Source organism: Demequina phytophila (assembly GCF_000971135.1).
GTDB classification, from domain to species: Bacteria; Actinomycetota; Actinomycetes; order Actinomycetales; family Demequinaceae; genus Demequina; species Demequina phytophila.
In genome coordinates, this window is record NZ_BBLW01000006.1 from 171,587 (window position 1) to 227,863 (window position 56,277).

A 56,277-nucleotide genomic window follows, 5' to 3' on the forward strand; every position below is an offset into this window, starting at 1 on the left:
CGCCCTCGCCGCTGCCCGACGATCGCTTCCTGGACCGCGAGCTGTCCTGGCTCGCGTTCAACGAGCGCGTCCTCGAGCTCGCCGAGGACCCGCACACGCCGCTGCTCGAGCGCGCCCGCTTCCTCGCGATCTTCGCGTCGAACCTCGACGAGTTCTTCATGGTGCGCGTCGCCGGCCTCAAGCGCCGCATCGCCGCGGGCTTCGCGGTGCCCGCCGCCACCGGCATGAGCGCGTCCCGCCAGATCGAGGCGATCATCGAGCGCGCGCACGAGCTCATGGACCGCCACGCGGAGACCTTCGAGGACCAGGTGCGTCCGGCGCTCGCCATCGAGGGCATCCAGCTGGTGCGCTACTCCGACCTCGAGGACCCCGAGCAGGAGCGCCTGCGCAAGCTGTTCCGCTCCGACATCTTCCCTGTGCTCACACCCCTCGCGGTCGACCCGGCCCACCCGTTCCCGTACATCTCGGGCCTGTCGCTCAACCTTGCGATCGAGATCCGCGACCCCGACACCGGCAAGGACTACTTCGCCCGCGTCAAGGTGCCCGAGACGCTGCCCCGCTTCCTGTCGGTCGACGCGGCGGGCCATGTGGGTCAGGTGACCGACGCATCGTCCCTCTCCGACGAGCCGCGGTCCTTCGTGCCCCTCGAGGACGTGATCGGCGCGCACCTCGACTACCTGTTCCCCGGCATGGAGGTGGTGGACCACTACACCTTCCGCGTCACGCGCAACGAGGACGTCGAGGTCGAGGAGGACGACGCCGAGAACCTCCTCAAGGCGATGGAGAAGGAGCTGCTGCGCCGGCGATTCGGACCCGCGGTGCGGCTCGAGGTCGCCGACGACCTGCCGCCCAAGATCCGCGAGCTGCTGGTGCGCGAGCTGGGCATCACCGACAACGACGTGTTCCACCTGCCCGCGCCGCTCGACCTCACGGGCCTCAACGTGATCGCGGATCTGGACCGGCCGTCGCTGCAGTACGCCCCGTTCCGCCCCACGACGCACCACAAGCTCGCCCCGGTGGAGACCGCGGACGAGCAGAACGTGTTCGAGGCGATCACGCGCGGCGACGTGCTGCTGCACCACCCGTACGACTCGTTCTCGACGTCCGTGCAGGCGTTCCTCGCGCAGGCCGCGGCGGACCCCAAGGTGCTCGCGATCAAGCAGACGCTGTACCGGACCTCGGGCGACTCGCCCATCGTGGACTCCCTCATCGAGGCGGCGCACGCGGGCAAGCAGGTGCTCGCGCTGGTGGAGATCAAGGCGCGCTTCGACGAGAAGCGCAACATCTCCTGGGCGCGCAAGCTCGAGCAGGCGGGCGTGCACGTGGTGTACGGCCTCGTGGGCCTCAAGACGCACTGCAAGCTGTCGCTCGTGGTGCGCCAGGAGGACGACGGCCTGCAGCGCTACAGCCACATCGGCACGGGCAACTACCACCCGAAGACCGCGCGCCTGTACGAGGACTACGGCCTGCTCACCAAGAACCCCGACGTGGGCGCCGACCTCACCAAGCTGTTCAACCAGCTCTCCGGCTACGCGCCCAAGTCGAAGTTCCGCCGCCTGCTGGTCGCGCCCGTCGGGGTGCGCGCGGGCCTGGTCGAGCGGATCCGCAACGAGGCCCGCAACGCCGCCGCAGGCAAGGAGGCGTGGGTCAAGATCAAGGTCAACTCGATCGTCGACGAGAAGACCATCGACGCGCTCTACGAGGCGTCACGTGCCGGCGTGAAGGTCGACGTCAACGTGCGCGGCATCTGCGCGCTGCGGCCCGGCGTGCCCGGGTTCTCGGAGACCATCCGGGTGCGGTCCATCCTGGGCCGGTTCCTCGAGCACTCGCGCATCTACGCGTTCGCGAACGACGGCGACCCCGAGGTGTTCATCGGCTCCGCGGACCTCATGCACCGCAACCTGGACCGCCGCATCGAGGCGCTCATCACGGTGACGGATCCCGCGCAGGCGGCGCTGCTGGTCGAGAACATCGACATGGCGATGAGCGACCGCGTGGCCGGCTGGGAGCTGCACGAGGACGGCACGTGGAGCCACGGCGTCACGGACGGCGAGGGCGCGCGCCTACGCGACCTCCAGGAGACGTACATCCGCCGCCAGCCCAAGCGGAGGGCCAAGGGCAAGTGAGCCACCACCCGGAGGGCACCGTCGTCGCCGCCGGTGCGCTCGTGTGGCGCGTCCGCGAGGGCGAGCTGCAGGTGCTCGCCGTGCATCGCCCGCGGTACAACGACTGGTCGTGGCCCAAGGGCAAGCTGGATCCGGGCGAGTCCCTGCCCGAGTGCGCGGTGCGGGAGGTCGCGGAGGAGACCGGCAAGCAGGTGGTGCTGGGCCAGCCGCTGCCCACCATCCGCTACCCCATCGGGGAGAAGCAGAAGGTGGTGAAGTACTGGGCCGCCGAGGTGCTGTCCTCCGGCTCTCCCGCGCTCAAGGCACGGCCCACGTTCAAGCCCGCCTCGAAGAACGAGATCGACCGGCTGCGGTGGCTGTCCGTCGCCGAGGCGCACAAGATGATCACCTTCCCCGACGACCTCCGGCCGCTCGACGCGCTGGTCGACGCGTACGCGGCGGACAGGCTCGACACGAGGCCGTTCATGGTGGTGCGCCACGCGCGCGCCCGGCGGCGGGCCGCGTGGCGCCGCTCCGACCTGAAGAGGCCGCTCACCTCCAACGGGCGCGAGCGCGCGCAGGAGCTGGTGCCGCTGATCGCGTGCTTCGGGGTGACCAAGGTCGAGTCCTCGCCGGCGGTGCGCTGCCTCGACACCGTGGCGCCGTACGCCGCCGCGATCGGTGCCGAGGTCCGCACCCACGACCCGCTGACCGAGCCCGGCCACGCCGCGAAGCCGCTCGCGACGGCCAAGACGTTCACCACGCTGCTGCGCAAGAAGTCGCCGCGGGCGGTGTGCGTGCACCGCCCGACGCTGCCGACCATCGTCGAGATGCTGCGCGCGGCCGTGCGGCCCTACACGCGCGGCGCGCTCCCGCGATCGAACCCGTACCTGCCCGCGGGCGGCATGCTGGTCGCGCACGTCGCGGACTGGGAGTCCGGGCCGGTGGTGGTCGCGGTGGAGACCCACCTCCTGCGCGTGCACGTGTAGCGCCACCGGAAGTTCGCTGGGCACGGTTCCAGATCCGACACCCCGGTCCGGGCACGTTCGCAGCCGGCTGGGCGCGGCGTGTCGCCGGCCAGACCGTGCGCAGCGAACTCGCGCGGGGCCACGGCGACACCGGCGGCGGACATGAGAACGACGTCGGACCGGGAGCGCCAGTCGGCGCGAAGGCCGCTCGGAGCGGCTGGATTTGGAGCCCGGGGCTACCGCGGTCCGACGTCACCCCCACCATACGCCGGACGGGCGCCCTGGCAATGCGACTGTGGACCCTTCTCGCGGATCGCGAACATCTCTCGCGGCGCTGCCCGTCGGCGAGCGCGCGACCAGGTTCCACACGCCAACCGGCATGTGAACGCTCGCGCCCTGCAAGTCCCGTCGCATCGCCCGAGAGGAGCGGCGCCAGTTGCAGCATCCGTGTGGAGAGCGGTCGCGGGGGTGCACCATGAGCGCCCGGCGCGGGAGCGGCGCGGCTCAGTCCAGGCGGCCCTCGCGCCACATCGCCGCGCACCGCTCAAGGTCCTCGCCCGTGCGCAGCAGCTGCGACGCGCGCAGGGTGGTGCGGTGGGCGCGGCGGTCGGCGTGGCCCTCGTCGGACTGCGCCTCGAACGCGGCGCCGGTGGCGACCACGCGGCAGAACGCGCCCGCGCGCTCGAGCGCGACCGCCAGGTCCCCGGAGAACACGCCGGACAGCACCGCGTCCGCGAGGGTGCGGACCTCGTCGGGGCCGGGCGGGTCCTCGACGCCGGCGATCGCGTGCCGCACGTGGGCCGCGTGGACGCCCTGGTGGTACGAGCGCGCGACCGCCGAGGCATCGTGCTTCACCCATTCGCGGATCATGTAGATCCGCCACAGGGCGCCGGGCAGCGTGTGCGCGCCGGCCTTCGCCCACATCATGGCGACGGTGTCGATGCCCTCCTCGTCGACCAGCGCGATCAGGCGGGCCACCAGCGCCGGATCCCCGGACTGCCGCGCCTGCGACACGATCGCGAGCGCAGTCTCGTGGGCGATCAGCCCGCGCTCGGCAGGGTCGATGTCGCCCTCGATCTCGTCGGCCATCTCGATGTCGAGCATGGCCGGACGGCGGAAGCGCGGCTCCACCATCAGGCGTCCTCGCCCACCTCGTCGAAGGTCAGCGACACGGAGTTGATGCAGTACCGGTCACCCGTCGGAGTCTGCGGCGCGTCCGGGAACACGTGCCCCAGATGCGAGTCGCAGTTCGCGCAACGCACCTCGGTGCGGACCATGCCGTGCGAGCGGTCCTCGAGGAGCACCACCGAGTCGGGGTCGGCGTCGTAGAAGCTGGGCCAGCCGCAGTGGCTGTCGAACTTGGTGCCGGACTCGAACAGCTGGGCGCCGCACGCGCGACAACGGAACACGCCGTCGCGCTTCTCGTCGATGAGCTCACCGGTCCACGGCCGCTCGGTGCCCGCCTCGCGCAGCACCGCGAACTCGAGGTCGGTCAGCTGGGCGCGCCACTCGGCGTCGGTCTTGACGATCTTGTTGGGGCTCAATGGGGACTCCCTTCCTTGGAAGAGCGTACGCGCGCGATACGCACCCGAATCGCGCATCGTGCCCGTCGCCAGCGACCCGGGCCCAAAGGAAGACGCGAGGCGCCCGACCTCCGAGGGGGGGAGGAGGTCGGACGCCACGCGTTCTCACCTGGGCGTCCCATGCGGCTTCGCGCCGTGGTGGGTACATGGGTAAAGACGTCGGGGGCGTCTCGTTTGTTCCCATGCAACCCCACTTTCCTTGGCGGGTGTCGGGACGATGCCGCGGCCGGGTCGGGCGGCTCGCGCCCGGCACGCGCGCGGCCGGGGAATATCGACACGCCACCGGAATGCAATTCGAGATCAATTCGAAACGGAATTCGCGCATATATCCAACGCCCTTGATATCCGCATTCCCGCGCGTATATTGGCGAATGTCAGCGCTTTTCGCACCCGCCTCGTCAGCCCCGGAGGAAGTCATGCCCGTCTCGATCGGACTGCCCATCGTCTCGTCCTGCTCGGTCGCGAGCTGCGGCTACAACCACGACGGCTGCCACGCCGGCGCCATCTCGGTGGGTGGCGCGCACGCGCACTGCAACACCTTCACGGAGACCGACCACAAGGGCGGTGCGGACCCGACCGCCACCGTCGGCGCCTGCAACCGCGAGGACTGCCAGCACAACACGGACCTCATGTGCACTGCGGACTCGATCGCGGTGGGCGGCAGCACCGACGTCGCCGACTGCCTCACCTTCCTGGTCCGCGCCTAGCGTCACACCTCCCGGCCCCGGCCGCGCCCCTACCCGGGCGAGGCCGGGGCCGAGTGGTGCCCGGGGCATCGTCCCCCGGCCGTTTCCGCGTCACACCGCCGTCACACCGGGGTGAGAGACTCGCCTGCGTGACCCCCTCCCGCACCCTGCTCGGCGTTGCGCCGCCTCAGTGGGCGGACGCGTGGGCGGGGCTCAAGGCCATCGCGCCGCTCATGCCCGGCTCCGCGCTGTTCGGACTGGCGTTCGGCGCGCTCGTCAACGTCGCGGGCATCAACCCGTGGGTGGGCAACTTCGCGTCCGTGTCCGTGGTGGCCGGCGCCAGCCAGATCGCGATCGTCGAGTCGATCCGCACCGGCGCGCCCGCGGTGATCGCGGTGCTCACGGCTCTGGTGATCAACGCGCGGTTCGCGCTGTACTCGGCGGCGCTCGCGCCGGTCTTCGCGGCCTTCCCGCGGCGGTGGAAGCTGGGCCTCGCGCACCTCATGACCGACCAGGCGGCGGTGGTCGCGCTCCAGGAGCACGAGAGGTGGCCGGACCCGGTGCGGCGGCGCTGGTTCGTGGTGGGCGGCGCGCTGCCGTTCGTGGCCGTGTGGTGCGTGGGATCGGCGGCGGGAATCGCGTTGGGTCCGGTGATCCCTGAGGCGTGGCAGATCGGGTTCATCGTGCCGCTGATGTTCCTCGCAGTGCTGGTGCCCGGGCTGCGCGGCGCACCGGCGCTCACCGCGGTGGGCGTGTCGACCGTGGTGGTGCTCGCGGCGCACGGCCTGCCGTACGGGCTCAACGTGCTCGCGGGGGCGATCGCGGGCATCGCGGTGGGGTCGCTGGTGCCCGACCGCGCCCAGCATCCGGACACCGACGACGGCCTCGCGCATGACCCGGGGGCGGGCGAATGAGGACCTTCCTGATCTTCCTCGCGGCCGGGATCGGCACGTACGCGATCCGCGTATCCGGGATCGTGATGTTCGGCGGTGAGCGGCGGCTGCCGCCACGCGTCGAACGGTCGTTGCGCCTGGTGGGCCCGGCTGCGTTGGCGGCGATCATCGCGAACTCGCTGCTGCTCGACCAGGGCTCGTGGCGGGAATTCGGCGCGTGGCACATCGCGGCGCTCGTCGCGGTCGGGGTCGCGCTGTGGAAGCGCTCCTCCGGGTGGACCATGGCTGCGGGCGCGGCCGCGTTCGCGGCGCTGCTGCTGGCCGGGCTCTAGATCAGTCCTCCGGGTGGAGCGAGGCGTCCGCCGGACCGAGGCGGACGCTGGTGAAGCGCACCGTCAGGCCCGGGCGCGTGGGGGCCGCGCAGAACGGGCCGGCCAGCACCACGGCGTCCGGGTCGAGCGGGGCCACGCGGATCAGCCGCCACGGCTCGTCGCCCGCGCGGGCGCGCAGGGTGACGGCGTCGCCCGAGCGCGAGGCGCGGACGGTGACCTCGCGGCCAGCCCACTCGGGGACCGGCGCGACGGACCAGTCCGAGACTCCGCGCGTCACCACGGCGCCCACCTGGGGCTCGCCGTCGGAGAACTCGACGCCCGCCTTGATCCAGCTCTCGGCGTCGACACGCAGCATCACGCCACCCTGGTCGAACTGGGCGCCGTAGTCGAGCAACCAGCTCACCTCGATCGCGGTCCCGTTCTCGAGGGGGACCACGAGGGCGTGGGCGTCGTCATGGATGAAGCCGTAGCTCGTGACGCGCCACGCGTCCGAGCCCTCGCGAGCCTCGACGTCGAGCGCGCCGTCGCTCACGGTGGCGCCGACGGGCGGGGTGGTCCAGGTGCCGGTCTCGAGCAGCGTCGCGAGGTCCATGCGGCCAGCGTAGGGGTGCTTCCTGCGGCGCCGCGTCCCGTATGCAGGGCCATCGGCTCAACAATCCTGCATGCGTGCCCGCGGCGACCCGTCTGCAGGATGGGCCCCGCGGCAGTCCTGCATGCAGGACGCCCGCCTCGTCACGCGCTCGCTATACCTCAGACCTCTATGTATCCTGCTGTGAGGGTTACCGAGACGAGGAGACCGAGATGAAGGTGGGCAAGGACCTCATGGCCGCGAGCGCCGCGCCGCTGGTGCTCGCGATCCTCGCGGAGGGCGAGAGCTACGGCTACGCGATCGTCAAGCGGGTGCGCGAGCTGTCCGACGGCGAGATCGAGTGGACCGACGGGCTCCTCTACCCCCTGCTCCACCGCCTCGAGGACGCGGGGCATGTCACCTCGCGCTGGGGCGCCTCGGAGACCGGACGCCGTCGCCGCTACTACGAGGTCACCCCCTCCGGTAGGGCCGAGCTCGCGGAGCACCGTCGCCAGTGGGCCGCGGTGGTGGGGGCGCTGCAGTCCGCCTGGAAGGACGTCGCGGACGCGGCCGTGCTGGGGACGATGCGCCCAGGAGTCGCGCTGTGACCGCGCCCGAGGCGTCGGGCCCGGCGGGCGCGCCGGCCGTAGGCGCCGAGGTCGAGGCGGAGATCGGGCGCTGGCGCCAGTACATCCTCGCGCGCGGGTCCGTCTCCGCCGAGGACGCAGACGAGCTCGAGGACCACCTGCGCGGACACGTCGACGGGCTCATGGACGCCGGGCTCGCCGACGACGAGGCGCTGCTGGTCGCCGTCAAGCGCATGGGCAGCCAGGCCGAGGTGGCGCACGAGTTCGCCCGTCAGCACTCGCGCCGGCTGTGGCGCGACCTGGTGCTCGACGGCGGGACGCCGCGATCGCGCGACGGGATCCTGGGCATGCTCGCATTCGGCGCGGCGGCGGGGCTCGCCGCGAAGGTGATGTGGCTGCTCGCCGCGAATCGCGAGCACGTGCAGGACGCAGCGCCGGTCGGCATCCCGCTGGTGCTCGGCGTCCTGGCGACGTTCCTGTGGTGGCGGCGCCGCGCATCGTCCCGCGTTGTCCTTGCGATCGGCGGCACGGCCGTCGGCCTGGCCGCGCTCGGCCTCGCGTACCCCTTCGACGCGCGGGCCGACACTGCGATCCTCTTCGCGATCCACGCCGCGATAGCGATGTGGCTCGCGGTGGGCGTGGGCTATGCGGGCGGTCACTGGCGGTCGCGAGCGGCGCGCATGGACTTCATCCGGTTCACGGGCGAGTGGGCCATCTACATGTTCCTCATCGCGACCGCCGGCGGCGCGCTCATGGGCGTCTCGATGGCGGTGTTCCAGGGCCTCGGCATCGACATCGCGGACGCGCTGTTCCTGTGGGTGCTGCCGCTCGGCCTGGGCGGCGCGACCGTGGTTGCAGCGTGGCTGGTCGAATCCAAGCAGGAGGTGCTCGAGACCATCGCGCCCGTGCTGACGCGGATCTTCACCCCCATCGCCACCATCGCGGTGCTGGCGATGCTGGCCGGCGCGCTGGTGTCGGGCGGCTTCGAGGACAGCCGCGAGTCGCTCATCGCGGTGGACCTGCTGCTCGTGGTGGTGCTGGGGCTGGTGCTCTACTCGCTCACGGCGCAGTCGCCGGCCAGCCCCGTGGGCTGGGCGGACCGGATGCAGCTCGCTCTCGTGGTGGCCGCACTCCTGCTCGACCTGGCGGCGCTGGTCGCGATGGCCGGGCGCGTGGCCGAGTTCGGGTTCACCCCCAACCGGCTGGTGACGCTCGGCGTCAACGCGGTGCTGGTCGCGAACCTGGGCGTGACGGCCTGGCTGTACATCCGGCGGGTGGCGCGACGCGGCGACCTCGCTCCCCTGCTGCGCTGGCAGACCGGCTACATCCCGGTCTACGGCGTGTGGGCCCTGGCAGTCTGCGTGGTGGTCCCGCCGCTGTTCGCGTTCGCGTGAGGCTACGCGGCGCGACCCGAGCCGGTCGCCTCCGCGGCGCCACAGGCCGCGGCGTGCGCGATGGGATCCACGAGGTCGGCGATGCCGCGGCGGATGAGATGGGCGACCACGTCCTGGGCGACGCGCGCGGCGACCGCCTCATCCGACACGACCCCGAGCGCCGCGCGGTAGGCCGCGGCACGCATCCCCTCAAGCAGCTGCACATCGATCACGGATCAGAAGATAGCGGCGACCTCTGACAACGCCCCACCAGCCCTCCTAGGCTGAGGACGAGCCGCGCATCCCGGCGCGCACGAGGAGGCGACGATGCCCGCGTTCCTGATCGCCGCCCACCATCGGGGCGACAACCCGTTCAACCTCGCCGTGGACAAGGACCCCGTCTGGGCGGACCTCGTCGCGCTCGACACCGACCTCCGGGAAGCGGGCGCGCTGATCTTCTCGCGAGGCCTCCACGGCCCCGACGCCACCGTCAGCATGCGCATCGCATCCGACCTCACCCTCGCCGAGGCACCGGGCCCGCTCCAGGACGAGGAGCATTGGCTGTCAGGCATGTGGCTGCTCGAGTGCGCGGACATGGACGAGGCGCTCGCGTGGGGCCGCCGTGCCGCCCGTGCGCACCGTTGCGACGTCGAGGTGCGCCCCTTCCAAGGCCCGATCCCGGGGCTCACGGAAGCGGCGCATCGTGCCTCCGGGCGCTGATAGTTTCGCGAGATGATACGCGACGCCGGCCCGCCGCCCGCCCACCCGGCGATCTCGCGCGCGCTCGCGCGGGCGCTGGTGGACCGCCAGCTGCCCGGGCTCGCGCACCTCGAGATCGGCGAGCGGTTCGACGGCTGGGACATGGTGGTCTACCGCCTCGGCGAGGAGCTGGGGCTGCGGCTGCCGCGCGTCGAGGCTGCGGTGGGACCGCTCGCGCGCGAGTCGCGGCTGCTCGAGCACGTGGGCGCCGGGTGGACGTTCCCGCACCCGCGCGTGATCGCGAGCGGCGTGGCGCAGGACGGCTACCCGTGGCCGTGGGCGGTGGTGAGCTGGCTGCCGGGCGCGACCGCCGACGCGACGCCGCTGGACGCGAGCGCGGGGCCCGCCCTGGGGCGCGCGTTCGCCCAGGTCCACTCCCCCGCAGGCGAGGACGCGTGGTTCAACCCGGAGCAGTCGATCACGCTGGTCGAGCGCGAGGACAACCTCGACTGGGCGCTGGGAATGCTGGTCGACGCGGCGGGCCCGGACGGCGAACGGCTCGACCGCGGCGCGCTCCGCGAGGTCTGGGTCGAGGCACTCGAGGCGCCCGCCCCCACCGAGGTGGTGTGGTCGCACGCCGACCCGCACGGCTCCAACCTGCTGGGCGTCGACGGGACGTTCGCGGGGATCATCGACTGGGGCAAGATGGCCGGCTGCGAGCGCGCCGTCGACCTGTCCTTCCTCTACACCGCGATGCCGGCGGCGGGAGTGGCGTTGGCGGTCGAGGCGTATCGCGAGGCGTCCGGATGCGAGGACCCCGGGCTCGAGGCGCGCATGCGCGGCATCGCGGTGGCGAAGTGCGCGTCGTGGGCGGTGCTCGACCGGCCGCTCAACATCGCGATGGCGTGGCGAGGGTTCGCAGAGCTGGGCGTGCTGCGCTGAGCGGTGAGGTTCCCGCCGCGGGCACGCCCGCGTAGTCTCGGGCGTTGACCCCGCGAACCCCCTGAGGAGGGACGATGTCCGCGCTCCAACCTGCATCCGCGACGGCAGGCATGCTGCCGATCGCGGCGATCGGCGCCGTGCTGGTGCTGGTCGCGTGGGGCGTGGGTGCGATCTTCGGGCACGGACGGCGGGTGGCGCTGTGGGCGGCGATGCTCACGTGCCTCGCGGTGATCCTGTGGGTGACGATCGGGCTCACGGTGGTGACGCACTCCGGCGGCACCGGCGGCGTCAACCTCACCCCGGGCCAGGAGATCCGCCGCGCGCTGGAGACCGGCGCGGGGGCGCCGTGGATGAACCTGGTGGGCAACGTGCTGCTGTTCCTGCCGTTCGGGACGGTCGCGGCGATGATGACGCGCGGCGGGTTCTTCCTGCGGGTGCTCACCGGGACCGGGCTCGGACTCGCGTTGTCCGCGGCGATCGAGGCGACGCAATACCTGCTCGGGCGCGTCGCCGACGTCGACGACATCATCCTCAACACCGCCGGCGCCTTCCTCGGGGCGTTCGCGGCCGCGCTGGTGCTGTCGCTCGGCGGATCCTCCGGCCGGGCGGAGCGGGCGCGGGCCTGAGTCCCGCTGGTTGTGTCGCCCCGGCTGCCCGGTTGCGAGGGACGATGCACGGCGCGGCTAGCATTGGCCGTGGGCCTCTAGCTCAGTCGGTAGAGCAGCGGACTTTTAATCCGTAGGTCGTGGGTTCGAGCCCCACGGGGCCCACTTCGCGAAACTCGCAGGGGTCCGCTCATCCTCCGGCTTTGCGCGCGAGCGCCGCCGCATGGAGTTCCTGTGCCGCGCGTTCGGCGAGGTCCGCGTCAGCGGCGCCGACCGGCTTCGCGTCGAAGTGGCTTTGGTTACGGGCTCGGCGCAAGCGGTCGAAGCGGCGTGCGGCCGCGTCGCCCGGCGGCGTGTCGAGGATGGCACGCAGGAATCGTCCGAGCGCTTCGTGCTGGCCGGGCCCATTGGTGGTGCGGTAGCCGTGCGCCGCGAGGAGGGCCTCGCCGACGTCGTGCGCGGCGTCGTAGGCGATGTCGTACTTCACCCCGGCGCTGGTGAGCAATGGGAGCTGACTGATCCGATCGGCGGCGGCCGCGAGGAACGCCCGGGCGCGCGCCTGGTCCGGGACGACCTTCTCGAGCCGCCGGGCAGCGACCAGAGCGTCCACGGCCTGCTGCTGCGTGGCGCTCAGCGGCGTCACGGCCATTGCTCGCCTCCGATGATCGGCACGGTCGGACTGCTGCGCACCTGGTCGAGGAACCCGGAGTCCCCGCGAGCCTCATCGGGGGTGAGGATGGTCGCGTTGACCGGCCGATGCACGAACTCCTCGGCACGATCACATGCCCGATACACCGACTCCGGGTCGGGCGCGCCGATCACCATCACGTCGATGTCATTCGGCGCCGCCCCCGCGACGCCGCGCATGCGGGCGGCGAACGAACCGTAGAGGAACGCAGCCTCGATTCCATCGATCCGCGCGAACTCCTCGGCGAGGAGCGCCACGGGCCCCGTCGCGATGAGGAGGATCTCGCGCAGCGGCGGAACCAGCGGGCTCGAGTCGCTTGCGCGGAGCATGCGCGTGCGTCCGACAAGCCGTTCGGCGAGGATACCGGCATCCAGCAATCGCGCGACTTCTCGGTGCGCGGTGGGATAGGCCAGGTCGGCCCGTGACGCGAGGTCGGTGAGGCTGATCTCATCGTCGCCGAGGATCACGACCGAGAGCAGGCGCGCTTGCCCCTCCGACCGGAAGATCGGGGCGAGGAGCGGCGGCTCTGTTCTCATATAATGGAGATTATCCTCCAATATAGCGATCCGTCAACGGTCGAGCTCAATGGGACTCGGAACTTCAGCTGCCTGCGCTCCGCCTTGGACTGCCCGCCCACGCCGCGACGACGAACCTTTCGCGACGCTCGCCGTTTTCATGCACTTTCACGCGTGATCGGCGGCGCGCACACACGCGCCGGAAACCCCGGGAGCGACCTACCAGGAGATTCATGCGAGGCGGCGGTGTGCGATTCGCTGGCGGCCGCCCCGGACCGCGCGAAGGTGCATGAAAACGGCGAGCATCCATACACGACGTGCACGCGTCGGACCTCGAGGCGCTGACGGCAGATCACGCCCCGCCGCCGCACAACGACGTCGGCGCCCTCCCTGGGAGCCGCCGCGGCGCCCCGCCGCCATGGAGGGGACCTTGACGGTGAGGAGGCGGGTCGACAGAGGGCATGTTGATTTGCGATCGGGGCTCGACCCAACGGTGCCACCGAGTGGTGCCGATAGGCGCCGCGGACTGTGCGCGCAGATTGAGCGCGAATGAGACAGCCGCTGATCGGATCACACGCTGCTCGAACGAACGACTGACCTGGTCTGGCGCTAGAAGGGTGCTAGCACCCCGATAGGGAGCGATGCACGCTCCCCACTCCCCGACTCACCAAGGATCGCACCGTGACCGAGGACTCGTCGCACGACGAGTACATCGACGCCGCACGCGAATCCCACCCTGAGTCCCGTGGAGGCCCGCCATGACGTGGTGACGGGCCTCCACGGAGATCAGAGCTCCGCCAGCGCCTTGCCGATGACGTCAACCACACCGGGCGGCATCACCAGGGCCTGCTTGCGGAAGGTGCCGCGCGGTCCCCACTGCACCGAGCGGAGGAACTCGCTGGTGCCGTCCGGGCCCAACGTCGAGACGAGCGCGCGGCGGATCGCGGCGTAGGCGATGTCGCTCCTGCGGATCTCGATGAGGGGCGTGTCAACAGTGAACCGCCGCAGCGGCGCCGACGCCGCGGGCGCGGGCGCCATCCACTCGTGATGACCCGAGCCCACCGTGACCGGCTCGTCCGAGCCCGGCAGCGTCACGGCGGCCGACGTGTTGGGCGGCACCACCACCGTCACGCGCACCACATCACCCACGCGCTCCCAGCCGGCCTCGTGGGTGCCGTACGCGGACTCGAACGTGCTGCGGGCGCGGTCGAGCCCATCGAGGATCACCGGGCGCACCTCGAGCGACCGGTACCCCGGCTCGGCGGGTGCGAGTCCGGCGACACGGCGGTGGAGCCAGTCCGCGATGGCGCCGAGCGCGTAGTGATTGAACGACGTCATCTCGCCGGGGTTGACGGAACCATCCTCGAGCATCGAGTCCCACCGTTCCCAGATGGTGGTCGCGCCCATCGTGACGGGGTAGAGCCACGAGGGGTTCTCGTCGTTGAGCACCAGGCGCCCGGCGACGTCCGCGTGGCCGGTGTCGGTGAGGGCGTCCGCGATGAGCGGGGTCCCGACGAACCCGGTGGAGATGCGGTAGCCCGCGCGCTCCACGAGCTCGGCGAGGCGGTCGCCCATCGCCTGCCGGCGGGCGTCGTCCACGACGCCGAAGCCGATCGCCACCGCGTACGAGCTCTGCGCGTCCGACATCAGCCGCCCCGACGGCGTCACATACTCGCCGTGGAAGGCGCCACGGATGCGGGAGGCGAGGGCGCCGTACGTCTCAGCCGACGCATCGTCCCCCAGCACGCGAGCCGCCTCGGCGACCACCGCCGCCGACCGGTAGAAGTACGCGGTGGCGATGAGGTCGCGGTCCGCCTTCGCCTCGACGGGACGCTCGGGCGGCGCGGTCGGGTCCAGCCAGTCGGCAAACTGGAAGTCGCCCTGCCACAGGAGCTTCTCCCCGGCGCGGCCGGCCATCCAGTCCACCCACCGTCGCATGCTCGTGAACTGGCGCGCGAGGGTGTCGCGGTCGCCGAAGCGCTGGTAGAGCGTCCATGGGACCAGCGTCGCGGCGTCGCCCCACGCGGCCGTGCCGATCTCCGCCGACTCCAGGATGTCCGGCACCACGAACGGCACGGAGCCGTCCTCGGTCTGTTCGATCGCGAGGTCCTCGAGCCACGACGCGAGGAACGCGTCGGAGTCGTAGAGGAACGATGCGGTGGGCGCGAAGACCTGGATGTCGCCGGTCCACCCGAGGCGCTCGTCGCGCTGCGGGCAGTCCGTCGGGATGGAGAGGAAGTTGCCGCGCATGGACCACACCACGTTCTCGTGGAGACGGTCCAGCAGCGCATGGGAGGACTCGAACGTGCCGCTGCGGCGCATGTCCGAGCCGACCACGACCGCTGTCACGTTCGCAGGGTCGAGGGTTCCGGGCCAGCCGTCGAGCTGCGCGTAGCGGAAGCCGTGGAACGTGAAGCGCGGCTCCCACACCTCCTCGCGGTCGCCCGCGAGGGTGTAGCGGTCCGTGGCGGCCGCGCGGCGCAGGGTGCGCAGCGCGAGCTCGCCGTTCTCGAGCACCTCCGCGTGGCGCAGCGTGACGGTCGTGCCGGCGGGACCGGACACGCGGATCCTGAGGTGTCCGACGAGGTTCTGCCCGAAGTCGAGCACCGTCGCACCCGAGGGCGTACGGATCACCTCGACGGCCGCGAGCTCCTGGGTCGCGCGGACGGGCGGGCTGGTGCGCGGCACCGGCGCGACCTCGACGGGCGACGATGCGGCGGGCACCCAGGTGGTCGGGTTCTCCTTGCGCGCGTCGACGTGCTCGCCCGCGTAGATCCCGGAGGCGATGACAGGACCTTCATCGGTCACGTCCCACGACCCGTCCGTGACGACCTCCTCGACCGTGCCGTCCGCGTACTCGAGGGTCAGGACCGCCGAGAAGCGCGGCTGGTCGGAGCCGTACATGCACTTCTCGAGTCCGCCCCACCCGTACTTCTCCGCGAACCACCCGGCCGCGAGGTCGACGGTCAGCGTCCTAGCGCCGTCCGTGAGGAGCGCGGTGACGTCGGTGGCGGCGTAGGTGTCGCGCTCGCCGTAGGTGGTCCAGCCGGGCTTGAGCCGCTCGTCGTCGACGGCGACGCCGTCGACGTAGGCCTGGTAGACGCCGTGCGCGGTCGCGTGGAGCATCGCGTTCACGAGCCCCTCGCGGACCTCGACGGTACGACGCAGGCGCACGGGGCACTGCTCGGTGCGCGGGCCGGGATGCGCGATCCACGTCGCGGGCCAGCCATCGCGGACGCCGCATCCGATCGCGACGGGCTCGCTCCACGGCGACCAGCCCGACTCCGTTGAGCGGACGCGAACCTCGAGCGTGCCGGCGTCGTTCGCCTCGAGCGGGCTGAACGGCCAGGGAACCTGCGCCGATGCGGGGCCGACCAGCTCGCGGATGAGCGAGCCGCGGGAGGACACCCAGCGGACCTCGGCGGCGCCTTGGATCCAACCGGCGGCATCCGTGCTGGTCGCCCACGACAGGCGCGGCGTGCGGGTCATGACGATGTCGCCGAACTGTGCCGACTCGACGCGGACGTGGACGCTGGCGGAGGCCACGGTCACCCCTTGACTGCGCCGGAGGTCATTCCGGCGACGATCTGACGGTTGAAGAAGATGTACATGATCAGCATCGGGACGGTGATCAGGAGGATGTCCATGAACAGGAGGTTCCACGACGTCGAGAACTGACCCTGGAAGTTGTAAAGGGTGACCTGGACTGTCGCGCCCTTGTCACCGGGCAGGAAGTACAAGGGGTTCTGGAAGTCGTTGAACACCGTGACCGACTGCACCACGATCACCGTGACGATGACGGAGCGCAGCAGCGGGAAGATCACCTTGAAGAACAGGCGCACGGGTCCGGCGCCGTCCATGGTGGCCGCCTCGTCGAGCTCGCGCGGGATGGTGGAGACGAAGGCGCGGAACATCAGGATGCAGAAGGCCATGCCGAACGCGACCTCGATGAGGATCAGGCCGTGGAGCGTCTTGTAGATGCCCAGCCCCTGCATGACCCAGATGGTGGGCACCACGGCCGGCGGCACGATCAGACCCGCGAGCACCAGGAAGTTGATGAGCGGGTTCCAGCGGCTCTTGCGGCGCTGGAGCACGTAGCCGACCATCGCCGAGACCACGACCATGATCGTGACCGAGCCGACGGTGAGGATCGTCGAGTTGATGAACGCCGTGATGAGGATGTAGTCCCGCGACTGCACCACCTCGACCAGGTTCTCGACGAAAGCCCACTCGGTGGGCCACGAGAACTCGAGCAGGGATGCCTCGGCACGGGTCTTGGATGCCGTCACGAAGATGAACGCGAAGGGCACCAGGAACACGACCGCCGTGACGATGATCCCGGCGAGGCCACCGAGGCGCGAATAGGTGCGGTTGAGCTTCGACGTCTGAACAGCGGTGCTCACTGGTCGACCTCCTTGCGGTTGAGGAACCAGAAGAGCGGGATGATGATCGCCGCCACCAGGACGAAGAGGACCACGTTGCCGGCGGTGGAGAGACCGTAGAAGCCCGCCTGGTACTGCTTGTAGACCACGGACGCGAGCACGTCCGAGCTGAACCCGGGACCGCCCTTCGTCATGGTCCAGATGAGATCGAAGGACCTCAGACCGCCGATGAGCGACAGGATGATCACGGTGGTGGTCGCGGGACGCATGAGCGGAAGGGTCACGTGCCAGAAGCGGTGCCAGGCGTTCGCGCCATCGACCTTCGCGGCCTCGAAGTACTCCTGGGGGATCGCGACGATTCCGGCGATGTAGATCAGTGTGGCGAGGCCGACGCCGCGCCACACGTCGACGAAGGCGACAGAGAAGAGCGCAAGGTCGGGATCGGTGAGCCAGCCCGGCCCCTCGACACCGAAGACGGCGAGGGCCTTGTTGATGAGGCCATCGAACGGGTCCATGAGCACGGAGAACGTCACGCCGACGCCGACCGCGGACACCAGCACGGGGAAGAAGACCACGCTGCGCAGATACCCGCGCGCGATGATCTGGCTCGACAGGAACACTGCGAGCAGCAGGCCGAGCACGACCTTCGCCCCCGACGTGAACGTCGCGTAGAAGAGCGTGTTGAGCAGGCTCTCGAACAGGTAGGGCTCGGCGAAGAAGGTCGTGAAGTTCTCGAGCCCGATGAACTCGGAGTCGAAGATGGTCCAGCGCGTCAGTGCGAAGTAGAACGAGGCGAACGTCGGGATGACGAAGAGCGCGCCGTAGATCACGCCGGCCGGCGCGTAGAACCACATCGGGTAGGTGCTGCGCTTGCGGGCCTTCCGGGTGCGGTCCGGCGCGTCGATCGAGGCAGGGGCTTCCTGCGTGCGTGCGTGAAGTGTGTCAGTCATGAGAGGGCTCCGCTCGCCCTCCGGGCCCCGGCCGAGGCCGGGACCCGGAGGTGTGCTGATGGGTGTGGCGGGGGCTTACCAGCCCTCGAGGCCCAGCTGCTGGGCCTGCTTCTTGACGTCCTCGTCGTAGAGCGCCGCGCCATCCTGGGCCGAGCGGATGCCCGAGCCGACCTCGACCATGATGTTCTCGAGGGCAGGACCCTTGACCGGCGAGAGGAACTCGAGGGCGGGACCCGTGTTGCCCGCGTCGAAGTACGGCAGCATGTCCGCCACCATCTGCGGGACGTCCTCCGGCAGCGTGCAGCCGTCGACGAAGTACGGGCCCTGGGCACCCACGGCCTCGGTTTGCACGTCGCAGGCCTCGGGGGTGGCGACCCAGTTGAGGAAGTCCTTCGCGGCGTCGGCGTGCTCAGAGGTGGCCGGGATGTAGTAGCCCGGGGACAGCCAGGTGGTGAGCGGGCTGTCGCCCGAGGTGCCGGGGATGGCGAACAGGCCGACGTCGTTGAGGTTGTCGGGGTTGTTCGCCTGCAGCTCAGAGAACGCGAACGTCAGCATCGGGTAGTGCGCACCCTCACCGGTCGCGACCATGCGCATGCCGTCGGACAGGCCGGCCGAGGCGAAGTCCTTGTTGAGGTATCCGGCGTCGGCGACGTCCTGGAGGTGCTGGAAGCCGTCGATCGCGGGCGAGCCGTCGGCGTACTTCGCCTCGTTGGCGGTGTACTTGTCCGCCCACTCGGGGTCGACCGCGAGGACGTTGGCGAAGTCACCCAGGACGAACAGCTGCGACGTCCACGTCTCGCCGTAGGTCTGAACCACGGGAGCGGCGTCGGACTGCTCGGCGATGACCTCGTTGTTGGCCATGAACTCGTCCCATGTGGTCGGGACCTCGAGGCCGAGCTCCTCGTACAGCGGGATGTTGTAGAGGATGCCGCCGCCCATCGCGGTGCCCGCGGGGATGCCGTAGACGCCACCGTCGGCCGTGACTCCCGCCTTGAAGGTGTCGGACACGGCCGACATGTTCTCGACGTCGTCCAGAGGGAGCAGCGTCTTCGACGGCGCGAGCGCCTGGAAGAGCGAGCCCGAGTTGTAGACGAAGATGTCGGTCATGTCGCCGGTCTGAAGACGGGTCTTGACGATGTTGTCGCCCTCCGTGCCGCCGGGACGCTGCTCGATGTCGAACGTCACGTTCGGGTGCGCCTCGGTGTAGGCCGCCGTCAGCGCCTCGGCGATGCCGACGGTGACCTCAGCGTTGTCGACCAGGAAGCTGAGCTCGACGGGCTCGTCGGAAACACCCGCGCCGGCCGAATCGCTCGCCGACGGCGAGCTCGCGGTCGAGCAGGCCGCGAGGCCGAGCGCGGAGACCGCAAACACTGCGGGTAGCGCGATCACGCGCCGGTTGAAAGTGAAAGGCATCGTTGTCCTCCTCCTTGGTCAGCCAGGCTCCAATGCCGTGCCGATGAACGGATTCAATCACAGATTGAGCGTGATTGGCTACCGTGAATGTAACGGTTCAGCATCGGGCGCGGGTTTCGCAGCGCACGACACCGCGTGCCTGCGCGTCCGCGCGCCGCGGCGACATGCCCCCGACCGACCGTCCCGAGAGGTCGCGGGGGGCGCAGCGCGGCGCGCCGTGCGCGGCACTAGCGGGGCGCGACCGTGCTGGCTCGCACCACGAGCTCCGGGACCAGCCGGAACTGCTCATGACGATGGGGCTGGCCGGTCGACGTGCGCTCCTCGTCCAGGAGCAGCCTGAGCGCCTCCGCCGCGATCGTGGCCCGAGGCTGAGCGATGGACGTCAGCGGCACGCTCGCCGTCCTGGCGTAGTCGATGTCGTCGTAGCCCACCAACGCGACGTCGGACGGCACCTGGATGCCCGCCGCCTGAAGCTCCGCGAGCACGCCCAGCGCCACAAGGTCGTTGGCCGCGAAGATCCCGTCCGGCCGGTCGCGCGGGTCGAGCGCGGCGATCCGCGCGCCGACGACGCGCCCCTGGTCCACCGTCAGGTCCGGCACCTCGAAGACGCTGAGCAGCGCCCCCGGCGTCGCGTCCACGGCGCGCGACACGCCCGCGAGGCGATCCGTGACCTGCGCGAGAGGGCCACCGACGAACGCGAGGCGCCGTCTCCCCTGCTCGATCAGGTGGTGCGCCGCGAGATGGCCACCCGCGGTACCGTCGAGCGAGACCGAGCAGAACTGCTCGCCGTCCGCATGTTCATCCAGGAGCACGATCGGCATGCCGCGGTCGTGCGCCGCGACCAGGCCCGCAGTGACGCCGCGCACAGGCGCGACGATCAGGCCGCGCGCGCGAGACTCCTCGAACATGGTGAGGAGGCGCGCCTCAAGCTCCGGATCCTGGTCGCTGCTGGCGATCACCACCGGAGAACCCTCGTGCTGCGCGAGGTCCTGCACCACGTGCGCGACGTCCGCGAAGAAGGGGTTGCCGACATTGAGCACGAGCATGCCGATGGTGTCCGAGCGCCCGCCGCGCAGCTGCCGCGCGTGCGAGTTGGGCACGAAGCCGAGCTCCCGTATCGCGCGCTGCACCCGCTCGACGTTCTCGGGGCTCACCGTGGTCAGGCCGTTGACCACGTTCGACACGGTGCCCATCGAGACGCCCGCACGCTCCGCGACCTCGCGAACGCCGACCTTCTGCCGCATCGAGCCCTCCCCACGTCCTCACATGTACGGCCCGACCCGGGTCCGCTCGCTCCGGTGATGGACGTCAGCGGCGACGACTCGGGGCCCGCGTGGGCGGCCTGGCACGATGCTACACCGCAAATGAACGCTTTCATTGCGGCCGGCACTCACGCCCTTGCGCCGCCGCGTGGGCTGGCGGCACACCCGACGGTTGGCATCCCCTGGATGCATCGGTCACGCACCGCGAACGCGCGTGCGGGTGCGCGCGAGAACGAGGCGCTCGGGGTTCGCAATGCACGCTCCGGGATCGCGCTAGCGATCCGGGTCCTGCAGCCGCCTACTCGTGTTCAGGCAGCCGCGGCGCCGACACACCTGGATCACGACCGATGAGCGCCGCGCGCGTGACGGCGGCGGCGCCGAACCGATCGCGGACCGCATCGAGGGCGGTATCGAGGGCGGTGTCGGGGGCGCTGTCGATGCCCGCCCCGTCGTTCAAGTCGATCGGAAGCTCGAGTTGAACCTCGCCGGCGCGGGTCAGCTGCGCGAGCGAGACGCCGATGAGGGTGACGCCACGCGCGGCGATGTCGGGACCCGCGGCAGCGAGCAATCGCTGGGCGACGGCGAGCAGCACCTCGGTGCGATCGGTAGGCGCGGCGAGCGTGTGCGATCGGGTCGCCTTCGCGAAGTCGCCGTAGCGCAGCCTCAGGACCACGGTGGCGCACGACGATCCGCGGTCGCGCAGGCGCTTCGCGAGGCCGTCGACGATCTGGGTGGCGATCAGCCCGAGCTCACCAGCCGTGTACGACCGACTGCCGAGCGCGCGCTGCGAGCCGATGGATCCGTGGCGCTTGGTGGTGTCGACGGGCCGCGGGTCCCGGAGCCGGGCCAGCGCGTGCAGATGCGCGCCGGCCGCCTTGCCGAGCCACTGCTCGGCAGTCGCGGATTCGAGCTCGGCCAGCTGCCCGACGGTGTAGACGCCGTTGCGGTGCAGCTTCTCCGCGGTCACCGCGCCCACGCCCCAGAGCCGTTCGACCGGGAGCGGATGAAGGAACGCCTCCTCGCGGTCAGGCGCCACCACGAGGAGCCCGTCGGGCTTGCTGACCGCGCTCGCCACCTTCGCGAGGAACTTGGTTCTCGCGACGCCTACCGAGATCGGGATCCCGACCTCGGCACGCACGCGTTCCCGCAGGCGCACGGCGATCTCCTCGGGTGACCCGGCCAGGCGGCGAAGCCCCCCGACCTCGAGGAACGCCTCGTCGATCGAGATTCCCTCCACGTACGGCGTGGTGTCGTGGAATATCGCGAACACCGCACGGCTGGCGGCGGAGTAGACCTCCATGCGGGGCGGGACGACGATGGCGTCAGGACAGAGCGCACGCGCCCGCTGCACCCCCATCGGGGTGCGAACGCCCCGCGCTTTGGCTTCATAGCTCGCGGCCACCACCACGCCGCCGCCCACGATCACGGGCCGTCCGCGCAGTGCGGGATCGTCCCGTTGCTCGACCGAGGCGTAGAACGCGTCGAGGTCGGCGTGGAGCACGGTCGCTTCGCCCCGCATCCCACACCTCCTGCCGCCACACGGTCCTCCAGGAATGGTCTCACCGCCGCCCGACATCGCAGTCGCGCGGTGCCGGGTCGACGGGTCGCGCCGACTCGGCCTAGCGGTGCGCGAGCGCCAGGCGGACCCCCATCACGAGCAGCACAGTCCCCGCGACCGCGTCGACGACCCGCACGCCACGCGCGCTCGCCAGCCACCGCCGCGCGTAGCCCGCGCCCAGGATGATCAGCGCGAACCACGCCAGCCCCAGGGCCGCGTGCACCGCCGCGAGCAGCAGTCCCACCGCGAGCGGCGAGTACCCGTCCGGGATGAACTGCGGGATGGTCGCGATATAGAACACCCCGATCTTGGGGTTGAGCAGGTTGGTGGTGAAGCCCGTCGCGAGCGCCCGCCCGACCCCGCGCGGACCGGGCGCGGGCGCGAGGGCGACCGCCGCATCGTCCCCTCGCGCGGCCCGCCACAGCATGCGTCCGCCCAGGTAGACGATGTACGCCGCGCCGCCCCACGTCACCGCGCGGAACGCCCACTCGGACGCCGCGAGCAGGGCGGCCGCGCCTACCGCGGCGGCGGCGCCCCACACGAACAGCCCGAGCGTGATGCCGAGCGCCGCTGCGGCGGCCTGGCGCCGGCCGCCCACCAGGGTCGAGCGCAGCACCAGCGTGGTGTCGATCCCGGGCACGACGGTGAGCAGGAGCGCGACCGCGCCGAAGCCGAGCACGGCCTGAGAGAGCGTCATGGGGCGACTGTAGAGCGGTCGGGCACGGGCGAGCGGCGCGCCGCCACCGTCCGCCACACGGCGACCGCGCCCACGATCGCGACGGCGACCACCATCCGCTCGACCGCACCGCCGTCAGGCCCGAGCGCCATCCGGAACACCTGCCCGCCCGCCGACGGGATCTCCGAGGGGAACTGCAGGTACATGGGCGTCAGCACGTAGGACATCGCGGTCACCAGAGCCGGCACCACCCACAGCATCACGAGGATCGCGACCGTCGCGACGCCGCGGCGCACGGTCACGAATCCGCTCCACGCCGCGGCGGCCGCGGCACCCCACCAGGGCGCCCAGACCAGCACCCGGGAGAGGGGGCTCGCGGCCACCTCGTAGCCGAACACGTCGGGGTTGTAGGCGATCGCGTCGAGCCAGAAACCCAGCGCGATCGAGGCGGCGGCCAGCGCCACCGCGGTGCCCGCGACGCCCGCGGTCGCGATGGCCCGGAGGATGCCCGCGCCCAGCGCGATGCAGAACAGCGACCCCAGCACCAGGGCCCAGAGGTAGGCGCGCGAGCGGCCGTCGTCGCCGAGCCCGGACTGCAGCGCGAAGGCGCTCTGCGCGAGCGCGGCCAGCTGGACCACTGCCACTCCCGCCGCCGCGGCTCGGTACGGGAGCGCGCGCCCGCGGCGGCGCACCAATCGCAGGACCGCCCCGGCGAGGGCGCCGCCCACCACGAGCATCGCCGCGATCTGCGTGACGTAGTACTGGTTGAGCGGGAGCAGCGCGAGCGGCATGTCGTCGGGCAGGGTCTGCTCGACCCAGATGTTCTGCAGCGGCAGGTGGAGCCCCGTCAGCAGCCACGGGATGAGGGCCGCCCATGCTGCGACCAGGCCGATCCCGAGCGCCGCGACGGTGGCGCCCACACTCGCGCGGGCATCGCTGCGCGTGGTCGTGTCCGTGCTCATGCGATCAGCCCCCCGGTGCTCGTACCAGCCGCTACGCACCCTACCCGGGCGCGCGAGCGGGTAGGGGGACGATGCGCGGGCCGCGCGGGCAAGCGCCGTTCAGTCCGCAGTCTCCCGTGGGGTCATGTACCACTCGATGAACCTCGCCGCGCGGCCGTCGGGCGCGAACCACACCTCCCACAGGTTGGTGTAGCTCTCGTGGCCCGGGTAGTCGACTGTGCCCGTGATGATGCCGAGCTCGTCATTCTCGATGAGGACCGCGAGGCTGTAGGTCGGGTCCGACGGCTCGGGTTGCTTCCACGCCTCGACGATCGCGTCGATGCCCTTCACCGGCTCCGGGTCGTTGGGCCGGAACCAGTACTCGGCTTCGTCGGTGAAGAGGGCGCGGATGTCCTCGTCGGACTTCGATTCCCATGCCTTGATGTAGCCGTCCAGCCAGTCGCTCGTGCGGGTCATGGTTCGTGTCTACCCGGCCCGGCGCGAAGGCGCCATCCGAGCGGGCGGTGCGGGCGCATCGTCCCTACCGCTGGGTGAGGTGCTCCACCAGCTCGTCGATCGACACCTGCACGAGGCCGTGACGGCGCGAGAACGCGCGCAGCGCCTCGCCGCGGAGCATCTCGCCGTCGTCGCCCGCGATCTCGCAGATCACGCCGGCGGGCGCGAGCCCGGCAAGGCGAGCGAGGTCGATGGCGGCCTCGGTGTGGCCGGGGCGCGCGACCACGCCGCCGTCCACCGCGACGAGCGGGAACAGGTGGCCAGGGCGCACCAGGTCCGCGGCGGTCGCGGAGGAGTCGTGGAGCAGCGCGACGGCGCGGGCGCGGTCCGATGCGGAGATGCCGGTCGTGATGCCCTGCGCCGCATCAACCGAGACGGTGAAGGCGGTGCGGAGGACCTCCTGATTCACCTCCACCATGGGCGCCAGGCCCAGCTCCGCGGCACGCGCGGCGGTGATGGGCGCGCAGATGAGGCCGCGGCACTCGCGCATCATGAACGCGATCCACCCGGGGGTGGCGTGCTCGGCGGCGATGATGAGGTCGCCCTCGTCCTCGCGGTCCGGGTGGTCGGTCACGACGACCGGGAGGCCGGCCGCGATGGCGGCCACCGCATCGTCCACGGCGGCGCGCGTGATGACCGCCGTCACTCGTCGCCCACCAGCGCGCGGGCGCTGTCGACATCCGTGATGAGGACGTTGACCCAGCCACCGGTCAGGGCTGCGCGGACCGCGGGGAGCTTGCGCGCCCCGCCGGCCACCGCGATGCGGCGCGGGATGGCGCGGAGCGCCTCGGGCGAGATGCCGATGACGCGCTCGTCGAACTCGGTACGGACGGGCTCGCCGTCGGCGTCGAAATAGCGCAGGCACACGTCGCCCACGGCCCCGACGCCGCGCAGCGCCTCCTGGTCCGCGTCCGCGATGGCGTTTCCGGAGCTGGCGAGGAGCGGGCTGGGCTCCGTGGTGCCGATCCCCACGAGCGCCATGGTGAGCTGCGGCCAGTGCGAGGCGACCGTGAGCACGGACGCATCCGCCATGAGCGAGTCGCGCGCGGCCACGGAGCCCAGGAGCCCGGGCGCGGGAAGGAAGATGGGCTCGGCGCCGGTGGCATTCGCGAGGCCGGTCAGCAGGCGCGTGGCCTCCACCTGGACCCGGGACTCCCCCACGCCGCCCACCAGCTGCACCACCGTGGACGCCACCTGGGTGGTGAAGGGCCGCAGCGAGTCGACGGCCGCGAGCAACGAGGAGCTCCACGAGGAGATGCCGATGCGGTCGCCGCCGATGAGGGTGGTCTCGAGGTAGGAGGCGGCCGCGGAGCCGAGCGCGCGGATCTCGTCGTCGCCGCCCGCGTCGACCACGACGGCCTCGACGAGGCCGAAGTCCTTCTCGAGGCGGCTCTCGAGGTCGGTGAACACGCCCGTGGGCTCGGACACCGTGGTGCGGACGATGCCCGCCTCGACGGCGCGCTTGAGCAGCCGCGAGACGCGGGGCTGGGAGACGTGGAGCTCGCTGGCGATGTCCGCCTGGCGCAGCCCCTGCTCGTGATACATGCGGGCGATGCGCACCATGAGGCGCGTGTGCTCGTCCGCGCCGGCATAGCGGCGTCCGGGTGTCGGCATGTCACCGAGGCGCACGGGGTCTCCCTTGGTCGGGCTTCATCGAACTTGGTCGGAAATCAGTGGTGCAAGTTTATGCGACCTCTACGCAGCGGCGCCCCGCGGGTTTCCGCGGGGCGCCGCCAGGGAGGAGACGAAGCCGGGTTCAGGCGCCGACGATCTCCGACGCCGCCTCGGCGATCCCGGTCGCGCTGATCCCGAAGTGGTCGAGCAACCAGCCCACCTCGCCCGTGGGGGCGAAGCCCGTGACTCCCACGAAGCGCATCGGGACCGGCTGGTGCTGCACCACCAGCTCCGCGACGGCGCCGCCGAGACCGCTCGTGAGCGCCTCCTCGACCGTGACGATGCCCTTGGTCTCGGCCGCGGCGGCGAGGATCGCGTCCTTGTCGAGGGGCGAGATGGTCGGCATGGAGAGCACCCGAGCGGACACGCCCCGCGACGCGAGCAGCTCGGCCGCGTCGAGCGCGCGCGACACCACGGTGCCGGTCGCGATCAGCGTGACGTCCGAGCCCTCGCGCAGGGTCACGGCCTTGCCCGGAGCGAACTCGTAGCCCGCCGGGTTGACGTCCGGCACGCCCATGCGGGACACGCGGATGAACACCGGGCCGTCGTGCTGAGCGGCCCAGCGGACCGCCTGGCGCGTCTCCTCGGGGTCCGAGGGCACCACGACGGTGAGGTTCGGGATGGCGCGCAGCCACGCGAGGTCCTCGATCGAGTGGTGGGTCGGGCCCAGCTCGCCGTACGCCATTCCGGGGCTCTGGCCCACCAGCACCATGTGGTGCTCGGAGTAGGCCGCGTCCACCTTGATCTGCTCCATCGCGCGGGCGGTGAGGAAGCACGAGGCCGCGGAGACGAACGGGATCTTCCCGCCGTTCGCGAGGCCCGCGCCCACGCCCACCATGTCCTGCTCGGCGATGCCGACGTTGATGAGGCGCTCGGGGAACTCGGACTGGAACGGGCCCAGCTTCGACGAGCCCACGGAGTCGTTGACCACCGCGACGATCCGGGGGTCCGCCTGGCCCAGCTCCACCAGGGTCTCGACCCAGGCGTCGCGGCAGTCGTGCAGCTTCTTCTCGGCGGTGGCGGTCATGACTGCTCCAGCTCGGTGAGGGCCGCCTCGACCTGCTCGGCAGACGGCACCTTGTGGTGCCAGGCGACGTTGTCGGACATGAAGGAGATCGGGTGACCCTTCATGGTGTGCGCCACGATCGCGGTGGGCTTGCCCGAGGCCGCAGGCACGTTCGCGAACGCGTCGCGCAGCGCGCCGTGGTCGTGGCCGTCGAGCTCGATGACCTCCATGCCGAACGCGCGGAGCTTGTCCGGGAGCGGCTCGAGGTCGTTGGTGTCGGCCACGCGCGCGCCCTGCTGGAGGCGGTTGCGGTCGACGATCACGCACAGGTTGGCGAGGCCGTGGTTGCCCGCGGTCATGAGGGCCTCCCAGTTGGAGCCCTCCTGCATCTCGCCGTCGCCGGTCACCACGAAGGTGCGGCGAGCGGAGCCGTCGAGCTTGCCGGCGATCGCGGTGCCCACCGCGATGGGCAGGCCGTGGCCCAGCGGGCCGGTGCTGGCCTCGACCGCGGCGATCTTGGTGCGCGCCGGGTGGCCGTTGAGCTGCGACATGGGCTGCATGAACGTGCTGAGGTCGTCGGGGTCGATGAACCCGGCGGCCGCGAGCGTCGTGTACAGCGCGGCAGCGGCGTGACCCTTGGACAGGATGAACCGGTCGCGGTCGGGGTCGCCCAGCAGCTCGGGGCCCATGTGCAGCGAGTCGAGGTACAGCGTCACCAGGATGTCGATGACGGAGAACTCGCCGCCGATGTGGCCCAGGCCGGCGGCCCGCACCATCCGGATGTCGCGGCCGCGGACGGCGCGGGCGGCGGCGCGCAGGTGCGCGATCGCCTCCTCGCGGGTCGCGCCCTCGGGCACGCGCCCGATCACGGTGAAGGCCTCCTGGGGCACGTCCTCGACGTGCACCTCGGGGACCAGATCTTCTTCGACAGTCATCTCACTCGCTCCTGAGGCAGCTGAACAGGACGTCCTGGACCAGCTTCTGCGCGCCGATCGCGTCCTGACGGGACTGGGCCTCGCGCAGCGCGTCGATGTCGAGCTCGTCGAGCGCGCGGTGCAGGCCCTTGAGGAACCGGATGGAGAGGTTGGCGGCCTCGACGGTGTCCTCGCGGAAGGGGAACTGGTCGAGCTGCCACACGCCCTCCCAGTTGTTGATCTTGAGGGTGTAGAAGAACTCGAACACCTCGACCGGGTGCACAGTGCCGACCACCATGTCGTCGTCCCAGCCGCGCAGGTTGTCGTTGACGTCCATGGCCCACAGCAGGCCGTGGTCGATCAGCAGCTGGGCGGCCGCGGCCGGCGACTCGCCGCCGAACAGCGCGTGCCCGAAGTCGAGCAGCACGCCCACGTTGTCGACGCCCATGGCCTGGATGCCCAGCGCGGTCTTCGCGGCCGAGTCCCAGAACATCTTGTTGCGGGGCTCACGCGGCTTGTACTCGATCACGATCTTGATGTCCGAGTTCGCCTGGGCGAGCTCGCGCATGCCGTCGACCGCGAGGCGCCACTGCTGGCCGTGGTCCACCTGGAACGGGTAGTCCCAGCCGTCCTGGCCGGGCCACACCTTGAGGTAGTTCGCGCCCAGTGCACGCACCACGTCGGCGGCCTCGTTGAGGAACGCGATCGCGTCCGCACGCACCTGCGGGTCGGGGTTGGTGAAGGCGCCCTTGCCGTACTTGCGCATGTAGATCTCGGGGGTGACGCCGATGCACTCGAGGCCGTTCTTCGCGAGCGCCTCCTTGACCTGCTCGACCGTCACGCCCTCGGTGAAGGGGTACGGCACGTCGACCACGGAGAGGTCCTCGACCTCGCCGGCGCGGTCGATCTGCTCGAGCGTGGTGAGGGGCTCCTTGTAGCCGTCGGTCGCGTAGCGGTCGAGGTAGCTGGCGAAGTGCCAGAGCCCGGCTCCGAAGCGAGGAAGTTCAGACATTTTTATTCACCTTCGATTCTTGTTGCAATCAGTATAGGACGAGGGGTCGGCGATGACCAGTCATCCTCGGGACCGTTCGAGACCGCGGCGCCAGGCGTCACGGGTGGCGACGCGCCGGGACGCATCGACGCTGGGGTGATGGACGCGGGCCGCCGCGGCGGCCGGGAGGTCGACGCCGAGCGGCGCGAAGGCGACGGCCGCGACGCCCCGCAGGGCCACGTCCGCCTCCCCCACCACCACGACGTCGCAGCCCAGCGCGTCCGCCTGGGCCTGCATGAGGAGGGACGATGCGGTGGCCCCGCCGTCCGCCCGCACGGCTTCGAGCGTCTCGCCTGGGGCGAGCATCGCCTCGGCCACGTCGGCCACCTGGTGCGCGACCGAGTCGAACGCCGCGCGCGCGATGTGCGCCTGCCCGGTCGCGGCACCGAGGCCCGAGAGGGTCCCCACCGCGGTCGCGTCCCAATGCGGCGCCCCGAGACCCCCGAACGCCGGGACGAGGACGGCGCCCGCCGCATCGTCCACCGTGGCCGCGAGCTCGCCGAGAGCGGCCGCGCTCGGCACGCCGAGGAGGCGCGCCGTCCAGTCGAGCGCGGACCCCGAGTAGCGGATGTTGCCCTCGAGCGCGTAGACCGGGGCGTCCTCGACCCACGCGAGCGTGGTCGCGAGCCCGTCGCGGCGGCGCAGCTCCGCGCCCGTGCCCTGCATCACCGAGGATCCGGTGCCGTACGTCGCCTTGACGATCTCGGGGGCGCCGCCGCCGTGGCCGCGCAGCGCGGCGTGCGAGTCGGCCATGACGGCGAGTATCGGCAGCCCGGCGGGGAGGCCGTCGCACGCGGTCTCGCCGAACGGACCGGTCGAGGGGACGATGCGCGGGAGCGCCTCGCGCGGGACGCCGAAGACCTCGAGGAGGGCCGGGTCCCAGTCGAGCGTCTCGAGGCTCATGAGGAGGGTGCGCGAGGCGTTGCCCGCCTCGATCACGTGGGTGCCGCCGGTGAGGTTCCACACGAGCCACGAGTCGACGGTGCCCACCACGGTGCCCGCGGGCGCCTGCTCGAGGAGCCACGCCGCCTTGGGCGCGGAGAACATCGGGTCGAGCGGGAGCCCGGTGCGCTCGGTGACGAGGCCCCCGTGGGTCGCCGCGAGCGCGGCGCAGCGGTCGGCGGTGCGGGTGTCCTGCCAACTGAGCACCGGGCCCGCGGGCGCGCCGGTCGCCGGGTCCCACGCCACCACGGACTCGCGCTGGTTGCTGATCGCGATGCCGGCGATCTCGGCGGCGGGCACGGCGGCCGCGACGTCTGCGAGCACCGCGCGCGAGACCTCCCAGATCTCGGCGGCGTCCTGCTCGGTCCAGCCGGGCGCCGCGTTGCGGATGCCCAGCGCGCGGCTCGCGGTCGCGAGCACGGCGCCCGTGTGGTCGATCGCGATCGCCTTGGCGTTGGTGGTGCCCTCGTCGAGGGCGAGGATGATGCTCACAGGTCCATGGTCCCCAGGTCGCGCGCGATGCGGATCGCGCGGGCGTCGCCGCCACCGGGCCAGGCCCCGCGCGCGATGGTGAAGCCGAACGCGACGCCGGTCTCGGGGTCGACGCAGCCGACCGCGCCGGCGGCGCCGTCGTGGCCGAAGCTGCGCACGCCTCCCCAGCCGAGCTGCGCGCTCTGCTTCTGGAACACGATGCCGTGGGCGCGGTCCGCCTGGCCGAGCACCACGTCGGTGCCGCGCACCTGCTGCTCGCCCACGCGCGCCACGGTGTCCTCCGTCAGCAGCGGCGCGGCGCCGTCGATGCCGGTGACGCACCCGGCGAACAGGGACGCGATGCCGCGCGCGGACACGGAGGCGGAGACGCCGGGGTGCCCGAAGCGCCACGAGCGCTCGTCGTTGGCGGCGTCGACCTCGGCGCCCGGGCGCACCGCGCCGAACACCAGCGCGCCCATCGGGTTGAACGGCATCTCGAGCGCGGGCGCGTCCGCCGGCGGCACCATCGGCAGCGTCTCGACGCGACGGTGATCGAGCTCCGGGGGCAGGCCCAGGTAGAAGTCGACGCCCAGGACCGAGCGGACGTCCTGCTCGTAGACCTCGTGGAGCGTCCGGCCGGTCGCGCGGAAGATCAGCTCCGACGCGAGGTTGCCGATGGTGATGCCGTGATACCCGAAGGAGCTCCCGGGACGCCACAGGGGCCACGCGGCGGCGAGCGCCTCGGCGGCGGCGTGGTGGTCGAGCAGCTGGTCCCAGCTCAGCGCGGGCGTGGTCTCGGCGAGGCCCGCCTGGTGGGACAGAAGCTGGCGGACGGTGACGCGGTCCTTGCCGCGAACGCCGAACTCCGGCCAGTAGTCCGTGACGAGCGCGTCGAGGTCCAGCTCACCGCACTGCACCAGCAGCGCCACTGTCATGCCGATGGAGTTCTTCGACACCGAGAAGGGCGTCATCAGGGACTCGGCGCCCAGGTGCGAGCCGCCCTGCGCGTCGAGGATGAGGCGGCCGTCCTTGTAGGCCGCGATCTGGAAGGAGAGGTCGCCGTCGGCCGCGAGGTAGCCCTCGAGGCGGTCGACCACCTCCCCCAGCCGCGGGTCGGCGTATCCCTTGAGCGCGTGCGTCAGCGTCTCCATCGTCACTGTCCTTCCTGCCAATCTGCCAGCTCCGCGAGCTTCGCGCGGAGGTCGTCGAGGGTGAGGCGGTTGTCCACCGAGGTGTAGACGCGCATCGGGCGGCCGTCGGGACGGTCGACGTAGAGGCCGTCGCCATCGATGCGGGGCGTGGGCCGCGTCTCGTAGTGGCTCGAGGCCGGGTCGGGCTCGAAGGCGGTCTGCAGCGCGGTGAGCAGCACCAGCGGCTGGTCGCCGATCACGTAGGTCTCGCCGGCGTTCATCCCGAAGGTGGCGAGCATCCGGCTCACCTCGAGCAGCTCGTCGTAGAGGTAGGCGCCCACGGGCCCGAGCGGGCGGATGCCGGTGCGGAGCGCCGCGAAGGACACGATCGCCTGGCGGTACGCGGGTCGCGGCACCTGCCAGATCGGGATCGCGGAGTCGCCGAAGACGGCCTGCGCGGCGGGGATGTCGATGGTGAGGTTGTACTCGGCCGCCGGGACGCCGGGAGCGACGATCCCGAGCCCGGGGTGCTCCGAGCCGCCGATCCACACGAGCGTCATCCGCTCCGCGATCGCGGGCTCGATCAGCAGCGCCGAGGCGAGGTCGGTGAGTCCGCCGCCCGCCGCATAGTAGAGAGGGCGCGGGTCGTCACGCAGCGCCTCCGCGATGATCGCGCGGGCGGCGGGGGTGTCGCGGGGCGTCGCGGCGTCAGCGAGCGCGGCCTCCGCGCCGGTGACGATGCGGTCGTCGCCGTCGATCCCCATGCGGGCGAGGACGTCGCGCACCACGAGCGCACCGTTCGCGGCCTGGCGGTCGCTGGGGTCCCACGGCTCGCCCTCGTGGAGGTGCGAGGACACGATGAGCGGGATCTCCACGCTGGGCGAGAGCAGGTGGTGGACCAGCTGGAACAGGTCGTCCGGGTCGCCCATGAAGTCGTTGTCGACGATCACGCGGGTGCGCGGCGTGCGCTCGACCTCGCTCAGCCAAGGGATCTCGCCGATCCGCCACCGGCGCTCGGGAGCGATCCCGTGGTCGGCATCGGGGGTGGGCAAGCGCGTCATCGTCGACTCCTGCATATTGATTCAAATAAGAATGTAGCGTGCTTCGTGCCAGTGAACCGTGCCAGGCGCGTGGTGTCAATCGGGCGTCGGGCCCGATGTGAAACGATGTCGCTTCCGCGCCCTGAGGGGTACAGTGGTGGAAATGCGAGCGTGCGCTCGGTTTTCCAGGGGGAAGACGGTGCGCACGCGCCAAGGGAGGCAGCATGGCGACGACGCCGAGGACGCGAGGGCCCCGCGGGCCCTACGCGAAGACCCGCGCGACCAAGCAGAAGATCCTCGACGCCGCCCTGCTGGTGTTCGCCGAGTCGGGCTTCCGCTCCGGCTCGCTCCGCGAGGTCGCCGAGCGCGTGGGCCTCTCCGACGCGGGGCTGCTGCACCACTACCCCACCAAGGCGGCGCTGCTCATCGCGACGCTGCAACACCGCGACGAGGTCGCGACGGTCGACTTCCACGTCGACACCGCGGACGGCCGGTCGCTCATCCAGAACATGATCGACATCACCGAGCGCAACATGCACCAGCCCGGCGTGGTGGAGCTCTACTGCACTCTGTCCGCGGAGGCGACCACCCCGGACCACCCGGCGCACGGCTACTTCCTCGAGCGCTACGACTGGGTGCGGGATCTGGTGACGGGCGCGTTCAAGCAGCTCCAGGCCGAGGGCGGGCTGCGCGACGGCATCGACCCGCGCAGCACCGCGATCCATCTGGTGTCCCTCATGGACGGGCTGCAGGTGCAGTGGCTGCTCAATCGCGACGCCGTCGACATGACCCTCGAGGTCAAGCGCTACCTCGACACCCTGGTGGTCGAGCCGTTCCAGGCACCGGAACGCCTCGCCTGACCGGCGCCGGTCACCCGAGGGGTGTCGGCGGGGAAGGGGCGCTCCTCCCCCGCCGACGGCGGCGCTACGCGACGGATCCCTCATAGCGCCACCCCTCGACGGGCGCGTCGCTCGTCAGCGCGACGCGCCCCACCGTCCGCCCGGCGAAGGACTCGGCGGCCTGCACGGCCATCAGTCCCGCGCCTCCACCTCGACGGTCAGCGGCAGTTCCGCGGCCGTGGTGCCGGCGCGCAGCGTGTAGCTGCCGCCCTCGACCTGCCAGCCGCCGTCCCAGTGCGCGAGGGCACGGTGCGACAGGACGATGCGCAGGCGGGCCTCCTCGGCCACGTCCAACCGCGCGACGGCATGGCCGACGTACCAGCGGACGGGACGCTCGACGGTCGAGTCCTCGCGCTCGGCGAACAGCTGGACCACGTGCTTGCCGGCGCGGTCGCCGGTGTTGCGGACGGTCACCTCGACGGTCGCGTCGCGATCTGCGGTCACCGGGCCGTCGACCGTGAGGTCGAAGGCCTCGAAGGTCGCATAGCCGGCGCCGTGGCCGAACCAGTACGCCGGCGTGGCGTCGGCACGGAGCCACGCGCGGTAGCCCACGTGGATGCCCTCGTCGTAGCGGACCACGCCGTCGACGGGGGTGACGTCGAGGACGGGGACGTCCGCCTCGGCGGCCGGCCACGTCGTGGGGAGGCGCCCGCCGGGCTCGACCACGCCGGTGAGGACGTCGACGAGCGCGTGGCCGAACTCCTGGCCGCCGAACCAGCCCAGCAGCACGGCACCCACGCGCTCGCGCCACGGCATGAGCACCGGGGAGCCGGCGTTCACGATCACCACGGTGCGGGGGTTCACCGCCGCCACCGCCTCGACCAGCGCGTCCTGGTGGCCGGGCAGCGCGAGCGAGTCGCGGTCGAAGCCCTCGGACTCGACCTTCTCGTTGGTGCCCACCACCACGACGGCGACGTCGGACTCGGCCGCCACCCGGGCTGCCTCCGCGATCATCTCCTCGGGCGAGGACTGGACCGGACGCGTGCCCACGGTGAACGCGAGGGCCCCGGCCAGCGCATCGTCCCGCTCGCCCAGGTCCACCTCGAAGCGGACCTCGACCGGGACACCGGCGCGCAGCGAGACCGGCACGCCGGTGGCGCGCGGCGAGAGCATCGCGGCGCCCAGGTCGTCGCCCTCGGGCGTGAGGAACTCGTCGATGCGCAGCTCGCCGTCGATCCACAGGCGCGCGTGGCCGGTGACGGCGCAGCCGATCTCGACCTCCGCATCGGCCTTCGGCACCAGGGTGAAGTCCGTCTCGACGCGGCGGCTGGCCGCGATCGGGGCGTCGCCGCCGAACCACACGAACTCGGTCGCGAGGCGGTCCTCGAAGAACAGCTCGCCGCCGTCCGCGTCGCGGAAGGTGACGCGCGCGCCGGGACCGCCGGTGACAGGGTTGACGATGGCGTCGCCCTGGAGGCCCGCGAGGCCCACCTGGTTGATCGCGCCCACCGAGTAGCGGACGTCGACGCCGGGCAGCGCCTTGACCAGGCACTCGAGCGGCGGGTCGACGCGCTCGGGGACCACGGTCGCGGAGCCGCCGCCCTGCGTGCGCGCCTGCTCGGCGTTGGAGCCGAGCACCGCGACGGAGCGCAGCGCGGAGGCGTCCCACGGCAGCAGCCCGCGGTTCTCCAGCAGCACCATGCCCTCGGCGGAGGCCTCGCGGGCGAACGTGGGGCCGTCCTCGGCCTCGACGGCCGCCGCGGCCGAGTCGCCGAGCGCGCCCACCCGCTGCGCGAGGCGGAGGAGCCGGCGCACCTTGTCGTCGATCGCGGCCTCGGGGACCTCGCCGTCCCGGACGGCCTTGACCAGCGCGGCGCCCCACGGGCCGTGCGGCCCGGGCATCACCAGGTGCTGGTCGGCCTTGGCGGAGTCGACGGTGCGCACGGCGGTCCAGTCGGACACCACCACCCCGTCGAAGCCCCACTCGTCGACCAGGGGGCTGGTGAGGAGGTCGTTCTCCGTGGCGGTGGTGCCGTTGATCGAGTTGTAGGCGCTCATCACCAGCCAGGCCCGCGACTCGACGATCGCCCGCTCGAACGCGAGCAGGTAGACCTCGCGCAGCGCACGCTCCGAGACCTGGACGTCGGCGGTGTAGCGCTCCGTCTCGAAGTCGTTAGCGACATAGTGCTTGGGCGTGGCGCCCACACCGGCGTCCTGGAGGCCGTTCACGTAGGCGGCGGCGAGATCCGCGGTGAAGCGCGGGTCCTCGCTGAACGCCTCGAAGTGGCGGCCGCCCAGCGGCGAGCGGTGGATGTTGATGGTGGGGCCGAGCACCACGTCGACACCCTTGCGGCGGGCCTCCGCGGCCGCGACGCGGCCGTAGCGGTACGCGACCGCGGGATCGAAGGACGCCGAGAGGGACGATGCGCTCGGCAGGTTGAGCGACGGGGAACGCTCATCCCACACGGGACCGCGCACGCCCGACGGGCCGTCGGACAGCGTCATCGACCGCAGGCCGATGCTCTCGATCGGGACCGTCGACCAGAAGTCGCGGCCGGTGAGCAGCTCGACCTTCTCCTCCAGGGAGAGCCGGGCGATGAGGGCGTCGAGGTCGACGGGAGCGTCGACGGAGGGGGTGGTCATGCGATGTTCCTTACTTCTGGGGCGCCGCTCAGGCGGCGCCCGCCTGGAGGTCGGCCTCGCGCTGGGCCTCGAGCATCCGCGCGCGGTCGGCGCGGCGCTGGGCCTGGCGGTCGGGATCCGCGACGGGCGCGGCCATGAGGAGACGCTGCGTGTACGGGTGCTCGGGGTCCGAGGTGACCTTGTCCCCATCGCCGTACTCGACGATCTCGCCGTGGTACATGACCGCGACGCGGTGGCTGAGGTGACGGACCACCGCGAGGTCGTGCGACACGAACAGGTACGCAACCCCGGTGGCCTCCTGGATGTCCTTGAACAGGTCGAGGACGCGGGCCTGGGTGGACAGGTCGAGCGCGGAGACCGGCTCGTCGCACACGATCAGCGCCGGTTCGAGCGCGAGCGCCCTCGCGATCGCGATGCGCTGACGCTGGCCGCCGGAGAACTCGCGCGGCAGGCGCTGCGCGGCATCGGCGGGCAGGCCCACCTGATCGAGCAGCGTGCGCACGCGCTTCCGGGCGTCCGCGGCGGACACGTTCTTCACCCGCAGCGGCTCCGCGAGCGTCTGCTCGATGGTGAGCGACGGGTTGAGGGACGTGTACGGGTCCTGGAACACCACCTGGATGTCGTCGGACAGCTCGCGCCGCTCGCGACGAGAGATGGTGCCGATCTCACGGCCCTTGAACTTCACGGATCCCTCGGTGACGGGCGCGAGACCCAGCACCGCGCGGCCGAGCGTGGTCTTGCCCGAGCCGGACTCGCCCACCAGGCCCACGCACTCGCCGGGCTTGACGTCGATCGAGACGCCCTTGAGGGCACGGAACGGCTTGCGGCCGAATCCCTTGATCGGATACTCCACCACCAGGTCGGTGACCTCGAGGAGCGGTTCTGCGGCGGTCACTTGGCACCTCCGGCGTTGACGTGACGGTCCGACGAGTGCGAGAGCGCGCCGCGGGCGGCGCCGTCCTCGAGGATCGCGTCGAACAGGGACTGGGTGTACGCGTGGCGGGGGCCCGCGAAGATGGACCTGGCGGGTCCGGTCTCGACGATGCGACCCTTCTGCATGACCGACACGCGGTCGCACAGGTCCGCGACCACACCGAAGTTGTGGGTCACCAGAAGCACGGCCACGCCGAGCTCCTGCTGGAGCCCCCGGAGCAGGTCGAGGATGTCCGCCTGGACGGTGACGTCGAGGGCCGTGGTCGGCTCGTCGGCGATGATGAGGTCCGGCTCGCAGGAGATGGCTCCGGCGATGAGGACGCGCTGCGCCTGGCCGCCTGAGACCTGGTGCGGGTAGGACCGGAAGGTCTTCTCCGGGTCGGGCAGACCCACCTTCGCGAGGAGGTCCAGCGCACGCGCCTTCGCCTCCTTGCCGGAGATCCCGAGCGTCTCCCTCATCGGCTCGACCAGCTGGCTGCCGATGGTGAAGGACGGGTCCAGGTTGGACATCGGCTCCTGCGGGACGTAGGAGATCCGCTTGCCCTGGATCCTGCGCATCTGCTTGGCCGACTTGCCGGTGAGCTCGACACCGTCGAAGACGATGCTGCCGGCGGCGACGCGCCCGCCCTCGGGGAGGAGCCCGAGGATCGAGAACGCCGTCTGGGTCTTACCCGACCCGGACTCGCCGATGAGGCCGTGGACCTCACCCTTGCGGACCGTGAGGGAGACGCCGTTGACCACCTGGGTGAGCGAGCCATCCGGCTGGTCGTAGCCGACCACGAGGCCGTCGACCTCGAGCAGCAGGTCGCGCGGGGCGGCCTCGGTCTCGGCGTGGACCTCGGCGGCGGCGCCCTCCGCGTTGACCGCGGCCTTGGCCTTGCCCTTGACCTTCTTGGGCTTGGCCGACCGCTCGAGCTCGTCTCGCAGCGCGTTGGCGAACAGCGCGAACGCGACGGACGCGAGGGCGATGATGGACGCGGGCCAGACGAGCAGCAGCGGCTGCTGGTACATCTTGGTGAACGCGTCGTTGAGCATCCCGCCCCAGGTGGGGATGGTCGGGTCGCTCATGCCGATGAACCCGAGTCCCGCCTGGATCGCGATCGCGATGAGCGTGACGATCGCGGCCTGGATGATGACGGGCGCGCGCACCACGGTGAGGATGTGCCGGCCGATGATCGACGGGTCCTTCACGCCGGCGACGCGGGCCGCGTCGACGTAGAGCTCGTTGCGGACGCCCATGACGGCCGCGTGGGTGAGGCGGTAGAAGGCCGGCGCGAGCAGGACTCCGAAGATCGCCATCGCGCCCCACAGGGTGGGGCCGATCACGGCGCGGGCGGCGAGGAGGACCACGAGCCCGGGCAGCGCCATCACGAGGCTGGTGAGCCACGCGCTGACGGACTCGAACCAGCGGCCGTAGTAGCCGGCGATGAGGCCCGAGGTGACGCCGATGGCGGCGGCGAGGAACGTCGCGAGCGCGGCACCGAGGAGGCTGTAGCGGGTCGCGAAGACCAGGCGGGCCCACACGTCGCGACCGGCCGAGTCGGTGCCGAGGAGGTGCTCGGCGCTCGGCGACGCGAGGATGTTGCGGATGTCCGCGTAGTCCGGGTCCTGGCTGGTGAGCAGCGGCGCGAGGGCCGCCATGAGGATGAGGAGCGCGATCACGATGATCGCGAACAGCCCCGTGGGGTTCTTGAGCATGCGGCGCGCGAGGTGGGAGCGGCGCCCCACGTTCTCGGCGACCTCGAGCGTGACGTCGGCAGACTGGCTCATGACAGACGCACCTTCGGGTTGAGGAACCCCTGCAGCAGGTCGAAGACGAGGTTCACGACGACGACCACCACACCCGTGGCGACGACGACCCCCATGACGATGGGGATGTCGCCCTGGGTGGTCGACTGGATGGTGAGCGGGCCGATGCCCGGGATGGCGAAGATCTGCTCGACGATGAGCGTGCCCCCCAGGAGGCCGACGAACTGCAGCGCGAGGACCGCGAGCGCGGGACCGCCGGCGTTGCGCAGCACGTGCTTGTAGATGACCTTGTTCTCGCGCACGCCGCGGCTGCGGAGCGTGCGGACCCAGTCCTGGCGCTGCGCGTCGATGACGGAGCCGCGCACCTGCTGGGCCACCGCTGCCACCGCACCGATCGACAGCGCGATGATCGGGAGCGTGACGCTCTCGAGCCACCCCGCTGGCGAGGCGGACCATCGGGTGTACCCCGTGGGCTGGAACCAACCCAGGTTGAGGGCGAAGACGTTCACCAGCAGGATCGCGATGAGGAAGCTGGGGATCGCGAAGCCGAGGATGGAGAGCACCTGGATGAGGCGGTCGACCCAGCCGCGCTTGCGGGCGGCCCACACGCCGAGTGCGATGCTCACCAGCGCGCTGATGAGGACCGTGCCGACCACGAGGGTGAGCGTGACCGCGAGGCGGGAGGTGATGGTCTCCGCGACCGGCTGGCTGCTGAACCAGGAGCGGCCGAAGTCGCCGTGGAGCGCGTTGCCGAGCCAGTCGATGTAGCGGGGGACCAGGGGCTCGTTGAGCCCGAGCTCCTCGGCCTTCTTCGCGACGGTCTCCTCCGTCGCGGTCTGACCGAGGATCTGGCGGGCGATGTCGCCGCCGCTGAGGTAGAGGAGCAGGTACGCGATCGTGGTGATCGCGAAGAGGAGGACGACGCCAGCGCCCAGGCGTCGCAGGGTGAATTGCACCATCGGAGGGATCCTTTGCCGATGCTTCAGTGGGAGGGGGTGGGTGCCGGGCCGCGCGGGGCGCGGCCCGGCACCGCGATCGGCCGTCAGGCCGGCTTGATGGTCCAGAGGTAGGGCCAGGTGTTACCGGTCTGCGCCTCCGCCGTGGTGCCCTCGGCGACCACCTTGGTGTTGTCGGTCCGGTAGAAGGGCACGAACCACGCCTGGTCGACGATGTACTGGTTCAGCTCCGCGCCCGCGGCCTCGTCACCCAGCTGGATCTGGCCGATGAGGTCCTCGACGGTCGGGTCCTCGTAGTGCAGGAAGTTGAAGGTCGCGTCCGCGGCGATCTGGAACGACGCGAGCTGGAAGTCGCTCGGGTCCTGCTGAAGGATCATGATGGTCGCCGGCCACTTGCCCGCCACCATGTCGGAGATGAAGTTCGCCGGGGCGACGTCCTCGTAGACCACCGTGATGCCCACGTCGGCCAGCTGCTGCTGGACCAGCGTCAGCCACGACTGGTTGAACGCGGCGGTCGAGGGCATCGTGATCTCGAGTCCGTCCGCGTAGCCGGCCTCCGCGAGGAGCGACTTCGCCTTCTCGGGGTCGTACGGGTAGGTCTCGTTGAGCGACTCGTCGTAGCTGGGCGACGTGGTCGGGAAGATCTGGCCCGTGGTGGTGCCGTAGCCCGCCGCGAAGGCCTGAAGGATCGCGTCGCGGTCGAACGCGTAGGCGATCGCCTGGCGCACCTTGACGTCCGCGAGGGCCTCGTTGAGCACGCCGCCGCGGTCGCCCAGGATGAGGCCGACCCAGTCGAGTTGGTTGGTCACGGCCGAGTAGCCGGAGGCCGTCATCTGGTCGAGCTGCGTGAGGTCGATCACCGAGGCGACGTCGACCTGGCCGCCCTGCACCGCGTTCAGCATGGCGGTGGAGTCCGTGTAGACGTTCGCGACCACGCGGTCGTAGTGCTGGTCCTCGGAGTTCCAGTAGTCGGGGTTCTTGTCGAACACGTACGTGGTGCCGGGGACGGTCTCGCCCACGTTGAGGGTGTACGGGCCCGAACCGATCGGCACGGTGTCCACGTCCGCGGTGTCGAAGGCCGCGGGAGACTCCTGCAGGCCGGCGTTCTGGGTGAGGTACACCTCAAGGGCCGGGTCGGGCTCGCTCATGGTGATCTCGACGGTGTCCGCGTCCACCGCGGTCGCGTCGGCCACGCGGCCCAGGTTCGAGGCGTTCGGGGAGGTGCCGTCGCGGAAGCGCAGGATGTTCTGGGCGGCGACGTCGGCGTCGAACGCGGTGCCGTCGGTGAAGGTGACGTCGTCGCGGAGGTCGAGCGTGAGGGTCATGCGGTCCTCGCTCCACTCCCAGTCCGTCGCGAGGTTGGGCGAGATGGTGCCGTCCGGCTCCATGCGCAGCAGCGAGTCGTAGACGGCCTGCATCATGGGCGACTCGTTGGCCCAGTTCGAGTTCGCGGCCGCGAACGAGGTGACCTGGGCGATGACGCCGAGGGTGACGGTGCCGCCGGACTCGGAGCCGCCCTCGGAGGCGCCGCTCGTGGTCGGGTCGGACGAGGAGCCGCCGGAGCAGCCCGCCAGAGCGGCGACCGAGACGGCGGCTGCCGTGGCGATCAGTGCTCGCTTTCGAGTGAACATCGTTGTTCCTTCCGCGTGGGGAGAGCGGCCCCTCGATGGACCGATGCGTGCCACCGTAACCCTAAACCCGAGTGACAGCAAGGTATTTATCAAAGCGTTATCAAAGGTCGAATGGATATGCGTACTGGGAGCGAGCACAGTCACCGAGAGCCACAATTCCCGGTCTCACCTGGCATGACAACGGGCCCGGCGCCGCCGCGCCGGGCCCGTCCTGGGCACACCCGAAGCCGCCGTCAGGCGACCGTGATCACGACCCGCGCATAGGAGGTCAACGGGACCGGCGCATCGTCCACCGCCTCGACGATCACGTGGATCGCGTCGCCGGCACGCGCGTCTGCCGGGATCCCGATCACGAGCGTCACCCCTGACAGATCCACCGTCGCTGGCGCCTCGCAGGAGCCCGCCTCGCGGTACTCCCAGGCCCCCAGCGTGACGGGGTCGCCGTCCGGATCGCTCGCGCGCAGCGTCACCTCCACGCGCTCCCCCGCCGCCGCGGCGAGGTCCACGCCGGGCTCGACGGTGAGCTCAGGGGCGTGGTTCGCATCCTCGTAGCGCGGCGTGACGCTCCACCGCAGGCGGGCGGCGAGGTCACGCTGGAACGCGCCGAGCCAGCGCGCCGCCGCGTAGTCGTTGACGGTGGTGCCGAACGGGGTCTCGACCGGCGCCATGCCCTCCGGGAGCGCATCGTGGGCGAGCCCGCTCACCCATTCGCGGGGGTCGGTGGGGCTGAGCGCCTGGCGGCCGCCCCAGCCGCCGAAGTGCGGCCCCTCCCAGTTCCGGAGCCCGTTGTCGATGTGCATCGCGAAGTTCGAGGAGTCACCCTCGGAGATCCAGGCGCCGGGTGGGAAGACGGGGCACCAGACGCGGTAGCCGAGCGTCTCGAGCTCCGCCTGGGTCTTGCCGGCGATCCCGAAGTAGTCCTCGTCGTCGAAGCCGTCCGCCATCTGGAGGCCATCGCCCCAGACGCGGTACGCGGCGCCGATGGGCCCCACGCTCGAGACATGCTCGCCCATCCACTCGGGAGTGAGGTAGACCTGGTCCTCGGGCCGGACCACGAGGCGCGCGAAGTAGCCCCACGCCATGGTCGCGCACTCGCGGAGCTCGAGCTCGGGCCAATGGGGGCGGATGTACTCGTCCCACGTCTGGTCCTGCTTACCGAAGCTGGTGATCACGGTGCGCGCGACCACGGCCCGGTACGTGTCCTCCCACGTGCCGGCGCGCTTGGCTCGCTCCTCGATCGACAGCAGGGCGCGGGCGATGGTGTTGGTGCCGCCCCAGGCCTGCACGAAGACCTGGCGGTCGTCGCCGTCGAGCAGCACGTCCTCGATGAGGCGTGAGCCGTCCGTCTCCTCGGCCATGTCGCCCTTGGTGAGGATGTTGCCCTGCTTGACGAGCGCGCGGAGGCGCTCGGGGGACGGGTAGCGGGCGTCGTGGACGCGAAGGTTGTCCCACGCCTGCGCGTACGCGTCGACCGCCTGGTCGATGTGGCCGCGAGCGCCAGCGGGTGGCCAGCGGTGGGGCTCGACCCCCGCGGCGGGGTCGCCGGCCCAGTGGAACTGGCTCGACGAGTAGATCAGGCCGGCGAGGTCGACCTCGTTGCTGTAGAGCACCAGGCGGAGCATCGAGTTGAGGTCGTCGAGCTCCGGGTCCGTGGTGACGATCACCCGCGGGCGGGGGGTTCCGCCGGGCTGGTCCGCTGCTGTCATGGTCGCCTCCTTGCGATGCGGCGCGATGCGATGCGTCCCTCGCACCCACGCCGTCGAATGTTCATTCGCTAGCGAATGACGGTACCCCATCGTCGTCGCCGCGGGGAGGGACGGGGGGGTCGCGGCTACCATGTGCGCGTGACCGCCGACCGCCTCTCCCCCAAGGGCGCGGCGCGGCGCGAGGCGATCCTGGCGACCGCCATGACGGAGCTTGCCGCGAACGGGTACGGCGGCACCACGGTGCGCGCGATCGCACGAGCCATGGGCGCGGAGCCGGCGCACATCCTCTACTACTTCGGGACGCGCGAGGCGCTGCTCGAGGCGCTCGTGGAACGCTGGGATGCCCGCTCGCATGCGAGCAATCGCAACCCGCTCCACGTGCTCGACGCGTACGCGGAGGCGATCCGCGACAACCTCGCGATCCCCGGGATCGTGCACCTCTATCTCGCGTTCGCCGCCGAGGCCGCGGAACCCGCGCATCGTTCCCACGACTTCTTCGCGCGGAGGTTCGCCGACGTCCACGCGCTGCTCGCGGGCGGGATCCGCGCCGAGCAGGAGGCCGGCACGATCGACGCGTCCGTCGACGCGGGCGCCGCCGCCCGCGAGCTCATCGCGGTCGCGGACGGCATGCAGCTGCAGGCGCTCGTCAACCCGCGGGTCGACGCCCCGCGTGCGGTGGAGCGGGCCATCCACGCGCTCCGCACCCACCGCGACTAACGGGGTTCAGGCGTCCCGGATCTGGCGGAGCGCCTCCTCGAGCGTGGCGATGATCGACGCGGTCTCGGCATGCGTGTGCAGCGGCGATTCGTGGCGCCCCTCGCCGACGTATCGGGCGAGCGCGGTCGCCTCCCAGCACAGCGCGTCCATGAGTCCCACGCCGGTCGGGTCGTGCCAGACGTGCTGCTCCCCCATGAATGGATTCCCTGAGAGCACCATGTCCGCGGGGATATGGAAGGGCCCCTCGAGCTCGAGGCTCGCCTCGGAGCCTGCGATCAGCCCTCGCGTCGGGGTGCGGGCGATCATCGAGGTCCACAGCGTCGACTGAGCCGCGCCGTGCGCGAGCACCACCGTCGCGTGGGCGTCCACGCCCGTGTCCGTCATCGCGCCGATCGCCGTGACCTCGTCCGGCGCACCGAGCACCATCGAGTCGAGCTGCACGGGATAGATGCCGAGGTCGAACAACGCGCCGCCACCGAGGTCGGCACGGAACAGGCGATGCTCCGGCGGGAACCACTGGCCGTGGTCAGCAGTGACATGGCGAATCTCGCCGAGCGCGCCGTCCGCGACGAGCTGTCGGATGACGGACGCCTTGGGCTGGTAGCGGCTCCACATCGCCTCCATCACGAACACACCGGCCGCGCGACCGGCGTCGAGGACCTCGCGTGCGTCTGCGGCCGTCATCGCGATCGGCTTCTCCACGAGGACGTGCTTGCCCGCGGCGATCGCCTGCAGGGCGAGGGACCGATGCTCGTTCTGAGTGGCCGCGATGTAGACGACGTCGACGCCGGGGTCACCGACGAGCTCCTCGGCGGAGGCATACGCGCGATCGATGCCGTGCCGTCCGGCGAAAGCCTCCGCGCGGTCCAGGGCACGGGAGGACACGGCCACCACCCGCTGCGCCGTGTGGCGACGCATCGCGCCGACGAACATGTCGGCGATCCACCCGGGGCCGATCACGCCCCAGCGCAATGTGGGCTCACCCTGCCCTGGGATGAAGATCTGCGGGTCAGGGAAAACTGAGGCGAACATCGTCGTCCTTCCTATGGCATGCTGACGTCGGTCACCATAACCTATCGGTGATAAAAAAAGCCCGTCGAAGGAGATGAGCCATGAGCCCCGCCCCCGCATCCGACCGCACGGATCGCCGCGCCCAGCTCGAACAGCAGCACACCGCCCTCTCGCTCACGCGCTTCGATCTCGCCGACGCCTGGACGCTCGGGTCGTGGGTGGTCGAGCGTGCGCTCACCGCGGGTCACCACATCGCCGTGGACATCCGCCGCCCCGGGCACGTGCTCTTCCACGCCGCACTGCCCGGCGCGACGCCGGACAACGACCAGTGGATCGCCCAGAAGTCGACCGCATGCCTCCGGCTCGAGACCGCGACGGCGCTGCTCGCGCTCCGCTTCGCCGAGGCCGGGCTCGACCCGCTGCGCGGGTGGCTCCCCGAGGGAGCCTTGGCAGCCGGCGGCTCGGTCCCCGTCCGCGTCGATGGCGTGGGGGTCGTGGCCGCCCTCACCGTGTCCGGCCTCGCATCGGACGAGGATCACGATCTCGCGGTCGCAGCCATCGAGGCACTCAGGGAGAGCCAGGCGTGACCGCCGCGATCCCCTCGCCCCCGCCGCGCACCCTCGCGTCGGGTCAGCGCTGCCGAGTGCGCGTCTTCGACGTCGTGACGCGGGCGGTCGAGACCGTCCACGAGACCGATACCGTGCTGCTCGAGGCTCCCAACTGGCACCCCGACGGGCGGCTCGTCCTCAACGGCGACGGCGTGCTGTGGTCGCTCGACCCGGCGAGCGGTGACCTCGCGCGCATCGAGATCGACGGCGTCCCCGACCTCAACAACGACCACGTCCTCGCTCCGGACGGTGAGACCATCTACGTCTCAGCGAACGACTGGCACATCTACCAGGCGCCCCTCGTCGGCGGCACCGCCCGCCGCGTCACCGCCGACCGCGACGGCCGCATGCACTTCCTTCACGGCGTCAGCCCCGACGGCACGGCCCTCGCCTACATCGGCCTGCAGCCCGCCGACGGCGACTGGTGGGCCCGCGCCGAGGTGTTCGTCACCGCGGTCGACGGATCCTGGGAACGGCGGCTCGAGGCGGCGGGGTCGCCCGCGGACGGGTCCGAGTTCTCGCCCGACGGCGCATGGATCTACCTCAACACCGAGGCCTTCACGGAGGCGCCCGGTCACGCGCAGATCGCGCGGATCCGGCCCGGTGGCACCGGTGTCGAACGGCTCACCGTCAGCGATCGGGTCGACTGGTTCCCGCACCTCGCGCCCGATGGCCACCACACCGTCTACCTCAGCTACCCCGCGGGAACCATCGGTCACCCTCCGGATCTCGACGTCGAGCTGCGGCTCGTCACCGGCGACGCGTGGGACGCGCCCGAGACGGTGGTCGCGCTGCACGGCGGCCAGGGCACCATCAACGTCAACAGCTGGGCGCCCGACTCGCGACGGTTCGCCTTCGTGGACTACCCGCTCGACTGACCAAGGGACGATGCGGGCCTACAGCACCGCGTACCTCAGCAGCACCGTCCCGTCGGAGAACACCCGCTGCTCAAGCAGCTCCAGCCGCAGTCGCACGCCGTCGGGGAGCGCGCGCCGGCCTCCGCCGACCGTCACCGGCGCGACCGCGAGGATGACCTCGTCGACCAGCCCCGCCGCGAGCGCCTGGCCCGCGAGCTCCGGCCCGCCGATGTCGAGGTCGCGGTCCGCGCCCTCCTTCAGCGCCGCGACCTCGGCCGCGTCGAAGTCCCGCACGATCCGCGCCCGCGGAACCCCCGCATCGTCCAGCGTCCGCGAGTAGACCACGGTGTCCGAGTCGATCCAGGCGTCCGCGAAGCGCTGGTACAGCGGCGTGATCGCGGGGTCGGCGGCCATCTCGTGCCAGACCGCCATCACCTGGTGCATCTTGCGGCCGTAGAGGTGGGTGCCGACGGTCGCCTCGAGGTCCGCGAACCAGTCGTGGAGCTCGTCGACGGGCTCGGTGAAGTCGAAGCCCCCGTCGGCGTCCACGTAGTAGCCGTCGAGCGAGCAGTTGATCGCGTAGATGAGCTTGGCCATGGCGCGGGCTCCCTTCCCCGGTCACGGTAACCCGCGGGCAGTCCTAGGGTGGGCTCATGACCCTTCCTCACCTCACGCTCAACGACGGCCACACCCTCCCCGCGGTCGGATTCGGCACGTACCCCCTGGTAGGCGACCAGGGCGGACGTGCGATCCTGTCCGCGCTCGAGAACGGCTACCGGCTGCTCGACTCCGCGGTGAACTACGAGAACGAGGGCATCGTGGGCCGCGCGATGCGCGACTTCCTGCGCGAGTCCGGCGTCCCGCGCGGCGAGGTCACGGTGCAGACCAAGCTGCCCGGCCGCCACCACGGCTTCGAGCGCGCCGTCCAGTCCGGCGAGGAGTCCCGCGCGCGCCTGGGCGTGGACCGGATCGACGTCATGCTCATCCACTGGCCCAACCCGATCACGGGCACGTACAAGGAGGCGTGGCGCGCGCTCGTGGAGCTGCGCGAGCGCGGCGTGGTGCGGTCGATCGGGGTGAGCAATTTCAACGAGCGCCTGCTCGACGAGATCATCGCGGACTCCGGCGTCACCCCCGCCATCAACCAGGTCGAGCTGCACCCCTACTTCCCGCAGACCTCCCTGCTCGCGAAGCACGCCGAGCTCGGGATCGTCACGCAGGCGTGGAGCCCGCTGGGCAAGCGCCAGGCGCCGTACGACGAGCCCGTGGTGGTCGCCGCCGCTTCCCGGCTGGGGGTCACCCCCGCCCAGGTGATCCTGCGCTGGCACCTCGAGCGCGGCTCGCTGCCGCTGCCCAAGTCCGCGACCCCGTCGCGCCAGGTGGAGAACCTGTCCGTCGCCGACTTCTCGCTGCTGCCCGAGGAGGTCGAGGCGATCACCGCGCTCGGTCGCCCGGACGGCCGGCTGTTCGACGGCGACCCCGAGACGCACGAGGAGATGTAGCAGGGACGATGCGCGAGCCGGGTTCTCGTACGAGGCCCGGCCCGCGCATCATGCCCGCTATACGGCGGCCGCGTCCTGCTCCGCCTCCATCCGGGCGTTGAAGTCGCGCTTGCTCGACTGCCAGCCGTCCTCGTTCATGCCGGTGCGCCAGTAGCCCGAGATGGACACCTGCGCGCGCGGGACGCCGAGCTCGTTGAAGAGGTGCCGGCGCAGCGGCTTCACCATGTCGGCGTTGCCGTGCACGAAGGCCTCGACGGCCTCGGGCGCGGCGCCTTCCGGGAGCCCCGCTGCCACGACCGCGCGCGAGAGCGCCTCGCCGTAGCCGTCGCCGGGGCCGCGGTGGACCCAGTGGATGCGCGTGCGCCCGGTGGCGGGAAGCTCCTGCTCCTCCTCCGCGGAGGCGACCTCGAGATAGGCCTCGACCCGCGCATCGTCCCTGGTGGTGCTCAGGTTCTCGAGGGCGGCGGCGATCGCGGGGATCGCCGACTCGTCGCCCACCAGGAGGTGGAGGCTGGCCGTGGGGCTCGGCGCCCAGGCACCGCCGGGGCCCACGAAGCTCAGCGTGTCGCCGGGTCGGGCGGCGGCGGCCCAGGGGCCGGCGAGCCCCTCGTCGCCGTGGATCACGAAGTCGATCGCGAGCTCGCGGGCGCTCATGTCGAGGCTGCGGATCGTGTAGGTGCGCGTCACGTCGCCGAACTTCAGCTTGACGTAGTGGTCCGTGAAGGTGAGGTCCGGGAGCTCGTCGAGGTCTGGGCCGGTGAGCGTGACCCGCACCATGCCGGGCGCGAGGCGCTCCGTGCGGGTCACCGTGAGCGTGCGGGTGGGGCGTGCGGGGCGGCCTTCGGGGCGGCCTCCGGGGCGAGGGTCTGCCATCCCTGCATCGTATGCGGAATCGCACGGGATGATGTCATCGCTGGTATTCGCGGATTTCTAGTTGCCCACATCCCTTTTGTCCTGAATGTCAGACCCCTCTGGTGTGATGGTTCTATGGATGCACCGCACCTGTTCGATGACTCGCCCGGCGGCTCTGGCGCCGGGTTCGCGTCGGCGTGTGTGGATGCTCGGGTGGCGGTGGGGACGATGCGGTCGATGGCTTCCGTCGCCGGGTCGCCTGACGCGGTGGAGCGGTTCGGGGCGGCGGCTCAGGTCGCGGCCGAGATGGATCTGGTCCTCGCACGCATGGCCCGAGACATCGACGTGCAGTCCGATGTACCTGGGGGTGGGCTCGCGAAGCATCACGGCTTCCGCTCCGCGGCGGATCTGGTCGCCTCGACGATGGGTACCCACAAGGCCGAGGCGGTCCGGCTGATCGAGGTCGGACGGGCGCTCGAGGAGAGGGAGCGGGGAGGCACGCCGGATCCGGGTCCTGATCCGGATGAGCCGAATCCTGACGACCCCGATCCGGATGACCCTGAGGACAACGATCCGCCTGACCCGCCGGATCCTCAGCCCACCCCGCAGGCGAAGCCGCAGGTGCGCTACCGCGCGATTGTGACCGAGGCGCTCGACGCCGGGCTGATCTCCGCGAAGTGCGGATCGCAGATCCTCGTCATGCTCGACTCGCTCTGTGACGAGGTGACGGATGAGGCGAAGGAGGAGGCCGCGACCGAGCTGGTGGCACGTGCCCGGGGCTTGGACGCCTTCGCGTTCTCCAAGATCGTGCAACGGTTCAAGGCCGCCCTCGATGTGGAGCAGCATGAGCGCAACGAGGCGCAGAAGCGTCAGGCCCGCTACCTGAAGATCGGGGACAACAGCCGAGGCATGGTCGAGATCCGCGGCGAGCTCGACCCCGAGACCGCCGCGCCGTTGCGTGCTGCGATCGACAAGATGGTCGGCGACCAGATGCGACGCAGCCGCGACATCCCCGGCGAAGACCTCCGCACCAGCGACCAGATGCGTGCCGACGCGCTAGCAGACCTCGCCCGTCACGCCCTGGGCTGCGAGACCACGACCGCGTTGTTCGCCCACGCCAGCGTCGTCGTCCGCGCCACCGCTCAAGATCTCGAATCCGGCACCGGGTTGGCAGAGGTCGACGGCTGCAGCCAGCCGATCAGCATCACCGTCGCGCACCGCATGATCAGCTCCGCCATCCTCATCCCCGCCCTGGTGGGCTCGAAGGGCGAGCTGCTGAAGCTGGGACGGAAGATCTACCCGTTCTCCCGCGCGCAACGCATCGCCCTGGGCGAGCGTGACGGCGGCTGTGCGAAGTGCGGAGCCCCACCGGCCTGGGCGGAGGCCCACCACATCATCTACTGGTCCAGAGGCGGCCCCACCAACCTGTCCAACGGAGCACTTCTTTGCTCCCACTGCCACCACGTCATCCATGATCAAGGCTGGCAGATCCGCGCCACCGACACCGAGATCTGGTTCATCCCACCCGCCACCGTCGACCCGACACGCACCCCCTGGCAAGGCGGCCGAGCACGCTTCGGCACGCCCCGCCCCTGGAACAAGAAGGTCACCACCGACGGCGGCAACGGCAGCCACTCCGGCACCCCGCCCGAATAGCTCACCCGCCCCGCGGCGCCACCCCGTCCCGGGCGGCGCCGCACCAGCACGTCCGGGCACGTCCAGGCACGTGTGGTCGCCACCACCGAGCGCGCCGGCACCACCGCCACCCGGCCACCCCCGGCGGCGCACCGACCCGCGCGACCCGACCCCCGCATCGTCCCGCGCGACCCGACCCCCGCATCGTCCCGCGAACCACCAGGTACACGTGCCGAAGGTCACACCTGCACGCGGTGTCACGCCGATAGGATGGGCACGCCGACGAAGCCGCCCCCACTCCCCACGAAGGAACCCCATGCGCGAGAGCTACGCGAAGGCCGAGCAGATCGTCTCGACCCTGTCCACCGACGAGAAGACCCGCCTGGTCTCGGGCCGGGACGCATGGACCACGGAGGCGCTCGACGAGCACGGCGTGCCGTCCGTCATGCTCACCGACGGCCCCCACGGCGTGCGCAAGCAGACCGGGGCGACCGACCACATCGGCCTCAACGCCTCGGTGCCCGCCACCTGCTTCCCGCCGGCCGTCACGCTCGGCTCCACGTGGGACCCGTCGCTGATCGAGGAGGTGGGCGTCGCGCTCGGCCGCGAGAGCCGCGCCAACGACGTCGCCGTCCTGCTGGGCCCCGGCCTCAACATCAAGCGCCACCCCGCCGGCGGCCGCAACTTCGAGTACTTCTCCGAGGACCCGTTCCTCGCCGGCAAGATGGCCGGCGCCATGGTCCGTGGCATCCAGTCGCAGGGCGTGGGCGCGTGCCTCAAGCACTACGCGGCGAACAACCAGGAGTTCTTCCGCATGTCCGTCGACACCGTGGTGGACGACCGCACCCTGCGCGAGATCTACCTCACCGGCTTCGAGATCGCCGTGAAGGAGTCGCAGCCGTGGACGGTGATGTGCTCCTACAACAAGATCAACGGTGAGCACGCCGACATGAGCCGCACGCTCCTCACCGACATCCTCCGCGACGAGTGGGGCTTCGACGGCCTGGTCATGTCGGACTGGTTCGCGGTGTCCGACCGCGCCCTCGGTATCTGCGCCGGCCTCGACCTCGAGATGCCCGGCAGCAACGGCACCTGGGACGCGGAGATCAAGGACGCGCACGCGAAGGGCCTGCTCACCACCGCGGAGCTCGACCTCGCCGCGACCCGCGTGATCGACCTCGCGCTGCGCAGCCGCAACGATGCCGCCTCGTCCCAGTCGGACCCCGCCACCCACCATGAGCTCGCACGCCGCGCGGCCGCCGCCGGCACCGTGCTCCTCACCAACGACGGCATCCTCCCGCTCGAGCGCACCGGCAGCATCGCCGTGGTGGGCGCCTTCGCGAAGAAGCCCCGCTACCAGGGCGCGGGCTCCTCGCTGGTGAACCCCACGCAGCTCGACACCTTCCTCGAGGCGCTCCGTGCCGCGGTCGGCGACCAGGCCACCGTCCACTACGCCCCCGGCTACGACGCGAAGACCGGCGAGACCGAGGAGGCCCTCCTCGCCGAGGTCCGCGACACCGCACGCAAGGCCGACGTCGTCATCGTCCTCGCCGGCCTGCCGAACTCGTACGAGTCCGAGGGCTTCGACCGCGAGCACCTGCGCCTTCCCGACGGACACATCGCCACCATCGCCGCCGCCACCGAGGCCAACGACCGGACCGTGGTCGCCCTCCTCAACGGCTCCCCGATCGAGATGCCGTGGGTGGACCGCCCCGCCGCGATCGTCGAGGCGTACCTGGGCGGCCAGGCCGGCGGCTCCGCGCTGGCGGACGTCCTCCTGGGCGACGTCGCCCCCGGCGGCCGCCTCGCCGAGTCCTTCCCGGTCTCCGCCTCGGACCTGCCCTCGGACCGCGACTTCGCCCGCCGGCCCACCCAGGTCCAGTACCGCGAGGGCCTCTACGTGGGCTACCGGTTCCACGACGCCTCGGGCGTCGCCGCGCGCTTCCCGTTCGGCCACGGCCTCAGCTACACCGCCTTCGACCACTCCGGCCTCACCGTGCGCAAGGTCAAGGACGGCTACTCCGTCACCGTGACCGTCACCAACGTGGGCCCCCGCGCCGGCGCCGAGGTGGTCCAGGTCTACGTGCGCGATCCCGAGTCGATCGCCTACCGCCCCGAGAAGGAGCTCAAGGGCTTCGCGAAGGTGCACCTCGAGCCCGGCACCTCGGAGAAGGTGACGATCCGTCTCGACCGCCGCGCCTTCGCGGTGTGGGACGTGCGCGCCCAGGAGTGGCGCGTCGAGCCCGGCGAGTTCGAGATCCTGGTCGGCGCCTCCTCCACCGACATCCGCGCCCGCCGCACCGTCACCGTCGCGGAGGGCGAGGCGGTCTTCCCGTCGCACGGGCCGTCCGCGTTCGTCGCGACCGACGACGAGTTCCGCACCATGCTCGGCTCCGAGATCCCCGAGCCCGCCGGCGTGGTGCCCTTCCACCGCGACTCGACCATCGCCGACCTGCGCGAGACCGTGACCGGGCGCACCACTGCGAAGATCCTCACCCAGCAGGCGAGCAAGCAGTTCCAGTCCGACGAGGCCGACGACTCCATGGAGCTCATGCTCGAGGCCTCCCTCAAGGCGGCACCGCTGCGGATGGTCGCCATGGCGAGCGGTGGCAAGCTCACGCTCAAGTACCTCGACCGCATGATCGCCGTGCTCAACGGCACCTCCGCGAAGGCCTGGCGCAACCGCGGCTGAATCCGCGCACCCCGGCGCCCCACGGGGCAAGATGGGTAGCGGGGCGGCCCGAGCCGCCCCGCTACCAGGGGAGGCGCCATGACCAGCACGGGCGGCAGCACCGGCACCAAGGTCCGCGAGCCGATGACGCGCGGTGACCTCGCGCGGTGGGTGTTCTGGCCGTCCGCGGTCCTCATCCTGGGCTTCGTGGCGTTCGCGATGATCGCGCCCAACGCCGCCGAGTCGCTGTTCGACGCGATCCAGCGCGACATCATCAACGCGTTCGGCTGGTACTACGTCCTCATCGCGGCCTTCTTCGTCGCCGTCACCCTCTACCTGGGCTTCTCCCGCTACGGAGACATCACGCTGGGCAAGGACGGCGAGGAGCCCGCCTTCAGCAAGTTCTCCTGGTACGCGCTGCTTTTCGCGGCCGGCATGGGCATCGGCCTCGTCTTCTACGGCGTCGCGGAACCCCTCTCCCACTACGCCGACCCGCGTCCGGGCGTCACCGGCACCGAGACCCAGCTCGCGCAGTCCGCCATGTCGCAGACGTTCCTCCACTGGGGCCTGCACGCCTGGTCCATCTACATCGTCGTGGGTCTCGCGATCGCGTACGCCGTGCATCGTCGCGGGCGCCCGGTGTCGATCCGATGGGCGCTCGAGCCGCTGCTCGGCAAGACCGTCGAGGGCCGCTGGGGCAACGTCATCGACATCACCGCGGTGCTCGGCACGCTGTTCGGCATCGCGACCTCGCTGGGCCTCGGCGTCCTCCAGATCTCTGCGGGCCTGTCCTCCGCCGGCATCGCCGAGCCGACCACCACCACCCAGGTGGTCCTCATCATCATCATCACGATCGTCACGCTCTTCTCCCTGCTCACCGGCCTCGCCCGCGGCATGAAGTGGCTGTCGAACATCAACCTCGCGCTCGCCGGGATCCTCCTGCTGTACGTCCTCTTCAGCGGCCCCACCCTGTTCCTCCTGCGCGAGTTCGTGCAGTCGATCGGCAACTACATCCAGAACTTCGTGGGCCTGAGCTTCAACGTCTCCGCGTACGCGGGCGCCGAGGGCGCCGCCTGGCAGGCCACCTGGACCACCTTCTACTGGGGCTGGTGGATCGCGTGGGCGCCGTTCGTCGGCGTCTTCATCGCGCGCGTCTCCAAGGGCCGCACGGTCCGCGAGTTCGTCTGGGGAGTGCTGCTGGTCCCGGCGATGATCACGTTCCTGTGGTTCGCCGTCATGGGCGGCACGGCGCTGTACCAGGAGCTCTTCGGCAACGGCGGGCTGATCGGCGCGGACGGCAGCATCGACACCGAGGGCGCCTTGTTCGACATGCTCGCCGACCTCCCCGGAGGCGCCGTCGCGAGCTTCGGCGCGATCCTGCTGGTCGGCATCTTCTTCGTCACCTCGTCGGATTCGGGGAGCTTCGTGCTGTCGATGCTCACGTCCGGCGGCCAGGAGACCCCGGCCCGGTGGCTACGAGTGTTCTGGGCCTGCACCACCGCGGCGGTCGCGATCGCGCTCCTCATCTCGGGCGGCCTGCTCGCGCTGCAGACCGCGGCGATCATCACCGCGCTGCCCTTCAGCTTCGTGATGATCGGCATGGTCGTCTCGCTGTTCCGCGCCTTCGAGCGCGAGCATCGGGCCTACCTGCGGGCCACGCGCGAGCAGTTCGTCGAGCACATCGGCGACACCTACGGCCTCGAGGTGCCCGCGGCGGACTCCGCGACGCAGCCACGCCTGCGCATGGCCTGGCGGCGCCGTCGGAGGGACGATGCGACGGCCACCCGGCAGTCCGGCTCACCGGCCGCTCCGGTCGCCGAGGCCGATGGTTCCGCGGAGCCCGCGCCCGAGCAGCACTTCGAGTCGCTTGACACGGACTCGATCGCGATCGCTCACCGCGAGAGCGAGGCGGACCCGGGCGGGGCGGCCGGCGCCGACGACGACGCGAAGGGCACCTGACGCACGCCCGTACGCTTGATCCGTGACGTTCTCGTACGCCCTGGGTCTGCCGCGACAGCTGGTGCTCTCCGTCGTCGCCGTGTCGGCGGTCGAGATCCCTGTCGCGCATCTGCTGCTCGCGCGGTGGAACCCCATGGTGGCGCTGGCGGTCACCGTCCTGTCCATCGTGTTCATCGCGTACGTCTTCGTCGACTGGGTGGCCGCCGTCCGGCGACCGCTCCTGCTCGACCGGGACACCCTCACCCTGCACCGCGGCCTCCGCGCGCCGGTCGAGGTCCCCGTCCGGAGCATCGCCTCCACGCGGGCCGTGCCGTCGAACGACGGCCTGCCCAAGGAGGCCCTCCGCACGGTCTACGCGGGCGAGGCGAACGTGCTCATCACCCTCGAGGACGGCACCGCGCACGCGGTCGCGGCGGACGATCCGGTCGCGCTCATCGCGGCGCTGACCCGGGTGGGCTCGGCGCCGGCCTCCAGCAGCACGCACACCTCGACCTTGCCCTCGGGCCCTTCCGGCCCCATGATCGGCACGTCCAGGTAGTGCTCGTACCAGCACGCGAAGTCCTGCCCCGTGGTGGTGCGGGCGGTCGCCGGCGTGATGCCGGCCTCCGCCCAGGAGTCCATGAGCCCGCGTGAGACCTCGCCGAGGTGCGCGTACGCCCCCGTGAAGCGCGCGATCGAGTAGGTCCCCTCGGGCAGCAGGTCGGGTTCGATGGGCGAGCCTTCGAGGTCGGCGGGATCGACCAGGTGTCCCACCTCGATCGCGAAGTGGCCGTCGCTGCGCGCGGAGACGTAGCGGATGATCGCTCCGCGCGGCGCGATCCCGCGGGACGCGAGCAGCGACGCGACGCGATCGAACTCCTCGCCGACCACGTGCGGCAGCCGCTCCAGCGTGACCTCCATGGGCATCGCGACGTACGCGCGTGCGGGCAGATGCTCGGTGACGTTCATCGGTACTCCGGGTTGGGGTGGTCGAACCGTGCGCCGGCGTCCCACTCCTTACGGGAGTTGCCCCCCGAGGGGAAGCCGCCGCCATCCTTGAGCCAGCGGGCCGTGTGGAGCAGGTTCCACGTCATGAACGTGGTGTTGCGCCGGGTGAAGTCGTTCTCGGGGCCGCCGCTGCCCTCGTCGAGGTAGGAGGGCCCGGGGCCCACCTCGCCGATCCATCCCGCGTCGGCGTTCGGCGGGATCGTGTACCCGAGATGCTGGAGCGAGTACAGGACGTTCATCGCCACGTGCTTGACGCCGTCCTCATTGCCGGTCACCACCACGCCCGCGGTGCGCCCGTAGTAGAGGTACTGGCCGCGCTCGTTGAGCTGGCCTGACAGCCCGTACAGCCGCTCGATCACGCGCGTCGCGATCGACGACTTGTCACCCAGCCACAGTGGCGTCCCGAGCAGCAGGATATCGGCGTCGAGGATGCGGGGCGCGAGCACGGGCCAGTCGTCTCGATCCTGGTTTCCGCCGGGAACGTCCTCGCGCATGTCCGGGTAGACGCCCGGCGCGATGGCGTGGTCGACCGCGCGGATGACGTCCACGCT

The 56,277-nt window shown here is 71.2% G+C and carries 52 protein-coding genes and 1 tRNA gene (2 of these 53 only partly in view); 19 read left to right on the forward strand and 34 right to left on the reverse strand.

From position 1 onward, the window contains the following. Both AOM01_RS10480 and AOM01_RS10485 read left to right on the forward strand, forming a co-directional pair. Positions 1-2,126: the 3' portion of an RNA degradosome polyphosphate kinase gene (locus AOM01_RS10480; protein WP_062292969.1), read on the forward strand. It extends 112 nt beyond the left edge of the window; only the last 2,126 of its 2,238 coding nucleotides appear in the window; its start codon lies beyond the left edge, outside the window; it ends in the stop codon at positions 2,124-2,126. After that, positions 2,123-3,094, forward strand: a complete 972-nt coding sequence (locus AOM01_RS10485; protein ID WP_062292972.1) for an NUDIX hydrolase — start codon at positions 2,123-2,125, stop codon at positions 3,092-3,094. The genes AOM01_RS10480 and AOM01_RS10485 overlap by 4 nt, the downstream gene beginning before the upstream one ends. 483 nt (positions 3,095-3,577) lie before the next feature. On the opposite strand, the gene AOM01_RS10490 is transcribed toward AOM01_RS10485, so the two are convergent. Further along, entirely contained in the window at positions 3,578-4,207 is a 630-nt protein-coding gene (locus AOM01_RS10490; RefSeq protein WP_228374280.1) for a hypothetical protein, read from the reverse strand. Further along, positions 4,207-4,617 (reverse strand): peptide-methionine (R)-S-oxide reductase MsrB, encoded by a 411-nt coding sequence (msrB, locus tag AOM01_RS10495; protein ID WP_062292975.1) that lies wholly within the window; start codon positions 4,615-4,617, stop codon positions 4,207-4,209. The genes AOM01_RS10490 and msrB overlap by 1 nt, the downstream gene beginning before the upstream one ends. Before the next feature lie 455 nt (positions 4,618-5,072). On the opposite strand from msrB, the gene AOM01_RS10500 reads away from it, so the two are divergent. The 3 genes from AOM01_RS10500 (at position 5,073) to AOM01_RS10510 (ending at position 6,567) form a co-directional block, all read left to right on the forward strand. Then, on the forward strand, positions 5,073-5,363 hold the full coding sequence (locus AOM01_RS10500) for a DUF1540 domain-containing protein (protein WP_062292979.1): 291 nt from the start codon (positions 5,073-5,075) through the stop codon (positions 5,361-5,363). Positions 5,364-5,491: 128 nt separating this feature from the next. Continuing rightward, entirely contained in the window at positions 5,492-6,256 is a 765-nt protein-coding gene (locus AOM01_RS10505; protein ID WP_062292981.1) for an AzlC family ABC transporter permease, read from the forward strand. Further along, positions 6,253-6,567 (forward strand): AzlD domain-containing protein, encoded by a 315-nt coding sequence (locus tag AOM01_RS10510; RefSeq protein ID WP_062292984.1) that lies wholly within the window; start codon positions 6,253-6,255, stop codon positions 6,565-6,567. Before AOM01_RS10505 ends, AOM01_RS10510 begins: the two co-directional genes overlap by 4 nt. A 1-nt stretch (position 6,568) precedes the next feature. Here AOM01_RS10510 and AOM01_RS10515 read toward each other — a convergent pair whose 3' ends face one another. Further along, complete coding sequence (locus tag AOM01_RS10515; RefSeq protein ID WP_062292987.1) at positions 6,569-7,159, reverse strand: DUF1349 domain-containing protein; 591 nt, start codon at positions 7,157-7,159, stop codon at positions 6,569-6,571. A gap of 209 nt (positions 7,160-7,368) precedes the next feature. On the opposite strand from AOM01_RS10515, the gene AOM01_RS10520 reads away from it, so the two are divergent. Both AOM01_RS10520 and AOM01_RS10525 read left to right on the forward strand, forming a co-directional pair. After that, positions 7,369-7,743: a PadR family transcriptional regulator gene (locus tag AOM01_RS10520; RefSeq protein ID WP_062292991.1), complete on the forward strand. Its 375-nt coding sequence runs from the start codon at positions 7,369-7,371 to the stop codon at positions 7,741-7,743. Further along, the gene (locus AOM01_RS10525) at positions 7,740-9,116 is read left to right on the forward strand and encodes a permease prefix domain 1-containing protein (protein ID WP_062292994.1); all 1,377 of its coding nucleotides are present in this window, start codon (positions 7,740-7,742) and stop codon (positions 9,114-9,116) included. The genes AOM01_RS10520 and AOM01_RS10525 overlap by 4 nt, the downstream gene beginning before the upstream one ends. A gap of 2 nt (positions 9,117-9,118) precedes the next feature. Here AOM01_RS10525 and AOM01_RS10530 read toward each other — a convergent pair whose 3' ends face one another. Beyond that, positions 9,119-9,328, reverse strand: coding sequence for a hypothetical protein (locus AOM01_RS10530; RefSeq protein ID WP_062292997.1), 210 nt, complete (start codon positions 9,326-9,328; stop codon positions 9,119-9,121). A gap of 94 nt (positions 9,329-9,422) precedes the next feature. On the opposite strand from AOM01_RS10530, the gene AOM01_RS10535 reads away from it, so the two are divergent. The 4 genes from AOM01_RS10535 to AOM01_RS10550 all read left to right on the forward strand — a co-directional run bounded on the left by AOM01_RS10535 (position 9,423) and on the right by AOM01_RS10550 (position 11,506). Further along, a complete protein-coding gene (locus AOM01_RS10535) occupies positions 9,423-9,815 on the forward strand; it encodes a YciI family protein (protein ID WP_062293000.1) in 393 nt (130 codons plus the stop codon). Between the two features lie 12 nt (positions 9,816-9,827). Next, entirely contained in the window at positions 9,828-10,736 is a 909-nt protein-coding gene (locus AOM01_RS10540; RefSeq protein WP_062293002.1) for a phosphotransferase, read from the forward strand. A gap of 74 nt (positions 10,737-10,810) precedes the next feature. Next, on the forward strand, positions 10,811-11,362 hold the full coding sequence (locus AOM01_RS10545) for a VanZ family protein (protein ID WP_062293005.1): 552 nt from the start codon (positions 10,811-10,813) through the stop codon (positions 11,360-11,362). A 71-nt stretch (positions 11,363-11,433) separates the two neighbouring features. Then, a tRNA-Lys gene (locus tag AOM01_RS10550) sits at positions 11,434-11,506 on the forward strand. A gap of 25 nt (positions 11,507-11,531) precedes the next feature. On the opposite strand, the gene AOM01_RS10555 is transcribed toward AOM01_RS10550, so the two are convergent. The 19 genes from AOM01_RS10555 to AOM01_RS10645 form a co-directional block, all read right to left on the reverse strand. Further along, positions 11,532-11,984 (reverse strand): hypothetical protein, encoded by a 453-nt coding sequence (locus AOM01_RS10555; RefSeq protein ID WP_156155946.1) that lies wholly within the window; start codon positions 11,982-11,984, stop codon positions 11,532-11,534. Beyond that, positions 11,981-12,496, reverse strand: a complete 516-nt coding sequence (locus AOM01_RS10560; RefSeq protein ID WP_228374281.1) for an ArsR family transcriptional regulator — start codon at positions 12,494-12,496, stop codon at positions 11,981-11,983. The genes AOM01_RS10555 and AOM01_RS10560 overlap by 4 nt, the downstream gene beginning before the upstream one ends. A gap of 834 nt (positions 12,497-13,330) precedes the next feature. Beyond that, positions 13,331-16,090 (reverse strand): alpha-L-rhamnosidase, encoded by a 2,760-nt coding sequence (locus AOM01_RS10565; RefSeq protein ID WP_228374282.1) that lies wholly within the window; start codon positions 16,088-16,090, stop codon positions 13,331-13,333. A gap of 2 nt (positions 16,091-16,092) precedes the next feature. After that, entirely contained in the window at positions 16,093-16,947 is an 855-nt protein-coding gene (locus AOM01_RS10570) for a carbohydrate ABC transporter permease (RefSeq protein WP_082104282.1), read from the reverse strand. Beyond that, complete coding sequence (locus AOM01_RS10575) at positions 16,944-17,876, reverse strand: carbohydrate ABC transporter permease (protein ID WP_062293018.1); 933 nt, start codon at positions 17,874-17,876, stop codon at positions 16,944-16,946. Before AOM01_RS10575 ends, AOM01_RS10570 begins: the two co-directional genes overlap by 4 nt. 75 nt (positions 17,877-17,951) lie before the next feature. Continuing rightward, positions 17,952-19,289 carry an ABC transporter substrate-binding protein gene (locus tag AOM01_RS10580; RefSeq protein ID WP_062293021.1) on the reverse strand — a complete coding sequence of 446 codons (1,338 nt, stop codon included), beginning with the start codon at positions 19,287-19,289 and terminating at the stop codon, positions 17,952-17,954. Between the two features lie 227 nt (positions 19,290-19,516). Continuing rightward, positions 19,517-20,533, reverse strand: a complete 1,017-nt coding sequence (locus AOM01_RS10585; protein WP_062293023.1) for a LacI family DNA-binding transcriptional regulator — start codon at positions 20,531-20,533, stop codon at positions 19,517-19,519. Between the two features lie 316 nt (positions 20,534-20,849). Next, positions 20,850-22,070: a DNA polymerase IV gene (gene dinB, locus AOM01_RS10590; RefSeq protein ID WP_062293026.1), complete on the reverse strand. Its 1,221-nt coding sequence runs from the start codon at positions 22,068-22,070 to the stop codon at positions 20,850-20,852. Positions 22,071-22,170: 100 nt separating this feature from the next. Continuing rightward, a complete protein-coding gene (locus AOM01_RS10595) occupies positions 22,171-22,806 on the reverse strand; it encodes a LysE family translocator (protein ID WP_062293159.1) in 636 nt (211 codons plus the stop codon). Beyond that, the gene (locus AOM01_RS10600) at positions 22,803-23,747 is read right to left on the reverse strand and encodes a hypothetical protein (RefSeq protein WP_062293029.1); all 945 of its coding nucleotides are present in this window, start codon (positions 23,745-23,747) and stop codon (positions 22,803-22,805) included. The genes AOM01_RS10595 and AOM01_RS10600 overlap by 4 nt, the downstream gene beginning before the upstream one ends. A 99-nt stretch (positions 23,748-23,846) precedes the next feature. Then, a complete protein-coding gene (locus tag AOM01_RS10605) occupies positions 23,847-24,203 on the reverse strand; it encodes a nuclear transport factor 2 family protein (protein ID WP_062293032.1) in 357 nt (118 codons plus the stop codon). Positions 24,204-24,267: 64 nt separating this feature from the next. After that, positions 24,268-24,888: a 3,4-dihydroxy-2-butanone-4-phosphate synthase gene (gene ribB, locus AOM01_RS10610; protein WP_062293035.1), complete on the reverse strand. Its 621-nt coding sequence runs from the start codon at positions 24,886-24,888 to the stop codon at positions 24,268-24,270. Beyond that, entirely contained in the window at positions 24,885-25,871 is a 987-nt protein-coding gene (locus AOM01_RS10615) for a sugar-binding transcriptional regulator (protein WP_228374283.1), read from the reverse strand. Before AOM01_RS10615 ends, ribB begins: the two co-directional genes overlap by 4 nt. A gap of 127 nt (positions 25,872-25,998) precedes the next feature. Next, positions 25,999-26,943, reverse strand: a complete 945-nt coding sequence (locus tag AOM01_RS10620; protein WP_062293038.1) for a transketolase family protein — start codon at positions 26,941-26,943, stop codon at positions 25,999-26,001. After that, positions 26,940-27,857: a transketolase gene (locus AOM01_RS10625; RefSeq protein WP_082110183.1), complete on the reverse strand. Its 918-nt coding sequence runs from the start codon at positions 27,855-27,857 to the stop codon at positions 26,940-26,942. Before AOM01_RS10625 ends, AOM01_RS10620 begins: the two co-directional genes overlap by 4 nt. A 1-nt stretch (position 27,858) precedes the next feature. Further along, positions 27,859-28,848 carry a sugar phosphate isomerase/epimerase family protein gene (locus AOM01_RS10630; RefSeq protein WP_062293041.1) on the reverse strand — a complete coding sequence of 330 codons (990 nt, stop codon included), beginning with the start codon at positions 28,846-28,848 and terminating at the stop codon, positions 27,859-27,861. 60 nt (positions 28,849-28,908) lie between these two features. Further along, positions 28,909-30,321: an FGGY family carbohydrate kinase gene (locus AOM01_RS10635; protein WP_062293043.1), complete on the reverse strand. Its 1,413-nt coding sequence runs from the start codon at positions 30,319-30,321 to the stop codon at positions 28,909-28,911. Next, positions 30,318-31,451, reverse strand: coding sequence for a serine hydrolase domain-containing protein (locus AOM01_RS10640; RefSeq protein WP_062293046.1), 1,134 nt, complete (start codon positions 31,449-31,451; stop codon positions 30,318-30,320). Before AOM01_RS10640 ends, AOM01_RS10635 begins: the two co-directional genes overlap by 4 nt. Before the next feature lie 2 nt (positions 31,452-31,453). Then, positions 31,454-32,491, reverse strand: coding sequence for a nucleoside hydrolase (locus AOM01_RS10645; RefSeq protein WP_062293049.1), 1,038 nt, complete (start codon positions 32,489-32,491; stop codon positions 31,454-31,456). Positions 32,492-32,694: 203 nt separating this feature from the next. Here AOM01_RS10645 and AOM01_RS10650 point away from each other — a divergent pair, with 203 nt between their 5' ends. Continuing rightward, the gene (locus tag AOM01_RS10650; protein ID WP_062293052.1) at positions 32,695-33,330 is read left to right on the forward strand and encodes a TetR/AcrR family transcriptional regulator; all 636 of its coding nucleotides are present in this window, start codon (positions 32,695-32,697) and stop codon (positions 33,328-33,330) included. Positions 33,331-33,501: 171 nt separating this feature from the next. Here the strand turns inward: AOM01_RS10650 and AOM01_RS10655 are convergent, their stop codons facing one another. From AOM01_RS10655 to AOM01_RS10680, 6 genes are all read right to left on the reverse strand, one after another. Then, complete coding sequence (locus AOM01_RS10655) at positions 33,502-35,952, reverse strand: beta-glucosidase (protein ID WP_062293055.1); 2,451 nt, start codon at positions 35,950-35,952, stop codon at positions 33,502-33,504. A 28-nt stretch (positions 35,953-35,980) separates the two neighbouring features. Further along, a complete protein-coding gene (locus AOM01_RS10660; protein ID WP_062293058.1) occupies positions 35,981-36,847 on the reverse strand; it encodes an ATP-binding cassette domain-containing protein in 867 nt (288 codons plus the stop codon). Beyond that, positions 36,844-38,655 carry a dipeptide/oligopeptide/nickel ABC transporter permease/ATP-binding protein gene (locus AOM01_RS10665; protein WP_062293061.1) on the reverse strand — a complete coding sequence of 604 codons (1,812 nt, stop codon included), beginning with the start codon at positions 38,653-38,655 and terminating at the stop codon, positions 36,844-36,846. The genes AOM01_RS10660 and AOM01_RS10665 overlap by 4 nt, the downstream gene beginning before the upstream one ends. Next, positions 38,652-39,593, reverse strand: coding sequence for an ABC transporter permease (locus AOM01_RS10670; RefSeq protein WP_062293063.1), 942 nt, complete (start codon positions 39,591-39,593; stop codon positions 38,652-38,654). Before AOM01_RS10670 ends, AOM01_RS10665 begins: the two co-directional genes overlap by 4 nt. Positions 39,594-39,676: 83 nt before the next feature. Continuing rightward, the gene (locus AOM01_RS10675) at positions 39,677-41,221 is read right to left on the reverse strand and encodes an ABC transporter substrate-binding protein (RefSeq protein ID WP_062293067.1); all 1,545 of its coding nucleotides are present in this window, start codon (positions 41,219-41,221) and stop codon (positions 39,677-39,679) included. Positions 41,222-41,454: 233 nt separating this feature from the next. Continuing rightward, a complete protein-coding gene (locus tag AOM01_RS10680; RefSeq protein ID WP_062293070.1) occupies positions 41,455-42,927 on the reverse strand; it encodes a nucleoside hydrolase-like domain-containing protein in 1,473 nt (490 codons plus the stop codon). A 138-nt stretch (positions 42,928-43,065) separates the two neighbouring features. On the opposite strand from AOM01_RS10680, the gene AOM01_RS10685 reads away from it, so the two are divergent. Beyond that, entirely contained in the window at positions 43,066-43,644 is a 579-nt protein-coding gene (locus tag AOM01_RS10685; RefSeq protein ID WP_169746549.1) for a TetR/AcrR family transcriptional regulator, read from the forward strand. A gap of 6 nt (positions 43,645-43,650) precedes the next feature. On the opposite strand, the gene AOM01_RS10690 is transcribed toward AOM01_RS10685, so the two are convergent. Further along, entirely contained in the window at positions 43,651-44,676 is a 1,026-nt protein-coding gene (locus AOM01_RS10690) for a Gfo/Idh/MocA family protein (RefSeq protein ID WP_062293079.1), read from the reverse strand. Between the two features lie 80 nt (positions 44,677-44,756). Here AOM01_RS10690 and AOM01_RS10695 point away from each other — a divergent pair, with 80 nt between their 5' ends. Both AOM01_RS10695 and AOM01_RS10700 read left to right on the forward strand, forming a co-directional pair. Further along, on the forward strand, positions 44,757-45,242 hold the full coding sequence (locus AOM01_RS10695; RefSeq protein WP_062293082.1) for a heme-degrading domain-containing protein: 486 nt from the start codon (positions 44,757-44,759) through the stop codon (positions 45,240-45,242). Further along, complete coding sequence (locus tag AOM01_RS10700; RefSeq protein ID WP_228374284.1) at positions 45,239-46,141, forward strand: TolB family protein; 903 nt, start codon at positions 45,239-45,241, stop codon at positions 46,139-46,141. The genes AOM01_RS10695 and AOM01_RS10700 overlap by 4 nt, the downstream gene beginning before the upstream one ends. An 18-nt stretch (positions 46,142-46,159) precedes the next feature. Here the strand turns inward: AOM01_RS10700 and AOM01_RS10705 are convergent, their stop codons facing one another. Further along, the gene (locus AOM01_RS10705; protein WP_062293085.1) at positions 46,160-46,717 is read right to left on the reverse strand and encodes a dihydrofolate reductase family protein; all 558 of its coding nucleotides are present in this window, start codon (positions 46,715-46,717) and stop codon (positions 46,160-46,162) included. A 56-nt stretch (positions 46,718-46,773) separates the two neighbouring features. On the opposite strand from AOM01_RS10705, the gene AOM01_RS10710 reads away from it, so the two are divergent. Further along, on the forward strand, positions 46,774-47,622 hold the full coding sequence (locus AOM01_RS10710; RefSeq protein WP_062293089.1) for an aldo/keto reductase: 849 nt from the start codon (positions 46,774-46,776) through the stop codon (positions 47,620-47,622). 57 nt (positions 47,623-47,679) lie between these two features. On the opposite strand, the gene AOM01_RS10715 is transcribed toward AOM01_RS10710, so the two are convergent. After that, on the reverse strand, positions 47,680-48,495 hold the full coding sequence (locus tag AOM01_RS10715; RefSeq protein WP_062293093.1) for a siderophore-interacting protein: 816 nt from the start codon (positions 48,493-48,495) through the stop codon (positions 47,680-47,682). A gap of 216 nt (positions 48,496-48,711) precedes the next feature. On the opposite strand from AOM01_RS10715, the gene AOM01_RS10720 reads away from it, so the two are divergent. From AOM01_RS10720 to AOM01_RS10730, 3 genes are all read left to right on the forward strand, one after another. After that, positions 48,712-50,130, forward strand: a complete 1,419-nt coding sequence (locus AOM01_RS10720) for an HNH endonuclease (RefSeq protein WP_169746550.1) — start codon at positions 48,712-48,714, stop codon at positions 50,128-50,130. Between the two features lie 295 nt (positions 50,131-50,425). Next, on the forward strand, positions 50,426-52,801 hold the full coding sequence (locus AOM01_RS10725; protein ID WP_062293098.1) for a glycoside hydrolase family 3 C-terminal domain-containing protein: 2,376 nt from the start codon (positions 50,426-50,428) through the stop codon (positions 52,799-52,801). A 78-nt stretch (positions 52,802-52,879) separates the two neighbouring features. Then, the gene (locus AOM01_RS10730; RefSeq protein ID WP_082110188.1) at positions 52,880-54,739 is read left to right on the forward strand and encodes a BCCT family transporter; all 1,860 of its coding nucleotides are present in this window, start codon (positions 52,880-52,882) and stop codon (positions 54,737-54,739) included. 351 nt (positions 54,740-55,090) lie between these two features. Here the strand turns inward: AOM01_RS10730 and AOM01_RS10735 are convergent, their stop codons facing one another. Both AOM01_RS10735 and AOM01_RS10740 read right to left on the reverse strand, forming a co-directional pair. Continuing rightward, positions 55,091-55,687, reverse strand: coding sequence for a GyrI-like domain-containing protein (locus tag AOM01_RS10735; protein WP_062293101.1), 597 nt, complete (start codon positions 55,685-55,687; stop codon positions 55,091-55,093). Then, positions 55,684-56,277: the 3' portion of a flavodoxin family protein gene (locus tag AOM01_RS10740; protein ID WP_062293104.1), read on the reverse strand. It continues 129 nt past the right edge of the window; the window shows 594 of its 723 coding nt (coding positions 130-723); its start codon lies off the right edge, out of view — the gene reads right to left on this strand; the stop codon is at positions 55,684-55,686. The genes AOM01_RS10735 and AOM01_RS10740 overlap by 4 nt, the downstream gene beginning before the upstream one ends.

Bases quoted from the DNA above. Each gene is read 5' to 3' on its own strand.
- AOM01_RS10490 (WP_228374280.1), bottom strand. From the start codon at position 4,207: ATGGTGGAGCCGCGCTTCCGCCGTCCGGCCATGCTCGACATCGAGATG.
- AOM01_RS10500 (WP_062292979.1), top strand. From the start codon at position 5,073: ATGCCCGTCTCGATCGGACTGCCCATCGTCTCGTCCTGCTCGGTCGCG.
- AOM01_RS10510 (WP_062292984.1), top strand. From the start codon at position 6,253: ATGAGGACCTTCCTGATCTTCCTCGCGGCCGGGATCGGCACGTACGCG.
- AOM01_RS10515 (WP_062292987.1), bottom strand. From the start codon at position 7,159: ATGGACCTCGCGACGCTGCTCGAGACCGGCACCTGGACCACCCCGCCC.
- AOM01_RS10520 (WP_062292991.1), top strand. From the start codon at position 7,369: ATGAAGGTGGGCAAGGACCTCATGGCCGCGAGCGCCGCGCCGCTGGTG.
- AOM01_RS10535 (WP_062293000.1), top strand. From the start codon at position 9,423: ATGCCCGCGTTCCTGATCGCCGCCCACCATCGGGGCGACAACCCGTTC.
- AOM01_RS10540 (WP_062293002.1), top strand. From the start codon at position 9,828: ATGATACGCGACGCCGGCCCGCCGCCCGCCCACCCGGCGATCTCGCGC.
- AOM01_RS10545 (WP_062293005.1), top strand. From the start codon at position 10,811: ATGTCCGCGCTCCAACCTGCATCCGCGACGGCAGGCATGCTGCCGATC.
- AOM01_RS10575 (WP_062293018.1), bottom strand. From the start codon at position 17,876: ATGACTGACACACTTCACGCACGCACGCAGGAAGCCCCTGCCTCGATC.
- AOM01_RS10580 (WP_062293021.1), bottom strand. From the start codon at position 19,289: ATGCCTTTCACTTTCAACCGGCGCGTGATCGCGCTACCCGCAGTGTTT.
- AOM01_RS10585 (WP_062293023.1), bottom strand. From the start codon at position 20,533: ATGCGGCAGAAGGTCGGCGTTCGCGAGGTCGCGGAGCGTGCGGGCGTC.
- dinB (WP_062293026.1), bottom strand. From the start codon at position 22,070: ATGCGGGGCGAAGCGACCGTGCTCCACGCCGACCTCGACGCGTTCTAC.
- AOM01_RS10595 (WP_062293159.1), bottom strand. From the start codon at position 22,806: ATGACGCTCTCTCAGGCCGTGCTCGGCTTCGGCGCGGTCGCGCTCCTG.
- AOM01_RS10600 (WP_062293029.1), bottom strand. From the start codon at position 23,747: ATGAGCACGGACACGACCACGCGCAGCGATGCCCGCGCGAGTGTGGGC.
- AOM01_RS10605 (WP_062293032.1), bottom strand. From the start codon at position 24,203: ATGACCCGCACGAGCGACTGGCTGGACGGCTACATCAAGGCATGGGAA.
- AOM01_RS10620 (WP_062293038.1), bottom strand. From the start codon at position 26,943: ATGACCGCCACCGCCGAGAAGAAGCTGCACGACTGCCGCGACGCCTGG.
- AOM01_RS10625 (WP_082110183.1), bottom strand. From the start codon at position 27,857: ATGACTGTCGAAGAAGATCTGGTCCCCGAGGTGCACGTCGAGGACGTG.
- AOM01_RS10630 (WP_062293041.1), bottom strand. From the start codon at position 28,848: ATGTCTGAACTTCCTCGCTTCGGAGCCGGGCTCTGGCACTTCGCCAGC.
- AOM01_RS10640 (WP_062293046.1), bottom strand. From the start codon at position 31,451: ATGGAGACGCTGACGCACGCGCTCAAGGGATACGCCGACCCGCGGCTG.
- AOM01_RS10645 (WP_062293049.1), bottom strand. From the start codon at position 32,491: ATGACGCGCTTGCCCACCCCCGATGCCGACCACGGGATCGCTCCCGAG.
- AOM01_RS10650 (WP_062293052.1), top strand. From the start codon at position 32,695: ATGGCGACGACGCCGAGGACGCGAGGGCCCCGCGGGCCCTACGCGAAG.
- AOM01_RS10655 (WP_062293055.1), bottom strand. From the start codon at position 35,952: ATGACCACCCCCTCCGTCGACGCTCCCGTCGACCTCGACGCCCTCATC.
- AOM01_RS10665 (WP_062293061.1), bottom strand. From the start codon at position 38,655: ATGAGCCAGTCTGCCGACGTCACGCTCGAGGTCGCCGAGAACGTGGGG.
- AOM01_RS10670 (WP_062293063.1), bottom strand. From the start codon at position 39,593: ATGGTGCAATTCACCCTGCGACGCCTGGGCGCTGGCGTCGTCCTCCTC.
- AOM01_RS10675 (WP_062293067.1), bottom strand. From the start codon at position 41,221: ATGTTCACTCGAAAGCGAGCACTGATCGCCACGGCAGCCGCCGTCTCG.
- AOM01_RS10680 (WP_062293070.1), bottom strand. From the start codon at position 42,927: ATGACAGCAGCGGACCAGCCCGGCGGAACCCCCCGCCCGCGGGTGATC.
- AOM01_RS10690 (WP_062293079.1), bottom strand. From the start codon at position 44,676: ATGTTCGCCTCAGTTTTCCCTGACCCGCAGATCTTCATCCCAGGGCAG.
- AOM01_RS10695 (WP_062293082.1), top strand. From the start codon at position 44,757: ATGAGCCCCGCCCCCGCATCCGACCGCACGGATCGCCGCGCCCAGCTC.
- AOM01_RS10705 (WP_062293085.1), bottom strand. From the start codon at position 46,717: ATGGCCAAGCTCATCTACGCGATCAACTGCTCGCTCGACGGCTACTAC.
- AOM01_RS10710 (WP_062293089.1), top strand. From the start codon at position 46,774: ATGACCCTTCCTCACCTCACGCTCAACGACGGCCACACCCTCCCCGCG.
- AOM01_RS10715 (WP_062293093.1), bottom strand. From the start codon at position 48,495: ATGGCAGACCCTCGCCCCGGAGGCCGCCCCGAAGGCCGCCCCGCACGC.
- AOM01_RS10720 (WP_169746550.1), top strand. From the start codon at position 48,712: ATGGCTTCCGTCGCCGGGTCGCCTGACGCGGTGGAGCGGTTCGGGGCG.
- AOM01_RS10725 (WP_062293098.1), top strand. From the start codon at position 50,426: ATGCGCGAGAGCTACGCGAAGGCCGAGCAGATCGTCTCGACCCTGTCC.
- AOM01_RS10730 (WP_082110188.1), top strand. From the start codon at position 52,880: ATGACCAGCACGGGCGGCAGCACCGGCACCAAGGTCCGCGAGCCGATG.
- AOM01_RS10735 (WP_062293101.1), bottom strand. From the start codon at position 55,687: ATGAACGTCACCGAGCATCTGCCCGCACGCGCGTACGTCGCGATGCCC.